This window comes from Marinovum sp. E3, from assembly GCF_055755275.1.
On the sequence record NZ_JBVTQV010000009.1, the window covers coordinates 1 to 47,677 of the forward strand.

Genomic DNA, 47,677 nt, shown 5'->3' on the forward strand with positions numbered 1-47,677 from the left:
ATGGCAAGGATTGGCAAGAACCTGATCGCCGACAGCGGGCTTGTGCCGTTTTTCAAGCTGGTCAATGCCGACGAGGTGTCGATTGACGCGCCGGAGAACCGCAAGGGCGACGCGCTGCGCACCTGGGTGCGGTCGCTCTCGGGATTTCAGAAAGAGGCGCTGGTGCGGTCGGCCAAGACCGGCGACACGTGGCGGCTGGTCTCCGACGAAGGCCCCTATCTGAACGGCCATGATGCCGCGCCGTGCCCGCTGGCCTTTCTTTCAACCGGCATGGTGGCGAGTTTCATGAACGAGATCACGGCGCTGGCGGAGATGCGCGGTGTCGAGATCCGCAAACTCAAGCTCATTCAGGACAATTACTACACGATGAAAGGCTCGATGCCGAAACGCACCATGGTGGGCGGGGCCGAGAACATCGAGCTTCAGGTCGAGATCGATTGCGATCTGGACGATGCGGCGCTGCATCAGTTCCTGCTGGATGCCACCTATGCCTCGCCGCTCAACGGGCTGATGCGCGGCCAGTTGGAGAGCCTGTTCAAGCTGGGCCGCAACGGCAAGGAGCTGGCGACGGCCAAGGCGGCGGAGCTGGACGCGCCGCTGTTTCCCGATCCGGGGCAGCATTTCGATACTTCGGTGCCGGAGGCCTCGGGTCTGACGCTGATGGAGCCGGTGGGCGCAACGCCGAAGAAAGCGGTTGTGCTGGGCACCGCTTCGGGCGGCTCGTCGCTGGCCGACGAACAGGACCGGCGGCTGAACATCGGGGCGGTGGCGGTGCTGCGCGAGGACGGGATCAAGGAGATCCAGCAGATGCAGTATTCGCCTTACGGCACCTCGTTCCGCTTTCTCAGTTCCGAGGACGGCCGGGCGCCGGATGCCAATACGCTGATCTCGGCCGGCATCGGCTTCTGCTTCATGACGCAGTTCGGGCGGTTCGTGTCGATGCTGAAACTGGATCTGCCGGATTACCGCATCGTGCAGGACACGCATTTTTCGCTGGGCGGTGCTTCGGGCGGCACGGGCAGGGCAGGTGAGGCCGATCCGATCGAGACGCATGTCTATCTTCAGACCGGCGAGAGCGAGGAGACCGCGCAGGAGATGCTGGATATCTCGGAAAAGACCTGTTTCCTGCATGCCTTCTGCCGCACCGATCTGAAAACCAAGCTGCGCGTGCGGAGGGTGTGAGATGAAGACCCAGGTCTGCATCATCGGCGGCGGTCCGGCGGGGCTCATGCTCAGCCATATCCTTGATGCCAACGGCATCGACAACGTGGTGCTGGAACGGCAGTCGAAAGACTATGTTCTGGGCCGGATCCGCGCCGGGGTGCTGGAGGCCAACACCGTGCAGATGCTGCGCGATTACGGTCTTTCCGAGCGGATGGACCAGATCGGCAAGCCCAAGGACGGCACGCGGATCCTCTGGGAAAACCGGCCCGCGTTCTTCATCGACGTCAAGAAATGGACCGGCAAGCAGATGATGGCCTATGGCCAGACCTATATCACCGAAGACCTGTATGCCGCGCGCGACCGCGACCGTGGGGCGGTGATCTGCGAGGCCAGGAATGTGGCGCTGCATGAGATCGAGAGCGACAGCCCGCATGTGACCTATGAAAAGGACGGGGTGCGCCATCGGGTGGAGTGCCGGTTTATCGCCGGCTGCGACGGGTTTCACGGGCCGTCGCGCAAGGCGATCCCCGAGCGTTCCCGGAGCGAATATCTGCGCGAATATCCCTTTGGCTGGATGGGCGTCATGGTGGAGCAACCGCCGCTCGACGATTTCATCTATGCCTATCACAGCGAGGGCATGGCGATGGCGGCGCAGCGCAATCCGATGCTGTCGCGGTACTACGTACAGGCGCCGATCACCGACGCCCCCGAGGATTGGAGCGACGAGCGGTTCTGGGACACCCTGCTGCACCGGTTTCCGGCGGATGTCGCGGCCAGGATCCGGACCGGGCCGACAATCGAGAAATCCATGGCGCCGCTGCGCAGTTTCGTCTCCGAGCCGATGCGGCATGGCAGCCTGTTCCTGGCCGGGGATGCGGCGCATATCGTGCCGCCGACCGGGGCCAAGGGGCTGAACCTGGCGTTTTCCGATGTCCATTACCTGCAACGGGCGCTGGTGGCGTTCTTCAAGGACGGGCAGGGCGCGCTGATCGAGCGCTATTCCGACACCGCGCTGCGCCGGGTCTGGTCGGCCGAGAATATCTCGTGGCGGCTGACCAAACTGTTGCACGTGTTTCCGGGGGAAGATGCCTTTGCGCAGAAGATCCGCGAAAACGACTATGACCTGCTTTTGATGTCCGAGGCGGCGCAGCATGCGCTGGCTTACGAATACATCGGCCTGCCGTTCGAGGCGTGAGCGGCGCCATCCCCTCTGGCGCAGGGAGGAGACCGCGCCGGGGGGGCACAAGAAGACTTGTTCAAGGGAGGAAAACATGAACAAATTTACGGCACTCGCAACCGCGGCCTGCATTCTGGCCGCGCCCATGGTGGCCGCCAAGGAGCTGGCGCTGTCCTATTTCATGGGCCCCAATCACCCGATGAACAAGGCGGTGTTCACACCCTTTGCCGAAAAGTTGGCTGAGGTGTCGGGCGGCAAGCTGACGGTCTCGCAGTTCCCCGGCGGGGCGCTGAATTCCTCGCCGCCGAAGCAATATTCCATCCTGCTGGACGGCATCGCCGATGTGGCCTTTCACTTGCCGGGCTATACCGCGCAGCTGTTCCCGGTGACCACGGCGATCACCACGCCGGGCATGTGCGACGGTGCGGTCGCCTGCACCGAGGCGATGTGGCGCGCCATCGAGCCGATCGAACAGGAATTCGATGCCAAGCTTCTGGCGCTCTGGGCGAATGATCCGCAGGTGCTATACACCAAGGACAAACCGGTGCGCAGGCTCGAGGACATGGAGGGGCTGATCGTGCGCGTGACCTCGGCCCAGGACATTCCCTTTACCGAGGCGCTGGGGGCCTCGTCGGTGTCGCAGCCGGTGTCGGTGATCAACCAGAACCTGGCCAATGGCGTGGTGGATGGCGTCGCCATCGACCCCTCGGCCACCATGTCGTTCAAGATGCATGAGCCGGCCAATTACATGACCACCAACATTCCCGGCGCGGGCAGCGCCTTTGTCCTGTTGATGAACAAGGGCGTCTACAATGCGCTGTCGGAGGAGGAAAAGGGCTGGGTCGACGAGGCCTCGGGCAAGTGGCTGTCGATGCAGGGCGGTCAGGCCTATCGCGACATGGCCGACCGGGGCATCGAGATCGCGCGGGAGAACGGCGTCGAGATCATCGAGCTTTCCGACGAGGAACGCGCCCGCTGGGACGCGGCAATCCAGCCTGCGATGGACGACTGGCTGGCGAGCGATCTTGGCCAGGGACTGACCGGGGCCGACCTCGAACGCCTGTTCAAGGGCGAGTAGGCCATGAGCGGCGTCAAGACCCAGGAGACCACCGGCCCGGCTGGCCGGTGGTTTCACAGGCTCGCGAACCTCTTTGCCATCTTGGGCGGGATCGGGCTGTTCGCGCTGATGTTGATCACGGTGATCTCGGTGTTCTGGCGCTATGCGCTGCGCGACCCGATCTTTGGCATCGGCGATCTGTCGTCGATGTCGCTGGTTGTCGTCGTGGCCGCCGGGGTGGCCTACGGCGCCGTGCATCGGGTGCATATCAGCGTCGACATCATCTCGGCCTTTGCCGGGCGCGGGGTCAAACGGGTTACCGATCTGATCGTGCGTGCGCTCAGCGTGCTGATCTGCGGCTTTGCGGCCTGGGCGCTGGCGGTCAAGGGCGGCTGCGGGCTGCCCTGCGGGGCGGTGACGCAGAACCTCAATATCGTGCACACGCCCTTTTACTATCTGCTCTCGGCGGCGCTTGCCCTGATGACGGGCTTTCTGCTCTACCAATTGATCCTCGGCCTGAAACATTGGTCGGGCGCGGACCCCAGCGAGGTTGACCTCTGATGGACACCACCACACTTGCCATTCTGGGATTTGCCGCGCTGCTGATCCTGCTGTTCCTGCGCATGTCCGTCGGCGCCGCGATGCTGCTGGTCGGCGCGGTGGGGATCTGGATGATCCGGCCCGCCGCCAGCCTGCCGGTGGTGGCCGGCGAGATCTTTGGCGAGGCGTCGAATTATTCGCTGACCATCCTGCCGCTCTTTATCCTGATGGGCAATCTGGCCGGGATCTCGGGCATGAGCCGCGATCTCTATGACGCCGCGCACAGCTGGATCGGCCATCTCAAGGGCGGGCTGGCCTCGGCCACCATCGTCGGCTGCGCCGGGTTCTCGGCGCTGTCGGGCTCGTCGCTGGCGGCGGCGCTGACCATGGGCAAGGTGAGCCTGCCCGAGATGCAGCGCTATCGTTACCACGACGGGCTGGCCACCGGATCGATTGCCGCCGGCGGCACGCTGGGCATCCTGATCCCGCCGTCCGCGGGCTTCGTGATCTATGCCATCCTGACCGAGGAATCGATCGGCCGGCTGTTCATGGCCGGGGTACTGCCGGGGCTTTTGCTGACCACGCTGTTCATCCTCGCGATCTATGCCGTGGTGACGCTGAACCCGAACAAGGCCCCGACCTCGCGGGGGGCCGAGAGCCTGTCGCAGCGGCTGGCGGCGCTGGGCCGGGCGCTCTGGATCATCGGCATTATCGTGCTGACCATCGGCGGCATCTACACTGGGGTATTTTCTGCCGTCGAGGCGGCGGGCATCGGCGCCTTCCTGGCGCTGGTCGTCTGTTTCCTGCGCGGCTCGATCACCTGGGCGAGCCTGAGAGAGGTGACCACCAGCACGCTGAAATCTACCGGCATGGTGTTCTTCATCCTGTTCGGCGCCTTCGTCTTCAAGACCTTCGTGGGCTTTACCGGCGTCACCTATGCGATGACCCAATGGGTCGAGGCGCAGGGCTTTGGCGCGGCGCAGGTGGTGATTGCGATCCTGCTGGGCTTTATCGTGCTGGGCACCTTCATGGAGGGGTTCGCGATCCTGGTGCTGGCGGTGCCGCTGGTGCAGCCCTTGCTGGAATCGCTGGGCGTCGATCTGATCTGGTTTGGCGTGCTGATGGTGATCGTGCTGGAAATGGCACTGATCTCGCCGCCGGTGGGGGTGAACGTCTTTGTCGTCAAGGGCATCGCGCCGACGGTCTCGCTCAACACCATCTTTCGGGGCATCTGGCCGTTCTGGCTGGCGATGTTCCTGGCGGTGCTGCTGATCCTGCTGATCCCCGACATCGCGCTCTACCTGCCGAACCGGATGTTTGGCTGACGGGCGGCATGCTGCGCGTCGGGCGGGGCGCCGCCCGGCGGCCTTGGCGTTCGAGAGCTTTCGGCTGTTCAGGCACTGGCGAGCGGGTTGTAGAGCGCCTTGCGCTTGTTGTCTCAAGGCTCGTTGCGACAGTTTCCGCAATCTCAGCTTCTTCATCTCTTCCCGGAATGCCTCGGTCGGGGTTCGCCATCCGAGGCACTTTCTGGGCGTGCCGTTCAGGCGGTCGCAAATCGCCTTCATCTTGCGATTTGAGAGCGCCGCGAGCTGGGTGTCCCTAGGGTCAGGATTCATAATCAATAGATGACGATAGCTGCGAGAGCGATGGCCGAGAGGAATACCTTGGGACAGCGGTCATAGCGTGTTGCGACGCGCCTCCAGTCCTTGAGCCTGCCGAACATAATCTCGATCCGGTTTCGCCGCTTGTACCGGCGCTTGTCATATTTGACCGGGGTTTTTCGCTGCTTCCGACCGGGGATGCAGGCGCGTATCCCTTTGTCTTGCAACGCTTCTCGGAACCAGTCAGCGTCATAGCCGCGATCCCCGTGCAGCCATTTGACGTTTGGCAGGCCGCAAAGCAACGCCCGCGCGCCGATGTAGTCGCTCACCTGGCCGGCGGTAACAAACAGGTCGAGAGGGCGCCCCTGGCTGTCGCAGATGGCGTGCAGTTTGGTGTTCATACCACCCTTGGTTCGACCGATCAGGCGGCCGCGCCCCCCTTTTTCGCGGCCATGCTGGTCGCTGTGCGGTGGGCTTTGAGATAGGTGGCGTCAATCATCACGGTCTGTTCTTCGCCGTGCCCGGCGGCCAGACCCGCCATCATCCGCGCGAAGACGCCTTTCTCGCTCCAGCGCTTCCAGCGGCTGTAGAGAGTCTTGTGCGGGCCATAGGCTGCAGGGGCATCGCGCCACCTTAACCCATTGCGGTTGATGAAGATAATCCCGCTCTGAACCCGCTTGTCATCGACCCGAGGCTTACCATGCGACTTCGGAAAGAAGGGTTTAAGACGCGCCATCTGCGCATCGGTCAGCCAGAAAAGATCAGACATTTCACCGCTCCGTTTTCGGAACCGTGAATCACGCGTTGCAGCGGAAATCAATGCATCCTGACCCTAGGCAGGTAACGGCGCGCGCGCTTGTTCAGGTTCTCGACCGAGCCCTTTTGCCACGGCGCCTGCGGGTCACAGAACCACGCCACGGTGCCGATCCCGGGCTGCAACTTGCGCCATTCGCGAAATTCGAGACCGCGGTCAAAGGTGATCGAGCGGCGGGCCGGTTGGGGCAGGGAGACCATCACGTCCATCAGACGGTTCATGAACTGCGTCGAGCTGCGGTCGTTGTTGCGGAACAGCATGGCGAAACGGGTCTTGCGTTCCACCAGCGAAGCCACGTTCATCTTGCCCTGGGCCTTCTCGAAGATCATCAGATCGCCTTCCCATTCACCAAATGTCTCACGGGTCTTCACATACTCCGGCCGTCCATGGATCGACCGATCCGGCGGGAAAACAAGGCCGCGCGGGCGTCTGGCATAGCGCGGTTTGCGTTTCTTGCGGCGGCTGGGCAGATACCGCGCCAGCGCGGCGGACTGACCTTCGCGGCTGTAGACATGGGCGTATATCGTCTCGTGGCTGATGCGGATGGGTTGGCCTTCGAACCCGAGGCGGCCGGCGATCTGCTCGGGAGACCAACCTTCCTTGAGGCGGTCGATCACCGCTTCGCGCAGCTCGGGCAGCCGGATCAGCTTGCGACGACGGGTGCGCCGGGCGGCGGCATAACGCTGAGCATTGATCCCGTAGTAGCCGTCCAGATACGGTAGTTCCTCGTCGCTGAAGGAGTTGCGCTTGCTCTCGCGATAGATCGTCGAGCGGTGCCTGCCGATTTCCGCCGCAATCCTGCTGACCGGCACTTTCGTGTACAGCATATCCTCGATCGCACGTCGTTCGCGTAAATTCAGCTCTGTATGGGCCACTGTCCGTTCTCCTTGCTTTTCAGCAGGATAGGGGATTTGTCGCAACCCAGTTTAGAATGTGCCCCGTAACATGATTCGCTCGCGCGGAATATGGGTTATGTAAAATATGTCTCAACTCCACCTGGCCGGTAAACCTAGTTGTTTTGCCGAATGCGTTCTTGGATCGGGCTGTACAACAGCAACTCAGACGACCTTCAGCACCAAGACCCTAACTAGGATTACGCGGCCCAAACATAGCACGACCCGCCGGAACCGAAAATTCGGTTGGACCAACAGAAAACTGTAAGCGCCGTATCGACCCCACGTTGCAGCTAATGGCTTCGGCTGCGAGGTGATCTTCATCTCATGATGGGGAGTGCGTTTTGCAATGTGCGCTACAAATTCGTTTCTCAGATCGCTGGGCGTCGAGATTTACGCGTCGGGACATCGCCGGTGGCCGGATGAGGCCAAGGCCTTGGCCGTCGCGATGACCTTGGAGGCTGGTGCGACGGTGAATGCCGTGGCGGAGCGGTTTGGCATTCTGCCCAATCAACTCTCGGCATGGCGACGTGAAGCCAAACAGGGCAAGCTCGTGCTGCCTGCGGCAGAAGTCGAGGACCCTGTTTTTGCGCCTCTCGTTTTCTGCGAGGTCGCCGAGGGGGAAGCGGGCCCGGAGGTCGCATCGCAGGCTGCCCCGATCAGGATCATTCGAGGCGCTGTCGTGATCGAACTCGCCCATGATGCACCTGCGGCCCGGATTGCCGAGATTGCCCACGCGCTGGAGGTGCATCCATGCTGATGCCCTCGCAGGGCGTGCGGATCCTGGTGGCGACGAAGCCGGTCGACTTCCGGAAGGGGCATGACGGTCTCGCGGCGCTGGTCCAGTCGACGCTTGCCGAGGATCCGTTCACGGGCACGGTCTTCGTGTTCCGGTCGAAGCGCGCCGACCGGTTGAAGATCCTGTTCTGGGACGGCAGCGGACTCGTGATGGCCTACAAACGGCTGGAAGAAAACACCTTCACTTGGCCCGCGATCCCCGAGAGCCAGCGCGCCGCCGTTCTGGCGGTGCTGCAGGAAAACGGTGCCCTGAAGGAAGCCAACCGGCGGCTCGAGCATCTCGTGGCCGAGTTGAACCATGTCGTGCATGGCAAACGGTCCGAGAAGCTGAGTGATGACGACCGGCAGCTTGCCTTCGAAGACCTGGAAATCGCCGTCGCCGAGGTCGAGACCCGCAGGGAGCAGGCCGCCCCCTCCACCCAGACCCCGCGACAGAAACGGCAGCGCAATCTCGGCCATCTGCCCGCGGACCTGCCGCGCATCGAGCGTGTCATCGAACCGGCGAGCCTTGAGTGCCCTTGCGGCTGCGGCCGCATGCACCAGATCGGCGAGGATCGGACCGAGCGTCTCGACATCGTGCCTGCGCAGCTCCGGGTGCTGGTCGACATCCGGCCGAAGTATGCCTGCCGCATTTGCTCAGACGGGGTCACCCAGGCGCCCGCCGCGCCCCGGCTGATCGAGGGCGGCCTGCCGACCGAGGGCGCCATCGCTCATGTGTTGGTCTCGAAGTTCGCGGACCACCTGCCGTTCTACCGCCAAGGCCAGATCCTGGCGCGCTCCGGCATCCAGGTCGACCGCAGCACCCTGGCGGACTGGGCAGGCACCGCCGCCTTCCACCTCGGCCCCGTGGTCGACCGGCTGGCGGAACACATCAAGTCCTCCGGAAAGCTGTTTATGGATGAGACCACGGCTCCGGTCCTCGACCCCGGACGCGGCCGAACCAAGACCGGCTACCTCTGGGCCCTGGCCCGCGATGATCGCGGATGGGGCGGAGAAGATCCGCCCGGTGTCGTCTTCACCTACCAGCCCAGCCGCGGCGCAAGCTGAAGGAGGTCTTCGACCGCGACGGCTCGGAAATCGCCGCCGGGGGCCTGCGCCGGATCGCTGAGCTCTACCGCATCGAGGCCGAGATCCGGGGCTTGGGCCCGGGCCAACGTCTGTCGGCCCGTCAGGCCCGCAGCGCGCCCCTCGTGGCCGAGTTCGGTGATTGGCTGCAGGCACAGCGTCTGCGTATCTCGGCCAAGTCGCGCCTCGGCGAGAAGCTGACCTACATCCACCGCCAGTGGGGCGGCCTGCAGACCTTCCTCCACGACGGCCGCGTCGAGATGGACTCCAACGCCGTCGAAAACCTGATCCGCCCGATCGCCCTGACAAGAAAGAACGCACTCTTCGCCGGCCACGACGAGGGCGGCCGCACCTGGGCCCGCATCGCCTCCCTGATCGCCACCGCGAAGATCAACGGCGTCGAGCCCTTTGCCTATTTGAAGGCGACCCTTGAAGCCATCGCCGCCGGTCACCCGGCCAGCAGGATCGACGAGCTGCTACCTTGGAACTTCACCCCGTCAAGCTGAACAGGCGTGGGGTGGCGACAGCGCTTACAGAAAACTTCCGGGCTCTCTGCTTTGAAGTAGTCGCTGACTTTGCTGTCCCCCGGAATTCGGAGACTGACTTGGGCTTAGATTGCCGGACTGCGCACCGCAGGTGTTTGTTCCTTTCACGTCGCGGTGACGTCCCGTGCAAAAACTCCTGAAAACCCGCTTCGCTGAAAGAACGCCTACAGCCTCGCCCAGCTGAGAAACACAGTTGACACACATCTGATGTATCAGATATCAGATGTGTAGAGACTCGCTTGGAGGAGACCGATATGAATTCGAAGCCGAAGGTTGTGATCACCGACTATGATTTCGGGGATGTCGATATTGAACGCGGCATTCTCGAAGCGGCCGGCGCAAATGTCGTGGCCCTTCAGGCCAAGCAGGAAGCCGATCTGTTCGAGGAAGCGCGCGACTGCGCGGCAATCATGAACCAATACGCCCGCGTGGGTGCCGAGACGATTGCGCGGATGGAGCGCTGCAAGGTGATTGCGCGCTACGGGGTGGGCGTCGATATCGTCGATGTCGACGCCGCGACCGATCGCGGCATCCTTGTGACCAACGTGCGCGATTATTGCACCGAGGAGGTGGCTGACCACGCCATCGCCTTGTGGATGGCGCTGGCGCGCAGCCTGCCGGCCTATGACCGAGCCACCCATGCCGGTGTCTGGCGGTGGCAGAGTGGCGCGCCGGTTCGTCGTCTGCGCGGGCGCACCATGGGCATCGTGTCCTTTGGAAAGATCGGACAGGCCATCGCCCGCCGTGCCCGCGCCTTTGGCACCGAGATCATCGCTTATGACCCGTTCCTGCCTGCCGATGTGGCACGGGAACTGGGGGTCGAGCTGGTCACAAAAGACGCGCTTCTGGCGCGGTCCGACTACATCCTGATGCAGGCGCCGATGACAAAGGAGACCCATCATTTCCTGTCGGACGCCGAGTTTGCCGTCATGAAACCCGGTGCGATCCTCGTCAACACCGGGCGCGGTCCCACAGTCGACAACAAGGCGCTCTATCGCGCCTTGACCGAGGGCCACCTGGCCGCCGCCGGACTCGACGACCCAGAAGAGGAGCCGGCCAAGCGGGCCACCTGGGACCCTGCCGACAACCCGATCTTCACCTTGCCCAACGTGCTGATCACGCCCCACGCCGCCTATTACTCGGAAGAGTCCATCCGTGCCGCTCGCGAAGGCGCCGCGACGCAGGTGGCCAAGGTGCTCACCGGGCAAACCCCCGATTTTCCCGTCAACGCTGACGCCCTGGCCGTCCAGAGCTGAACCCGAAAGGATACAAGATGCTGAAAGAATACAACGACTTCGACCGCCGCCCCGACGTCCTGGAAAAATTCGACAAGGTGCTGGCCTGCTATTCTGCCACTGCCGTCTTTGCCGACGTTCAATATCGCCTTGGTGTCATGGACAGCGGCATCAAACCGCCCTTCCGCGCCAAGGTGACGGGCCAGGCGATCACCGTCCAATTGTCCAAGGGCGATCTGGTCGATCCGCTCAAGGCGCTGGAGATGGGCCAGCCCGGTGACGTGATCGTCGTCGATGCCGGCGGTGACAAGAACACTTCGGTCTGCGGTGGCCTGATGGGTGGCCTCGCACAGAACCGCGGCATCCGCGGCATGATCGTCGACGGTGCGGGCCGCGATACCGACGAGCTTGAGGATATCAACTGGCCGATCTGGACGCGCGCCATCACCCCGCGCGGCACGCACACGATGTTTTCCGGCCGCAAGGAAGAACTGTCGATCAACGTGCCGATCCAATGCGGCGGCGTGGTGGTCAACCCCGGCGATTTCATCGTCGCTGACCTGATGGGCGTGACCGTCGTACCGCTGGAGAAGGCCGAAGAGGTGGTCAAGCTGGCGCAGGAACAGGCCGACCGTGAAGAGGAGACCCGCAAATGGGTGGCCAATGGCAAGACGGTCGAGGATCTGTTGAATGAATTCGGCCGCATCTGAGCCCGCCCTGATCGGCCTCGACTGGGGCACCTCGTCGTTCCGCGCCAGCCTGATCGGCGCGGACGGCGGGGTGCTGGACAGGCTGGAGGCGCCGGAGGGCATCATGCACGTCGAAGGCGGGCTGTTCGAGGCGGCGTTTACGCGGCTGCTGGCGCCCTGGGCCGGGCATTCGGACCTGCCGGTGCTCGCCTCCGGCATGATCACCAGCCGTAACGGCTGGGTCGAGACGCCCTATGTGGGCCTGCCCGCTGGCGGGAAAGAACTGGCGCGGGCGATAGCGACGCATCAGACAACCGATGGCCGCACCGTGCATTTCATCACCGGCCTTGCCAGCGAAACGGACGGCGCGCCGGACGTGATGCGCGGCGAGGAGACCCAGATCGTCGGCGCCGTGGCTATGGACACCAGCGACGGATGTTTTGTCATGCCCGGCACGCACAGCAAGTGGGTCGAGGTTTCGGAGGGTCGGATCACCCGGTTCGCAACTTACATGACCGGCGACGTCTTTGCCGCGCTGCGGGACCACACCATTCTCAAGGCGCTGATGCAGGATGCACCGTTCCATGACGAAGGCTTCCGCCTTGGCGTCGCATCGGGCCTTTCGGCGGGCAGCGAGCTTCTGCATCGGCTGTTCCATGTGCGCTCCATGCCGCTGTTCGACAAGATTCCGGCGGGGGCGAGTGCCGACTACCTTTCCGGCATGTTGATCGGCGCAGAGATTGCCGGCGGAAGCGCCGGCAAGGCAAATCGAGGCCCCGTCACGATCATCGGTCGCGACGATCTCGCGGATCGCTATGAGACCGCACTCGGGATCGCCGGGCTGACGACCCGCCGCGCCGAGCCTGACATCGTCGCGCGCGGCCATTTCACCATCGCCAAGGCAGCAGGAGTGATCGCATGAGCAACTGGCAGGACGCCCTGAACGACAACCCTCTGATCGCCATCCTGCGCGGGCTGGACCCCGACCGTGCGGTCGAGACCGCAGATGTGCTGGTCGAGGCCGGGTTCCGCATCATCGAGGTTCCACTGAACTCGCCCCAGCCGTTTGTGTCGATTGAGCGGATCGCCGCGAAGCACGGCAGCGGCATCGTCGTCGGCGCCGGAACGGTCCTGACGCCCGGCGCTGTCACTGACGTGGTGAATGCCGGCGGTGAGATCATCGTCTCGCCCAACATGAACCCCGCCGTGGGCACCCGCGCCGCCGAGCTCGGCGCCAAATGGTGCCCCGGCGTGATGACCCCGAGCGAGGCCTTCGCAGCGCTTGATCTCGGAGCGGCGGTGCTGAAGTTCTTCCCCGCCGAGCTGATCCCGCCCAAGGCCGTCAAGGCGATGCGCGCGGTGCTGCCCGCCGATGCGCTGGTGGCGGCGGTGGGCGGGATCACGCCAGAGACCATGACGGATTATCACGCCGCAGGCGCCGACAGCTTCGGTCTGGGCTCGGCGCTGTTTAAGCCGGAGTACGACTGTGCCGAGCTGGCGCGTCGTGCCGGGGGATTTACAAAAGCCTGGAAAAACCTGGCCGGATGATCCCGGATGACAACGGTGAGCCCGTCCCCCCCACACCTCGTCCGATGAAAGCTGCCGGCCCCGCGAGGCCGGCGGCTTTCATTCCGGCGCTTGCAAACGGCCAGTGGCATCGAAGACCAGCGGCCTTTCCGGCCCTGCAACCGAAAGCCTGTCGCTCGCCTTCACATGCGGTAGAAGCGCGGGCGAGACCCAGATGCGATGGATTTCCAGCGTGTTTTTGATACGCACGATGCGAGCGGTTTCGGGCGTGGTCAGGTTGCAGGTTTTCAAGGCCACCACGATGGCGTCATGATCCGAGTTCAGCACCATCGGAAGCTTCGCCGGGTTGAGGATCGTTGCCGTGATGGCATTTGTATAGACTGCGCCGAGGTCGATCTTTTCCACGCATTGCCGGGTCGACAGATCGGCCGAGCCGATCCCCACGCCGTTGCCATGCGATTGCGGTGTGACGTCCAGCGCGACGATCTTCTGGATGTTCGGCGCGTCGAACCCGGGCAGGCCGGAGCCAGGCCGCCCGGTGACATTCGGGTCCATCCCCTCGCCGGAGATATTCTTGCCGATCTCGTCGACGATTAGTACGTCGATATCGGTGAAATTGAGCCGCCCGATCGAGGCCTTGGCGATTTCCAGCAGTTCCTTTTCCCGTTCGAGTATCCGGTCGCGCGGGATAATCTCGATCTCCATCAGGTCGTCGAAGGCATTTTCCAGGATGGCGAGGCCGAAGATCACGGGCAGCCGCGCCAGCAGCTTTGCGCCGGCCTTGGGCAGAATGTCGTGAAAGCGCGCGAAACCGTGGTTGTGCAGGGCCACCGCGCCCTTGTGCTTGCCCAGCCCGATGCAGAGCATTTTGACGAGACCGGACTCGTAGCCAGCCTTGAAATCAGCGTGCGGCTTGACCTTGTTGGCGATGACGATGCCATCGGCCTCGGATGCGATGCGGTCGATATAAAGCGGCGTGCCGTCGTCGAGCGCGTCGATCTGGACCACCTCCATCGACGAGCGGATCTCGGCTCCGGTGCTTTCCTCGGTGATGCCATAGCCCTTGAGCACGGCCACCTGTCCCTCGGCGGTGGCGCCCCCATGGCTGCCCATTGACGGCACGATGAAAGGCTCCGCCCCCTTGGCGCGCAGCCCGGCCACCAGCGCGCGGGTGATCTCGACCAGCCCCATGATGCCGCGGCTGCCGACGGTGATGGCGATGGACTTGCCCGCCACATCGGCATCGGGGATCTGACGCAACTGCCCGGTCACGGCGGCGTCGATATCCTCCAGCCGCTTGCGCTCGAAATGCTGATCCACCGGAATGAGCGGCGGAAAGGGATAGTCCATCCCGCCTTCGATGTTCACGTTGATCGGTCCAAGGTCCATCACATCACCACAGAGCCGGAAGTGCCAGAGACAGCGCGGGCACATAGGTAATCAGCATCAACAGGACGATCATACCGGCAAAGAACGGCAGGATGGCGCGGCTGAGCTTTTCGATCGACACGCCCGAGATGCCGCTGGCGACGAAGAGGTTGACCCCCAGAGGTGGCGTGCAGAAGCCAATGGCGAGGTTGATGGTCATGATCACGCCGAATGCAATCGGATCGACCCCCAGCGCCGTGGCCACCGGCACCAGGATCGGCGTCATGATGATGATCGAAGAGATCGTCTCCATGAACATCCCGATGATCAGCAGAAGGACGTTGATCAATAGCAAGATGATGATGGGATTGTCGGAAAGCCCCGTCAACCAGCCGGCCAGATCGGCAGGGATCTGCGCCAGCGTGATCACGCGGCCAAAGGCTGTCGCCATGATCACCAGCACCAGGATCATGCCGCTGGTTCTCGCGCTCTCGGCCAGGATGGTGGGGAAATCGGACCATTCCAGATCGCCATAGACGAACTTGCCGACAACCGCCGCATAGACCACCGCGACGGCGCCGGCCTCGGTGGGTGTGAAGATGCCGCTGTAGATGCCGCCGAGGATGATCACCGGCACCAGCAGCGCCCAGACCGATTTGCGGAAACTGGTGGTGATAAGCGACGCGTCGAAATCACGGGTGTTCTCGATCACCTTGGTCTCGTTGCGCAAAAGGAACCTCGCGACGATCATGAACATCACCGCGAACATCACCCCCGGCACGATCCCGGCCAGAAACAGCTTGCCGATCGAAACCTCGGCGGTGACGCCATAGATGATGAAGGGGATGCTGGGCGGGATCATCACGCCGATCATGCCCGACGATGCGGTCAGCGAGGCGCTGAAGCGGCGGGTATAGCCCACCTTCTCCATTTCCGGGATCAGGTTCGATCCGATGGCTGCGACGGTGGCGGGGGACGAGCCGGAGATGGCAGCGAAGAACACGCAGGCCAGCACGTTGACGTAGGACAGCCCGGCGCGGATATGGCCGATCAGCGCATTGGCAAAACCCACCAGCCGACGCGACATGCCGCCGTGCTGCATCAGGTCGCCGGCGAGGATGAACAGCGGCACGGCGATCAGCGGAAAACTGTCGGCCCCGGTAACGACCGAGCGCGCCAACAGCACCAGCGGCGGCGTGCCGTCGACAAGGATCATGACGGCCATGGTCGCAAGACCGAGGCAGATGCCGATCGGCACGCTGAGAAACAGCGTGAGGATCAGGACAAGGAAAAGCACGGTGGCAATCATCGGATCAGACCTCTTGCTCGGGCGCGGTGCCGCGCAGCGTTCTAATTAGGTGTTGTGTCACGCGCAGGATCGACAGCGCCGCGCCGACCGGGGCTGAGGCGTAGAGCACCGGGATCGGCAGCCCCAGAACCACCGAGGTCTGGCTGAGCACGAAGGGTTTCAGGATCAACTGGATGCATTGCACCGCCAGCACCGCCAGAAAGCCGATGACGGCCAGGTCGACGACGATTTCAAAGGCGCGGCGCCCGCCCGGACCGATGGCATCGCGCAGAAAAGTGATGCGCACATGCGAGCCCTGTTGAAAGGCATAGCTGACCGCGACCCAGACGAACCAGACAAACAGCCAGAGCGTCAGCTCTTCGCCCCAGGACAGCGAGGCGTTCAGGATGTAGCGCATGAAGACATTTGCGCTGATCAGCAGGACGATTGCGGCCAGCAGAAGGCCCACGATATAGCGCTCGAAATTTCGGTCGAGCCAGCGCAAAGCGGTCATTGGTCTCTCCTCCCAAAGAAAAGCCGCGGACGGGTGCCCCGCAGGGCACCCGTGGTAGGGTCAGGACGTGGTGTCAGTTGGTGCCGGCGGCGGCAACCGCGGCGGTCCAGCCGTCAAAGACCTCGGCACCGACCTCTTCGCGATAGGTGGCGCGCACCTCCTGGGTCTGATCGGAAAAGACCTGACGCGCGGCGGCGTCGAGCTCGACCACATTGACCCCGGCGTCGCGGATCTTCTGCAACTGCCCGGCCTCCTCGGCGTTGACCAGCTCCTGCTGATAGGCCGCCGCGTCGGTCATCGCCTCGCGCAGCAGGCTCTGCTGGTCCTCGGTGAGGCCCGACCAGAACCATTCCCCCACCACCGGGATGTAGACGGTGAACACATGGCCGGTCAGCGAGACATGTTTCTGCACCTCGTAGAACCGCTGGCTGTCGATCAGCGCCACCGGGTTTTCCTGGCCGTCGATCACGCCCTGTTGTAGCGCTGAATAGACCTCGCCAAAGTTCATCGGCGTCGGGTTGGCACCGAGCGCCTTGAAGGTATCGACATGGGCGGGCACCTTCATGGTACGCAGCTTGATGCCCTGAAGGTCTTCGGGCGTCTTGATCGGGCGCACGTTGTTGGTGATGTGGCGCAGACCGTTTTCCATCCAGCCAAGCCCGACGAGGCCCTGGTTCTCCAGACGTGCCAGCATCTCGTCGCCGGCGTCACCGTTCAACACGTCCAGCGCGACCTCCTTGCTGGGGTACATGTAGGGCAGTTCGATCACCGCAAAGGCCGGATCCCAGCCGGCAAAGAACGACGACGGCGACACCGCCATCTCCAGCACGCCGGTCTGCACGCCTTCGATCATCTCGCGGTCCGGGCCCATCTGCGACGAGGGAAAGATCTGCACATCGAAATCGCCGCCGGAGCGCTCTTCGACCAGCTCCTCGAATTTCAGCAGGGCGCGGTGCATGTGGTATTGCTCGTTGGCGCCGTGACCGACCTTGATGACGGTTTCCGCCGCGGCGGCACCGGCAATTCCTGCCGTCATCAGCGCGGCAACCGCGAATGCGTAAGTGTTGGACATGAACTTCTCCTCCCGTTGGGTTCGACCAGAGGCCGGGTATCGGCTCCATTGATATCTGATGTATCAGATAGAAAAAGTTAGTGCAATATTTTCTTCATTACGGTACCTTCAGAAGCGTGGTTCAACAGAGGAAGACCGATGCCTGTAGAAAAAATGAAACGCATCAAAGCGCCGGATTCCTTGTGCGATATCGCGGCCACGGCCATTCGCGAGGCCATCATCACCGGCCGCTACGGGCTGGGTGAGGCGATCTCCGAGAACTCGCTGTCCGAGCTTTTGGGCATCAGCAAGACACCGATTCGCGAAGCTCTGGCCAATCTCAAGCACGAGGGCCTCGTCTCTATCATCCCGCGAAAGGGCACCTTTGTCTTCACCCTGAGCGTGGATGACGTGGCGCAGCTCGGCTTTTACCGCTTCGCGCTGGAATCCACCGCGCTGGAGCTTGCCATGGAGGGGCACTGCAAGGACCTTCTGACCGCGCTGAAGTCGATCTGCGCGACGATGACAGCGGCGCGAGAGCAGGGCAAGACGCGCGAATACCTGGAACTTGACGGCGAATTCCATGACGCCATCGTCTCGCGCTGTGACAACGTCTACCTGAAGGAAGGCTATCAGGCGATCGCCGGCCGGACAGCGGCGCTGCGGACCCACCTGTCGCAGCATCCGACCCATACCGACAAGTCGATGAACGAGCATATCGAGATGATCGCCCTGCTTGAGCAGGGCGATCTGGCGGGCGCGACGACGATTCTAAAAAAGCACGTGACACGCGGCGAACGCACCTATGCCGATGGCATCGAGGACATCGCCACCGCCAGCCCCGAGGACCGCATCATCCGCAGAAAGCGCACACGATGAGCCGCCGCATCCATCTCGACCCCGTGGGCGGCATTTCAGGCGACATGTTCCTCGCCGCCGTTCTGGATGTTCATCCCCATTGGGCCGCCGAGTTGCCCGGCGTGCTGGAGACGCTGGGGATCGGGGCCAAGCTGCGGCTGGAGCACAGGCCACACGACAACGGCATCCTGACCGGATCGCGGATGCTGATCGAAGAGACCGGGGACGCAGATCACCATCACGGCCACGAACATTACCATCACGTCCATTCCACCTTCCGCGCCATCAAGCAGCTCATCGAAGGCTCCGACCTCGCGCCCGGCGTCATCCACCGGGCCGTCGACATCTTTCGCCTGCTGGCCGAGGCCGAGGCGCAGGTCCACGGCACCAGCATCGAGGACGTCGCCTTTCACGAGGTCGGTGCGCTCGATTCCATCGCCGACATCACCCTCGCGGCGCATCTGCTGGAAAAACTCGGCGCCGATCACTGGTCGGTCGGGGCCATCCCTATGGGGTCCGGCCGGGTGAACACCCAACACGGCCCCCTGCCCGTCCCGGCGCCCGCCACGCTACTATTGCTCACCGGCCTGCCGCTGATCGACGATGGTATCCCCGGCGAGCGCGTCACCCCCACCGGCGCGGCAATCCTCAAACACCTCGCGCCCGAATTCGGCGGCCCGCGCCAGCCGATGCGGTTGTCCGCATCCGGCACCGGGTTCGGAGCCAAGACATGGCCCGACCTTCCGAATATCCTGCGCCTCAAGGAATTCGAAAGCCTGCGCCCCACTCTCGCCGACAGAGTCTCGGTCCTGGAATTCGAGATCGACGATCAGACGCCCGAAGACCTCGCTGTCGGGCTAGAGGCGCTGCGCGCGACCGAGGGCGTGCTCGACGTGATCAACGCGGCGGTCTGCGGCAAGAAAGGCCGTCAGGCCCAAGCTATCCGCATCCTCGCCCGCCCCGAGCGGCAGGAGGAGGTGATCCGCGTTTGCTATGACCAGACCACGACGCTGGGTGTCCGCCATCACCACGTCGACCGCAGCACCCTGCCCCGCCGCGCGGCGCAACAGGACGGGTTGCGGGTCAAACTGGCCGAGCGGCCCGGCGCCACCACGGCCAAGGTCGAGATGGACGATCTGATGACGCATCATCCCAGCCACGCCGAGCGCAACGCCGCCGGGCATCGCACGGCCGCAGCCGCGATTGCCGCGCAGGACGAGGAGGCCACCACATGAGCCTGCACGCCCTGCAACACCGCCTCCGCCAAATCGGACCCGCCGCAATCGCCGTCAGCGGCGGAATCGACAGCCTGACGCTGGCCTGCGTGGCCGCCGACCTCATCCCCGACAGCGTAATCTTCCACGCGGTATCGCCAGCCGTGCCCGAGGCCGCGACCGCCCGGGTCCGCACCTTCGCACAGGATCGCGGCTGGCACCTCAACGTGATCGACGCGGGGGAATTCTCGGACATGCACTACCGCGCCAACCCGGTGAACCGCTGCTTCTACTGCAAGACGAACCTCTACGGCAGCATTGCCGCGAAGACGAAGTCGCCGATCCTGTCCGGCACCAACCTCGACGATCTTGACGATGTCCGCCCCGGCCTGATCGCCGCGAAGGATCACAACGTCCAGCATCCCTATGTCGACGCCGGCATCGACAAACCCGGCCTCCGCCGCATCGCTCGCGATCTCGGGCTGGGCGACATTGCCGACCTGCCCGCCGCCCCCTGCCTGTCGAGCCGCGTCCTCACCGGCCTGCGGATCGAGCCCGGCGAGTTGCAGGCTATCGACCGGGTCGAGAGCCGCCTCAGGCCGATGCTGCCCGGCGCGGACGTCAGGTGCCGCAGGCTTGCCGGTGGCTACAAGTTGCAGGTCTCCGCCGACGTTCTGGACCGGATGCAACCCTCCGAAACCGAAGCGATCCTTGCCGCGGCCACGGCTGCGCTTGGCCACGAAGGCACGCTGCTAGGGCTGTCCTCATATCGGCGTGGCAGTGCGTTCGTGCAATGAGCGGTGCCGGCGGGATCGTTCTGGATGACGCCCGTGCCGGGCGGATCGGCTTTGACGAGGCCATCCTCTGCGAGCAGAAGACCGTGCCGCAGATCGCGGAGATCGCCAGCCGCAGCCGCGACACGGTCGGGCGGCGGTTGTTCACACGTCTGAGCGCGGAGAAATTCGCCGCGCTGCCGCCTGACCTGTGCGGCGCAATGATCTATGACGCGCAAAGCCGGACGGCGGTTCTGGGCGCGACGGCACCCGGCGCCGGGCCGCCCCGTGTCGCCATCGTTTCTGCCGGTTCTTCCGACGCCAATGTCGTGGCCGAGGCGCAGGCGACGCTGGCCTATTTTGGCCAGTCCACCCAAAAGATCGAGGATGTCGGCGTTGCCGGCATCTGGCGACTGCTGGAGCGGGTCGACGAGATTGCTTCCATGCCGGTCGTCATCGCCGTCGCCGGCATGGATGCGGCGCTGCCGACCGTTTTGGCGGGCCTCGTGCCGTCCTTCGTCATCGGCGTGCCGACATCGACCGGCTACGGCGCGGCGCGCGGCGGCGAGACCGCCCTGTCCGCCATGCTGGCAAGCTGTGGACCCGGGCTGACGGTGGTCAACATCGACAATGGCTATGGTGCCGCCTGCGCCGCAATGCGGTTCCTGCGTATGGCCGATCGGGTCAGGCAGGCTGAGGTGCCCCTATTTTCCTAGACACCTGCCTGTTTCATTTTCTTCTGCCTGATTTCGAAGTCAACGGGCGACAGCATGCCGTTGTTTGTGTGCTTACGCTTCGGGTTGTAGAAGAGTTCGATGTATTCGAACACGTCCTGTCGGGCGGCTTCCCGGGTCTGGTATGTGCGTCGCTTGACCCGCTCGCGTTTCAGCAACTGAAAGAAGCTTTCCGCGACGGCATTGTCATGGCAGTTCCCGCGTCGGCTCATGCTGGGTTCCAGGTTATGCTGGTTAAGGAACGTCTGCCATTCCCGGCTGGTAAATTGAGAGCCTTGATCTGAATGCAACGTGACCTTTCCGTCGGGTTTGCGTCGCCAGACCGCCATCAGCAGGGCCTGCAAGGCCAGGTCCGTTGTCATGCGGGACTGGGCGGACCAGCCGACCACGCGGCGCGAGAAGAGGTCGATGACGACGCACAGATACAGCCAGCCCTCCTGGGTCTTGATGTAGGTGATGTCTGTTACCCAGACCTGGTCAGGCTGAGAGGCGCTGAATTGCTGCTCCAGCTTGTTCTCAGCCACGATGGCCGGTTTGCCGCCATAGCGGCCCGGTCGGCGCTTGTAGCCAACCTGGGCGGCGATCCCGGCCAGAGACGCCAGACGCGCCACCCGGTTCTCGGAAATTTGCTCGCCCAGGTCGCGCAGATCATCTGTCAGCTTGCGATAGCCATAGACCTTGCCGCTCTCTGCCCAAGCCTGCCGGATCAACTCGGTCTGACGCACATCCTCCTGCGCACGGTGGCTTAACGGTTCCTTAAGCCATGCATAGAAGCCGGAGAAATGGACCCGCAGAACCCGGCACATGGCCCGGACTACGCCGCCAGGTGCAATGCGAACAGAACAAAAAACAGAATTTTTAGACAAATGTTCACGCGCGCGGTGGTCCGCGTGTCGAAAAACATGTAAGTTCTTGATATTGTTTGGAGGCGAGTACCGGAATCGAACCGGTGTACACGGATTTGCAATCCGCTGCGTCACCACTCCGCCAACTCGCCGCCGTGGTGGTGATCTGCCGGATACCGGATCTCCAAATGCGCTGCAAGCCTAAACGCGCGAAATGAGGCCAGGGACGGCGATCAGGCCGGGGACGCATGACCCTGCACCTGCGCGACGGGGTCAGAACAGGAAATCGTTGGCGGTCATGGGCGGCACGAATTGCACAAGGATTGCCATGTCTCGGACGCCATCGCCATCGGCGTCGACTTGGACCACGGTCGATCCGCCGCCCGCGTGACCACGCGAAAGGCCAGGCCGGAGGCGGTCGAGAAACTGGCGGCGCCCAGAAAATCCAGCGCGCCGCCGCCGACCGGGCTGTCTGCAAAGCTCAGAAAGACGAAGCGGTCGATGCCCTCTTCGCCGAACAGGACGTCGCGCCCCAGACCGCCGATGATGATGTCCCCCTGACCGCCGCGGATAGTGTCGTGTTCCTCGCCACTGTCGATCAGGGCAATTGTCCTGGCTGTATCGACCCTGCGGAAGCTGCTCACGCTAGCGGATTAACTTGAGCAGGTCCGGCTGCGATGATGCCATTGTGCGGTCACTCGCGGATGATGCGAAGGCTCTTTGGCGAAATCAGCGAGGCTCGTTTGCCTTTGACCTGCCCCCCGCAAAATCCCTCACCATGATGTAGAGTCTGCGCCAACTCTGAAGGAGCAGACGAATGCGTAAGAGCCGTTTCACCGAGGCGCAAATCATCGGGATGATCAAAGAGCAGGAAGCCGGGATGCCGACAGCGGAGGTGTGCCGTCGGCACGGCCTGAGCCCGGCGACTTTTTACAAGCTGAAGTCCAAGTATGGCGGCATGGAGGTGTCAGAGGCCGCGCGGCTGAAGGCGCTGGAAGATGAGAACGGCAAGCTGAAGCGGCTGCTGGCAGACACGATGCTCGACAATGTGGTTCTGAAAGACCTGCTGGGAAAAAGCTGACGGCACCGAAGGAGCGGCGAGAGGCAGCGCTCAATGCGATGCGGGATCATGGCATCTCGCAGCGCAGGGCCTGCCGGCTTGTCGGTGTCGACCCCAAGACGGTCCGGCGCGAACGCCCGCCCGACCATCCTGAGATCCGCCAGGAGATGAAGGAGATCGCTGGCAGACGCCGCCGGTTCGGCTACCGGCGGATCGGCGTGCTGCTTGAGAGAAAAGGCATGATCATGAACCACAAAAAGCTTTACCGCCTCTACCGAGAGGAGGGCCTTGCAGTGAAACGACGGCGGGGCCGTAAACGCGCCCGGGGCTCGAGAACGCCAATGCCTGAAGCCACACAGACCAACCAGCGCTGGTCCCTGGATTTCCTGTCGGACAGCTTCGGGGCGTCGCGGAAGTTTCGCATCTTGGCCGTGAATGATGATTGCTGCCGGGAAAACCTGTGCCTGGCGGCAGACACCAGCATTTCAGGTGAGCGAGTTGCCCGAGAACTGGACGCGCTCGTCCGGATCTACGGAAAGCCTGCTTGCATTGTCAGTGATAACGGCACGGAATTCACCAGCCGGGCAATCCTGAGATGGGCCGACAGGAACGGCGTGGATTGGCATTACATCGACCCCGGAAAACCGCAGCAGAATGCCTTTATCGAGTCATTCAACGGCAGCCTGCGGGACGAGCTTCTCAATGAAGAGCTGTTCGATACCCTCGACGATGCCCGCCGCAAGCTGGCGCTGTGGCGCTACGATTACAACAACGTCAGGCCGCACTCTTCGCTGGGGAACAGAACGCCAAAGCAAGCGCGGCAGGCGCTTGAGCTATTTGAGGGCTCCGCGCCTGCCACGCTTGCCAAGCCCGAAACCGACGACTACCAAAATCAAACCGGCAGACTCTCGTCATGAGCGAGGGACCAGCGGGGGGCAGGTCAGGGGCAGGTCATCGGGTTTCGCGGAACACAGTGCGCAAAGTGATCCGGACGGGTGCCACGGAGTTCAACTATGATCGCACGACGCAGCCTCGTCCGAGGATTGCCCCTTGGCGGCCGGAACTGGACGAGATGCTGGCCGAGAATGCCCGGCGGCCGAAGCGGGAACGCCTGACGCTCGTCCGGATTTACGAAGAGCTGCGCAACCGGGGTTACGGCGGCGGCTACGATGCCGTGCGGCGCTATGCGGCCGGCTGGTCAAAGGCCGCTTCGACGGCCTTGCACATAATGAGGCGTCAGCTTTCCAATTTCATCCCGATCAAGAGATGAGAACACTGCCGGATGGTCGTTTGGAGGTCAGATTCTCTTCCGGCGGTTTACTTGAACTGTCCTGGCACCTGTTCAGATGGGTCCGTTGCGTTGTTGGGTTCAGGTCGGTGAAAGCGTGTCACGCCTTGTTCAGGCGACCTTTTTCTTATCATCGAACAGATTCCTGACGAAGGCTATCTCGTTGGCGACGCCCTGCTCGCATCCTGCGAAATGACCGTTGCGGATGGCGCGGAACGTTTCGACCCCTTTCAGGGTGGCTTTCGCAGAACTCAGGCTTTGAAGTCCGCGCATCGGCGCCAGTCGATACTTGAGCACCGCATGATCGCCTTCAATCCGATTGTTGAGATACTTCCTGGTGACATGGCGAATTGCGTCTTCCGGACCCGAGCGGGCATTCCACTCGCCGATAACCTTCGCGTAGCTGTGAGCCTTGTCGGTCACGTTGGTTAGAGGATGATAGCAGCGGACGGTGTCCGATGCCTGGCGCATGAATGCCCTTGCTGCACTGGCCGTTCGCCGCGCCGTCAGGCGGAAATCGATCAGTTGGCCACATTGGTCGACAGCACGCCAAAGATAGCACCATCGGCCATTCACGCGGACGAAGGTTTCGTCAACATGCCACTGCAGGCCGCGCCAGCTGCGGTGTCGACCGTAAGCGCGTCTGCGGATTTCGGGAGCAAACTTCTGCACCCAACGGTATATCGTGGCCGCGTCGATCGTGATCCCACGCTCGGCAAGAAGATCGCGAACGTTGCGATAGGACAGCGGATACCGGCAATACCACCGAACGGCGAGCAGGATCACATCTTTCGGAAATCGATAGCCTTTGAACGGGTCACGACACGGCATGGCGGCTCCTCCTCGCAAGCAAGATCGCACCGACCACCTGCATAATGCAAGGGACCCGTATCCACAGAGGATCAGACCCCCCTGCCCCAGTCTGAAGCCCTGCGATCTGCCGGATGCGTAGAGATCTTTGACGAGCATGCCTCAGGCGGCAATCGCGCCAGACCGGTGCTTGCGCGGGTGCTCGAACGGATCAGCAAGGGCGACACGCTGGTCGTCGTGCGGATCGACCGGCTTGCGCGGTCTCTGTCGCATCTCTTGGAGGTAATCGAGCGGCTGGAGGCAAAGGGTGCCTTTTTCCGTTCGCTCCAGGACCCGATCGACACATCCTCCCCACAGGGTAAGTTCACGCTCCAGGTGCTGGGCGCCGCCGCCGAGTTCGAACGCGCCCTGATCCGCGAACGCACCAAGGCCGGGCTGGCCAGCGCGCGCACCAAAGGGCGTGTCGGCGGCAACCCCGGGCTGCGCGCCAGGGATCCGGCCGCTCTGCGCAAGGTGCGTCTTGCGCGGCAGGACGGCTATGTGGAGCGCCTCAACGAGACGGCACAGGACTGGGTGCCACATGTGCGGCGCCTTCGGCCGGACATGGCCTGGGAGGACGTGCTGCGGATCATCAATGGCCCCCTGCCCCATGATCGGCGCTGGACGCAAAGCCGCTTGCTCCGCGCAGTAAAAGCCTATGTGCGTGACGGATTTCTTCCTGCCGACGTGCTCGCCCGTGCCGGACGTCGCGCGACTGACGACCGCTTGCCCGCCATTGTCGCAGCTAACAAGGGAGCGGATCCCGACATCACGCTGCAAGCAATCTGCGACCGGTTGGAGGCGATGCGCGAACGCACCCCGCGTGGGCGAACCCGCTGGCAGCCGTCCTCTGTCAGAATGCTGCTGGAGCGGGCAAAGCGCCTCGGCCTGTTGTAGGCGCTTATGGTGGGCAAACTGCTCTTGTCGCTCGGCCATAATCTCCCAGAATCATCGCCTCAATCGGACTGAAACCACCGAAATATCCAACAAAGGCTTAGGCTTAGTTCGCACGACCAGAAAATCTCTTGAAGGATACCAGCCTCGCCAGATGTGGCCTTTTTCGTTAGTAGTCAATATGTTACAATAAAAAGGCTCCGCGCGTCTGCATTGATGCTGTGGATAACTTTTCCACTATATTTAGATTCTTCTTGCCGGACTCAGATGTTCGTGGCATTTCCATTCTGACGGCAAAACGCGTCAGACGTGGCTTCGACCGTCAGAATGATAAAGAGCCTTAGCAAAGGCCATGAGAGGCGGCAGAATATGGATGATCGAAATACGGGCTTCGCGCAAGGCATAGGCTCTTCTGACATCGGAGCGTTCGCAGACAGTCTTGCTGAGTCGCTTGACCGGCAGATGAAAGTTGCGTTCGAGCCAGAAGAACGAAAATCCCTGCGCCGCTTCAGCTCTACCGAGGTCGCTGAACTGCTGCGCGTCAGCACGTCGAACCTGCGCAACCGCCACAAAGATGGCAGTTTCCCAGAAGTTCACACTGACGGTCGCGGCCACAGGTTCTACACGGCCGAAGACGTTGACGAACTCCGCAACATTTTGGCGCGGACGGGGAAGAACGCTGACGCATACCGCCCCGGCCGTCGAGAGGGCGACCGCCTTCAGGTCATTTCGGTCGTGAATTTCAAGGGCGGCAGCTCGAAGACAACGGCGACGATCCATTTGGCAAACCGGTATGCCCTGCGCGGCTACCGTGTGCTTGTACTGGACCTCGACCCTCAAGCCAGTTTGACAACCTTTTTCGGCTTCCGGCCCGAGCTCGAATTTGCCGAAGGCGGCACGATCTATGACGCCCTGAGGTACGAGGATCAGGTTCCACTTTCTGAGGTAATCCAGAAAACATACTTCCATAAGCTCGACATGGTCCCGGCCGGCTTGATGTTGTCCGAATACGAGACCGAGACAGCGAACGCGCTCGCGCGCAGGGTTCAGCCGATTTTCGCGGAGCGTCTGGCGCTGGCGTTGGAGGAAGTCGATTCCAACTATGACATCGTGCTGATCGACTGCCCCCCGCAGTTGGGTTTCCTGACATTGACGGCATTGGCAGCGTCGACAGGCCTGCTCGTGACGGTGGTTCCCGGCATGCTCGACATCGCCTCGATGAGCCAGTTCCTCAAACTTGCTTCAGAAACTGTGAAAGCCGTCGAAGAGGCGATTGGACGGCATGTCACCTGGGACTTCGTGAAGTTCCTGATCACACGCTACGAGCCCTCGGACGGGCCACAAACGCAAATGGCTGGGTACCTGCGTTCAATCCTCGCGGGCCAGGTCATGACGGAGCCGATGCTGAAGTCGACAGCCATCTCCGACGCCGGGATGACTCAGCAAACCATCTACGAGGTAGACCCGAGCCAGCTCATTCGGAAAACGATCGATCGGGCAACGACCAGCATGAACAGCGTTGCTGATGAGCTGGAACAGACAATCCAGATGTCATGGGGGCGTCGCTGATGGCCCGAAATATCTTCAACCAACCTCCGAAAGACGAGAAAGAGCCGGCGGCCCCCTCCCCTGCCCCGGTCAAATCCACGAAGCTGCCTGGCTCGGTTGGCGGGTTGCGGGATTCTCTCCGAGAGATCACCGCCAACTCGATCCGAGACATCGAGCCCGACCGGATCGATATGGATGGCCTCCGGGATCGCCTGATCCTGGAAGATAGCACCATTGAAGAACTCGCCGAGAGCATTCGCAAGCATGGTCAGCAAGTGCCGATCATGGTTCGCCCCTCAGAGCAACCGGATCGATACCGCATCATCTACGGCCGTCGCAGGCTTGCAGCCATTCGAAGAATTGGCGGAACGGTCAAGGCTATCGTTCGGACACTCGATGACGATGCCTCTCTGATCGCGCAAGGCCAGGAAAACAACCTGCGACTGGATCCGTCCTTCATTGAAAAGTCTCTTTTCATCAAAGAGATGCAAGAAGCCGGTTACAAGCCGGGCGTCATTCAGGACGCTCTGGGCCTCACCCGGCAAGGCGTGTCGAACCATCGTGTGGTCATCGGTCAGCTGCCCGACGAGCTTGTCCCGCTTATCGGCCCGGCTCATGGCGTGGGTCGACGGCAATGGGGTGATCTGGCTGCACTTTCAGAGAAGATACCGCTTGTCGATATTGCGCGGGAGACGCTTGCCGCTCTCCCTGACACCACTCCAAGCTCAGACAAGTTTCAAGCTGTCTACGTCGCGTGCACCAGCAAAGCGCGTGGCGCGGCCAGCCAAAGCGCCCGTGGCCAAACAACGGTGGTGAAAGACAAAAGTGGTAACCCTGTCGGCACACTTTCAGTCGATGGAAAACAGGTCGCTATCAAGATCACCCGCAAGGATAACCCGGAATTCGGCCATTGGCTCGAAGAGCGCGCAGAAACCACGCTGCGGCAGCTTTTTGAACAATGGCAGAATGAGAGAGGCTCGGGGGCCTGATCCCCGTTAACAACTATAAACACGAGCAGAGGAGAAAGGCGAAGGCCAAAAAGAAAAGAGCCCCCCAAGGTTTCCCCCGGAGAGCCCTCATCATCTGATTTGCACCTGTGATGTAGCAATCTCCGACATACCGGTCAAGAGTCACCACTTCGGTGGACGGCTTTTTGTTGCCTTTTCTCGCCTGAAACTGCGGGAAGAGCCGGGAAAGTTGTGGGCCGCAACGGTCGTCGTTCAAAAAACATGGCATTCACAAAACTTTCCGTTCAACCTTTGGGCGTCGGCAAGGGTCCCTCCCCCACGTCCACACCCGAAACCGACATCTGGGCTATCTTCCGAGCCCTCAGAGACACACGTAGCCTGTTCGGCCTCCGTCCCGGACATGTTCAAACCCTCCAAGCGATGTTGAGCTTTCTCAAGCCTGGGCATGGCGACACAGTATTCGCGTCCAACGCCGAGATCTGCCGTCGAATTGGCGGCATCGATGAACGAACGCTCCGCAGGCACATCGATCGCTTTGTCGAACTCGGCTTTATGAATCGTCACGACAGCCCAAATCGAAAAAGATACCGAGTAAAGTCTTCGGAAGGTCTATCTATCACCTATGGCCTGTCGCTGACTCCTTTGTTGGCGCGTGCCAGCGAGCTACTTGCGGCGGCGCAAGAGATGGAAAACGCACGCCGCGATCGCGTATTTCTGCGAAAGAAAATCCTGACCAGACTCGCACATCTCGACGAAGCTGACCCCGAGAACGAACTCACTCATCAGGTACGCCGAGTTCTTCGGAGGAAGCTTTCGATCAATGAGTATCGTGCCTTGCTCGGCGAGCTGGAAGGTCATTGCGAGCAGATGTCCACCGCGGTGGACGCACCGGATACAATGAAACTGCCCGCCAATGACGGACAAATTGACCGGCACCATTCTACGTCTGAAAAAGAACAAAAAGATCTAGATAACGCGAGTGACAGCGGAGCACCCGCTCTGCAAATGCTCACAGCCATTTGTGACCAAGCCACATCTTTCGCTACGAGCTCACTTGGAAACTGGCTCGAGGTCGAAAGCCATGCCAGGACACTCGCTCCAATGATGGGAATCCACGAAAGCGCCTTCGAAAAGGCTGCGAGGAAGATCGGCTCTCAGAAAGCATCCTGCGCCATTTTCATAATTCTCCAAATGGGCACGCGTATTCGAGACTTTGGAGCGTATTTCCATAGCATCACGCTTGGTCGCAGACAGGCCGACTTCAATCCATTACTCTTGTTGGAGAGGCTTTCTCGTTCAGAGGCATCCTTTGCATGACGACCACCGCGGTGGACATGTTTGGAGGTGGAGAAGCGCTGTGAAAAAGAGAACGGGAAGTGAGATCGAGAAAATGGCGCGCGACTGGTTTGAAGGCCCTGCTTTGCTCGAGTGTCTGGTCAGCGAGAAACTTCGGGCTGAAGCTGAAGCCATCGCGACCGAGAGCCAGAAGTGGGTCGAGGTCTCGCTCGACCTGCCTTATGGCTACAGCCACGGATTGCGCCGGCTATCCGAAGACACGGCGCCGATGACGGACGCCGAAGGCACGGCCTATGCCAAACCTCTTGCCGAGTATCAGGCGCTTGAAGTGGAATACGAGGCGCAGGATGAATTCCCCGACGAGATCGACGCGCGGCCGCTGATCTTTGGTGTAGATAAGATCGGGCGGGCAGGGGTCTTTGTGACGCTTGATCGCTCGGGCGAGCTTGCCGTTTCCCCGGGCTTTATGTGGCCCGAGGACGAGCTTCGGGAAGACGCCGATGTCCACAGCGGTGGACAGGCGGCAGAAGGGCAGGGCGCTGAGCTTTCAGCGGCAGGCAATGTCGATCGCATCGGGCAAAGCAGGGTGATCACCTCTGCTGGTCAAGCGCTTGGCGCGAACGACACAAAGGATCAAGAGGTCTGTTCGGACAGTATCGTCATGAATTTCTGAATCGACGCCGAAGGCCGTGCGCCAGTCCGCCACGCCACGCCCGCCGGGGTTTCCCAGATCGTCTGGTTCAGTCGCAACTCTTCCAACCCCATCGAGTTTGCCAGCGGCAACATCCGGTCCGGGACGTGAGCGATATAATGACCGTTGCGCAGCCCCTGAAGCAGGCTGTGAATTGATGTGGTCTCGAACGCGATATTCGGGGGCGACAACCCGTGGCTGGCGAAAAACGAAGCAATGCGTTCGTTGCCAACATAGTCGCTGCGCAACATCATCCACGGGTAGCCATGGATCGCCGCCGGGCTCAGATCGCGACGCTTGGCCAGGGGATGCGACGGATCGGCGATCAGGACATGGCGCACATTGATGAGCGGTTGCTTGGCAATCTCAGGGCGGTTCGGAAAGTCGAGCGATACGCAGATGATGTCCAGATCGCCGTTCAGCAGATCGGGCACCAGCGTATCGATCACGCCACCGAGCAGTGAGATATCGACATCCGGGTTCTCGCGCTGGAACCGGGCGATGATGGGCGGCAGGATCGCCACCAGCCAGATCGGCCCCGCCCCGATCCGGATGGTACCCTTTCGCCCGCCCTTCAGGTCGTCGATCCGGCTGAGGGCGTGGCGGTATTCGTTCTCCATGATCTTGGCGTGATGCTGCAACACGCTGCCAAAACGGGTCAGCGAAACCCCGGTGGACGTGCGTTCGAAAAGAGTGACGCCCAGGTCCGCCTCGAGCTGCTTGATCGATTTGGTCAGCGCAGGCTGACTGACGTTGAGCGCGGCGGCGGCCTCGGTGATCGAGCTCTTGTCGGCCACCGCCAGAAAACTTTTCAGCAGGCGCGATTGCATGGGGCCTCCTCCGGGCTGGCCGCAATCTATCATATCCGCTGATTATGGCCAGAGGCCGTTTTCGGCTGAAATCCCTGCCTTTCGGTTATGGTGAGGCTCAGTTGCCGGAAACGCCCGCCTTTCGCGCTGCGGCCAACTCGGCCTCGTCCCAGAAGCCCAGAAAGATGCCTTTTTTCATGTCGCCGCCCGCGCGCCGCGCGATCTCGGCATCCGAGATCGTAGTGCGGGAATGGTGACGGCGATACCAGGCGTTCAGCCGGTCCATCAGCCGTGCGCGCGTTTTGACATGGGTTGTGTCTTCGCCCAGGTCGTGCAATTCCTGCGGATCGGCCGCGAGGTCGTGCAGCATCGGGCGGAAGCCTTCGGCGTGCATCAGCTTGTAGCGACCGTCGAATATCATCGCCAACCGGCATTCCCCGATTGGCTGGTCCAGCGACAGGCGCGTGGACTTGAAATCATAGTCGTATTCGCTGATCACATGGTCGCGCCACGGGCCCTGTTGCCCGTGTAGATGGCCGATCAACGAGCGCCCTTCGAGCACTTCGTAGCGCGGCTGCCCTCCAGCGGCTTGGACGAATGTCGGCACCAGGTCGATCGCCTCGACAAGCGCGTCGCTGACGGTGCCGCGGGTGGTGTCGGCCTCGGCGCGTGGATCGACGACGATCAGCGGCACCCGGGACGAGCAATCGTGAAACAGCTCCTTTTCGCCCATCCAGTGATCGCCAAGGTAATCGCCGTGATCCGAGGTCAGCACGATCATGGTAGTGTCGCGCTGGCCGGTGTCGTCGAGGTATTTCAGGAGCCGCCCGATCTCGTCGTCCAGCTGGCCAATCAGGCCCATGTAGGCGGGGATCACAGTGTCGCGCACCTCATCGCGTGAGAACGCCTGGCTGACGCGCTTCTTCTGGTAGTCGCCGAAGATCGGGTGCGGATTGTCGCGCTCGGACTCGGCGCGCACCGGCGGCACCACGTCCTCGGGGCCGTACATGTCGTGATAGGGGGCAGGGGCGACGTAGGGCCAGTGCGGCTTGATATAGCTGACATGCAGGCACCAGGGCGCATCGCCCGCCTGTTCGAGATAGTCGATGGCACGGGTCGTTGTCCACGGGGTCTCGGTATCTTCGTTCGCCACACGCGCGTGCTGCCGCGCGTATTTCAGCAACCATCCGGAGCGCAGGGTGCCGTCGCTGTCCTCGGCCGCATTCGCCCATTCATTCCAGGGGTTTGACCCGTCATACCCCTTGCTGCGCAAATAGTCCTGATAGGGGGTGGCGACGCCGTCCATCGATTCCGGCAGCTCGCCGTCGTGGCGTAGCCAGGCGTCGAAGCCGCATTCGCTCAGCCTTTGGCCCACCGTGCTCTTCGGGTCGATCCCCAGCCGGTCCATGCCCGCCCTGTCGGGGGCCATGTGGGTCTTGCCGCAGAGCACGGTGTTCATGCCGAGCGGCCTGAGGTGATCGCCCAGGGTCATCTCGCCCACGGGCAACGGCACGCCGTTCCAGGTGGCGCCGTGGCTATGGGTGTACCGACCGGTGTAGAAGCTCATCCGGCTTGGCCCGCAGATCGGCGATTGCACGTAGGCCCGGTCGAACCGAACGCCACGCGCGGCCAGCGCGTCGATATTCGGGGTGCGGATTGTCGGGTGGCCGGTGCAGCCGAGGTAGTCGTACCGCAGCTGGTCGATCATCAGAAACAGGATGTTCACGCGGGCCTCTCCCTTGTTTTCGACGTCAGGGGTAACACCCGGCACGGCGGAGCGTCCAATAGATAACAGGGCGGATTTCATGCGAAATAGTTATGCAGTCTGCCGGAAAGCCAGCCGTATCGCGCCAGAAGGCTGAGGTTTTGCATGCATGGCATTCTAAAAAGTTATGGATATGGCCCCAGTTGATATTGGCCCATCTGCCCGCCGATCCGTAGAAGTTCAAGCCAACAGGTCCGCGTAACGGGCCTTCGCACTCAGGATGGGAGGTTCCATGTCCGGCCACACCGAAGCCGCAACCGGCCTAGTTTTTCACGAACTCAGCCACGAATGGGGTCACGGCGTGCCCTCGCTTCCCGGTTTTCCCGACGTGACCCTCTATCGCAGCGTCAAGCACGCGCAGCACGGGGTCATGGCGCATCGCATCAAGACCGTGCTGCACACCGGCACTCACCTGAACGCGCCCTTGCACCTGATCCAGAAGGCGATCGGTGTGGGTGAACTGGCGATGGAGCGGCTGTTCGGAAATGGCGTGATCCTGTCGATCCCGAAAGGCCAGTGGGAGCTTGTGACCGCCGCTGATCTGGAACCTCACGCCGACCGCATCTTGCCCGGCGCGCTGGTGATCATCGTCACCGGCTGGCACGAGAAGTATTCGGAATCGCTGGAATATTTCGGGGATGCGCCGGGGTTGTCCGTTGATGCCGCCGAATGGCTGGTGGAAAAGGACGTGGGCCTGGTTGGCGTGGATACGCCGCAGGTCGACCATCCGCTGGCCACCTCGCTCGGCCCCAACCGGGGCGGGCCGACGATGAACCGGCTGACCCAGAAATACATCGACGAGACCGGCAAGGACCCGAAGCAGGAACACCCCGTCTGGAACGGAGCGCACAAGGTGCTGCTGGCGGCGGGCATTCCCACCATCGAGCAGGTTGGCGGCGACGTGAACGACGTGCTGGGCAAGGGGGCGCTGATCCACGCGCTGCCACATTGGAAATTCGACGGCGGCGATGCCTGCCCGGTGCGGCTGGTGGCGATCAACGATCCCGGCGGCAAGAACCGGATCGAACCAGGAAACACGGACTGAGGGGGAAAGACCATGGCAGAGACACAAACCCGCAACGGTCTGCGCTATTACAACCTGTCGCATCGCTGGGGCCACATGATGCCCGAGTGGCCATCGAGCCCTGGCGTGAACGTCACGGTGAACAAGTTCCACGCCAAGGACGGCGTGTTCATGACCGAGTTCGAGGGCATCCTGCACCGTGGCACCCACATGGACGCGCCGCTGCACGTGACCGAGAACACGCCGACGCTGACCGGCTATGACGTCTCGCGCTTTTTCGGCACCGGCGTCGCGGTGTCGATCCCCAAGAAGAAATGGGAGGTCATCACGGCGGAAGACCTGGAAAACGCGACGCCCAAGATCCAGCCCGGCGACATCGTGATGATCAACACCGGCATGCACAAGAAACTGGCCGACAGCGACGAATATTATGCATATTCTCCTGGTATTTACGCTGACGGCGCCGAATGGCTGGTGGAGAAGGGCGTCAAGATGGTGGGCTATGACGTGCAGGCGAACGATCACCCGATGGCGACGAAACTGGTCGATCACGGGCTGGGGCCGACCCATCCGCACCTGATCGACGAATACAAGGAATACACCGGCCGAGACGTGAAAGAGGATTTTCCCCATTGGGAAGCCGCACACAAGATCCTGATGGTGAAGGGCGGCATTCCGGGGATCGAGAACGTGGGCGGCGAGCTGGATCTCGTGACCGGCAAGCGCTGCACCTTCATGGCCTTCCCCTGGCGCTGGCCCGATGGCGAGGGCAGCGGCGTGCGGGTCATGGCGGTGATCGACCCCGACCAGAAATTCACCATTCCGACGGGGGCCTGAGATGAGCGAAATCACACCCACATTGCGCGACCCGCTTTCGATGTTCGACGTGCGCGGCAAGGTCGCTGTCATCACCGGTGCCTCCGGCGCGTTCGGCCGGGCCTGCGCGCTGACATTGGGCGCGCTTGGCAACAAGCTGGTGTTGGTCTCCGGCTCCGAGCAGGAACTGGCCGAGGTGAAAGCGGAAGTCGAGGATGTAGGCGGCGAGGCGGTCACGCTCAAACGCCGCCCCGACAGCCTTGAAGACGCCGAGGCCATCCGCGACTTCGCGCTCGAAACCTACGGCAAGATCGACCAGTTGGTGATCGCCTCTGGCTACAACAAGGCCGGGTTCATCCAGGATCTCAGCTACGAGGACTGGCAGGCGGTGATGGATGCCAACGTGCGCGGCGCGTGGTTCATGGCCAAGGCGATCGGCACCTATTGGATCGAGAACGAGATCAAAGGCAAGATGCTGATGATGTCCTCGGTCCGGGGGCGGCATGGCAATATCTCAGGCTATACCGGCTATTGCACGTCGAAGGGCGCGACCGATGCGCTGACAAGGGTGCTGGCGACCGAATGGGGGCAGCACGGCATTACCGTCAATTCCATTGCGCCCACTGTCTTTCGCTCCAAGCTGACCGCCTGGATGTGGAGCGACGATCCCGTGGGACAGGCCACCAAGAAACGCTCTGCCGCACGCATTCCGCTGGGCCGTCTGGGCGAGGCCGAGGATCTGATGGGCATGGCGCTCTATCTGCTGGCTCCGGCGTCGGATTTCTGTACCGGGCAGATCATGTATGTCGATGGCGGCTTTACGGCGGGCTGAGCGATGACGACACCGCAGGACATCGCGATTGTCGGCGCGGGCCTCATGGGCCATGCCATCGCCTATGCGCTGGCCTCCGCCGGCCATCGGGTGCGCGTGTTCGACCGGTCGACCGAGGCGCTCACAGCGCTCCCCGAGCGCCTCGCCGGGATCGCCGACTTGTTCGGCGATCCCCCCCATATCGCGCAATCGGTGCAAGCGGCTTCCAGCCTGGCCGAGGCGGCGGAAACGGCCACGCTGGTGATCGAAGCGGCGACCGAGAACCTCGCGGTCAAGCAATTCATCGTCGCCGAACTGGAAGCGACGGTTGCCCCGGAGGCGATCATCGCTTCGAACACCTCGGCCCTGCCGATCGGGCGGATCGCCGAAAAGGCGCTGCATCCCGGACGGGTGGTCGGCACCCATTTCTGGAACCCGCCGCACCTGGTGAAACTGGTCGAGGTTGTCGAGGCCAGGACCACCCGGCGCGATACGGTGAAGCGCACGATGCGCCTGCTCGGCGCCGCCGGGTACAAGGCGGTACACGTAAAGAAGGACGTGCCGGGCTTTATCGGCAACCGCCTGCAACATGCGCTCAAGCGCGAGGCCATCGCGCTGGTGGCGAATGGCGTCTGCGACGCGGAAACCGTCGATGACGTGGTGAAATACGGCTTTGGCAGCCGTCTGGGCGTGCTGGGGCCATTGGAGCAATCCGATCTGGTCGGGCTCAACCTGACGCAGGCCATCCACGAAACCCTGATGCCCGACCTTGACTGTACGTCCTCTCCGCACCCGCTGCTGGAGCAACTCGTGGCCGAGGGCAAGCTGGGCATGTCGAGCGGCGAGGGCTTTTACAAATGGACGCCGGACAAGGCCGAAGCCGTCCGCAAACGCCTGCGCGATGCCTTGATCGCGCAAGCCAGATCAAACCAAAACTAGGAACAAGACCCATGGCGATCAATTCATACTACCCGGTCCCCGAGCTCGAGGAATACGCCGAGCGCTTCAAGGAATTCTTCAAGTTCAAGCGCGAGAACGGCATCCTCGAAGTGCAGATGCACACCAAGGGCGGCCCGGTGAAGTGGAGCTATCAGATGCACCACGCCCTGGCCGAGCTCTGGACGGTGATCGGCCACGACAAGAAGAACGAAGTGCTGATCCTGACCTCGTCGGGCGACAAGTGGATCAATGAATGGGATGTCGAAAGCTTCAAGGAAGTCGAGCAATCGCCCGACGACGACCAGCGCTATGACGTACAGATCTATGACACGCTGAAGATCGTCGAAAACTTCGTCAACGACATCGAAATCCCGACCATCGCCGCGATCAACGGCAAGGGCATCCATTGGGAAATGTGCATGATGAGCGACATCACGCTCTGCACCCCCGATTTCATATTGCAGGACGATCATTTCGGAATGGACTCGGGTCACGTGCCGGGCGACGGCATGGGGCTGTGTTTGCAAGAGATCCTCGGCATCAAACGCGGCAATTACGCGATGCTGACCTGCCAGTCCTTCGATGCGCAGAAATGCCTGGAACTGGGCGCGGTGAACGAGGTGGTCGAGCGCGACCAGATCGTCGAACGCGCCTGGGAATTGGCGCGCGACATCATGAAGAAAAGCCGCTCGTGCCGCCGGATGACGCATTACATCTGCGTGCGCCCCTGGAAAGCCGTGGTCGAGCGGGACTTCCGCATTCACGTCATCAGCGAGATGTATTCCTTCAACCTGTCGCATTCGGAGCATGACTTCGAATACATCAAGTACGACGAGGACAAGTAGGATCGTCGATGTCGGACCGGCCGAATATCCTTCTGATCTCGACGGATCAGCAGCGCGCGGACCACCTGGGATGCTACGGCAACCCGGTGGTCAAGACGCCGACCATCGACGGGCTGGCGGCGCGCGGCACGGTGTTCGACCGGTTCTACGTGGCTTGCCCGATCTGCATGCCCAACCGGATCGCCATCCTAACCGGGCGGATGCCCTCGGTGAACGGCACAAGGCACAACGGCATTCCGCTGGCGCTGGATGCGGTGACCTATGTGGATGTGCTGCGGGCAGGGGGCTATCACACCGCGATGGTGGGCAAGTGCCATGCGCAGAACATCACCGGGCATCCGCTGGACGAGGCCGACATCTTTCCCGCCGACGCCTCGGGCAGCCCGCCGCCCGAGGCCCTGTCCGATGCCAGCCGCACGCGCCGCACCGGGCCGGAATACGAGGCCGAGCTGATGCCGCTCTGGCATGCCGATCCGGGTCGGGAGGGGCCGGACCTGCCCTATTATGGCTTCGATCACGTCCGCTTCGCCAATGGCCATGCCGATCACGTACAGGGCCATTATACCGGCTGGCTGAACGAACGGGCCGGGGGCAACGGTGATGCCCTGCGCGGGCCCGCGAACGCCCTGACCTCGGATGTGACCGCGCCGCAGGCCTGGCGCACGGCGGTGCCGGAGGAGCTTTATCCCACCGCCTATATCGCCGGGCAGTCGCGCGACTTCATCGACAGGCACCTGAACGAGCGCCCCGACGATCCGTTTTTCCTGCATTGTTCCTTCACCGACCCGCACCACCCCTTTACGCCGCCGGGGCGCTACTGGGACATGTACGACCCCGCCGACATGCCGCTGCCGCCATCCTTCGCCGCCCGCGAGGAGAACGAACCCGAGATGCTGAAGCGGCTGCGCAGAGAACAGGGCCAAGGCACGGGCGACAGGCTCGGCCCGCTACCCTTCTGTGCAAGCGCAGACGAGGTCCGCCAGATCCTCGCGCTGACCTACGGCATGATCAGTTGCATCGACGATGCCATTGCCGGGCTTCTGGCGCATCTCGAGGCGTGCGGGCTCACGGAGAATACGGTGGTGATCTTTACCTCGGATCACGGCGATTTCATGGGAGACCATGGGCTGATGCTGAAACACGGGTTGCATTACGAGGGTGTGCTGCGCGTGCCCTTCATCTGGGCCGATCCAGCCCGAATTGGCGGCAAGCGCACTGACCTGCCAGGCAGTTCAATCGATATCGGCGCGATGATCCTTGCGCGAGCCGGGCTTGCGTCTTTCAACGGCAACCAAGGCGTGCCGCTACTGGATGTGCTCGACGGCAAGGCGGAAACCCCGCGCCGGGGCATCCTGATCGAAGAGGACGAACTGGGCGCGCACCTGGGCCATGAGCACGGGTTGCGCACCCGCAGCTACATCGAAGACAACTGGCGTTTGACATTATGGCAAGGAATGGACGGCGGCCAGCTTTTTGACCGAAATACCGACCCGCACGAAATGCGCAATCTATGGAGTGACGTCGAACACGTTATAAAAAAGGGAGAAATGACGGAATCTATGCTGCGTGAAACCATTCGGCTTGGCGATACCGCGCCGTATGCGACGCATGTGGCCTGAGTTGGAATTCGTCAGTGTCATAATCAAGAGTTATGACAGTTAGTGAACTCGGCATTGGCGAAATCCGCCGATATCGACGAGTCTGAGACAACATTTCTGGGAGGAAAACCATGACAGAATGCACGATTTCCCGCCGCAAGATGATGGCAGGCGCTGCCGCCATGACTCTGGCCGCGACGCTCGCTGTGACAGGCCACGCGCAGGCTGCGGATTACGCCGGCAAGACCATCAATTTCGTCAGCTTCGGTGGGCCGGGCTCGCCGCCTGACGTGTGGTACCGGTCGCTGATGCCTTTCGTGACGAAACACCTGCCCGGCACCCCCGAGATCAACGTGATCAACAAGCCCGGAGCGGGGTCGATGATCTCGGCCAACTATACCGCCAACGCGGTCGAGCCGGACGGGTTGAACATCGGCACGATGAACGGCCTGGCGGTCAACAAGGCGGCGGCGGGCGACAGCAGCGCCAAGTTCGACCTGTCCGAGATGCAGATCGTCGGCGCGCAGAAACTGACGCGGCTCTTGGTGGTCAAGAAGGACGGGATCGAGAACATCGACGACCTGCTGGCGATGGAGGACGAACTGATCCTTGGCATGGAAAGCGACGCCACGCCCTATTACGAGGCATTTGTCGAGCTGGCCGGGGTCGAAGCCCGGTTCATCACCTCGTACCAGCGCTTCCCCGACACGCTTCAGGCGTTCCGCACCGGCGAGGTGGACGCGATGCCGATGTCGGCGATCGAATGGCTGCGCTTCGGTCCCGATCTTTCGCAGGACGGTGCCGTGCCGATGATCCAGTACGGCTTTACCGAAGCGGGCGAGGTGGTGCGCTCGGGCGCGCTCGACATTCCCACAGGGCATGAAGCGGTGCTGAAAGTGAACGCGGACGCACCCGGAACCCCGGCATGGGACCAGATGACCCTGCAATCGCTGACCTCGAATGTCTCGAACCAGGTCTGGGCGCCCGCGGGCACCCCGGCCGATTTCGTTGACACGCTGTCAGCCGGTTTCGCGGCGGCGGCGAGCGACCCGGAGTTCCTGGCGCTGCACGAAAAACAATATGGTCTGCCGGCGGAATGGACGGACGGCCCGGCCGCCCGCGACATCGTCGACCGGATCATCGCGGTCAACGCCAACTGAACTGACGGAAACTGGCCTGCCGGGCGCCACGCGGCGCCGGCAGGCAGGACGCGCTTGGGGCGGACATGGAAGAACTCACCGTTATTTTCAACGCATTCGCATCGGGTATGGGCATCGTCTTTACCCCCAATGTCTTTGGCGCGATGATGATCGGCATCGTGGCGGGCATGGTCGTCGGGCTGATCCCCGGCCTTGGCGGGCTGGTGGCGCATATCCTGCTGATCCCCTTCGCGTTGCAGATGGGCGATCCGCTGGCCGCGATTGCCATGCTGCTCGGGGTCTATGCCGTGACCGTCCAGACCGACTCGATCCCCGCTGTCCTGCTCGGCGTGCCGGGCACGGCGGCGGCGCTGGCGACCTCGCTTGACGGATACCCGATGTCGAAGCGGGGCGAGGCGGGCCGGGCGCTCTCGGCCTCCTATTTCGGATCGATCTTCGGCACGCTGGTGGCGACCGTGATATTTATTCTGTTCCTGCCGCTCCTGCGCGCGCTGGTAAACAGCTTCTCCTCGCCCGAGTTCTTCATGATGGTGGTGCTGGGCCTCGTCATGGCGGCTTCGCTGTCTGGCCGCAGCCAGTCGCGTGGGCTGATGATGGCGGGGCTGGGGCTGATCCTGTCGACTGTCGGGCAGGCGCCGGGCACCGGCGATCCGCGTTTCATCGGCCCGTTCCTATATCTTTGGGAGGGTCTGCCGATCATCCCGATCCTGCTGGGCCTGTTCGGGGTGCCCGAGATCATCGATCTTGCCGCCCGCAACCGGTCCATCGCAGAATCCAAGCCTGTCGAGAAGATCGCGGGTCTCTGGGACGGCATGATGGACTGCGTCCGCAACTGGTGGCTGGTGTTCCGCTGTTCGGTCATCGGGGTTGTCACCGGTTTCATACCCGGCCTCGGCGGCAACGTGGCAGAGTGGATGTGCTATGCCTCAGCCGTATCCGGCGACAAGAACCCCGAGCATGAATACGGCAAGGGCAACGTGCGGGGTATCATCGCGCCTGAAACCGGCACCGCCGCGCACCTGCCCGGCGCGATCATCCCCACCGTCGCTTTCGGCGTGCCGGGCAATCCACCGATGGCGGTGCTGCTGGGCATCTTTGTCGTCCTCGGTGTGCGCCCGGGCCGGGACATGCTGACCTACAAGCTCGACGAGACCTTCATGATGGTCAATGTCGTGACCGTCGCCAATATCATCGCCGCCGTGCTCTGCCTTGTCTTCCAGCGCTACCTGGTGCGGCTCTGCTTCGTGCGCGCAACGCTTCTGGTGCCCTTCATCCTGGCCGCGATGGTCATGGGGGCGTCCTTCTCCAACCTGTCGCTGGGCGATATCGGCTTCTTCGCCGCCGCCGGCATGGCGGGCTACATCTTCAAGCACATGGACTGGCCCCGCGTGCCAATGGTCATGGGCCTGATCCTGGGCGGCATCGCAGAACCCTACTTCTTTGCCGCATGGGACCGCTATGGCCTGACCTGGCTTTACGAACGGCCCATCGTGCTGATCCTCGAAATGATGATCCTGTTCATGCTGTTCTCCAAACCGATCCGCCGCCTGCTGCTCGACCGGTATGGCAGAGAGGCCAAGGCCAATGACTGATCCTGACGATCTCTCCCCCGAACGCCGTGCCGCCATCGGCTTTGGCAGAAAGGCCGACTGGATCATTGCCGTGACGATCATGGTGATTGCGGTGGTCTTCATCTGGATGCTGCAACCGTTGCCGCAGCGGGCCACGTTTTTCCCTTGGTTCATCACCATCAGCATCCTGATCATCGGCACCGTCTATGGCGTGGGAAAGTTGCGCAACCCGGCGCGCTGGGACGCGGAATACGATCCGGAGGAAGAATTCGGCGACACCGGCCCGCCCTTTCTTGTCGAGTTCCGCGCGGGCATTCTGCGGGCGCTGGTGGTCTTCGTCTGCCTCATCGCGGGCACCATGGCCTTTGGTCCGAAGCTCGCCGTTCCGGTGTTCGTGACAATCGCCCTCTGGCTCAACAAGGAAAACAGGATCGTCGCCGTGTTGTCAGGCATCGCCTTCTGGCTCGCGATCCATTTCGTCTTCGGCAAGTCGATGTCGATCAACCTGCCCACCGGCTATTTCACCGACGCGCTCGGACTGTAAGGAAGAATGACCATGATAGACGTGACACGATTTGACGACGCCAAGGCCTATGACGCCAAGGGCCATTTCGGAATGACGGCCATGCGGTTGCAGGGGCAGGGGGTGACCGGCCTCGAGGATTACTGGGTGGGCTTTTCCACCTTCCTGCCCGGTGGCGGGGCCGACAAGGCCGCCGCGCCCACCGGCAAGGTCTATGTCGTGCTGGAGGGGGAGATCACTGTGACCACCGCCGAAGGCGACACCGTGATCGGCAAGTACGACAGCTGCTACATCCCGCCCAATACCGAACGGTCGATCGTCAACGCCACCAACCACGCCGTTCAGATGCTCGTCATCTCGCCGAACTGACGCCATGTACGACGCATCCCGGATTACCACCGTCACGGTCATCGGCTTCGGCACCATGGGGCTGGGCATCGTGCAGAACTTCGCCGAGGCCGGGTTCGCCGTGCGCGCCGTGGACCGCTCGCCCGAGCAGTTGCAGCGCGGTAAGGCGCAAATGGCGTCCAGTTTGCGGCTGGCGCAGGAGGAAGGGTTGATCGCCGATCCCGAGGCCGTGCTGGGCCGTGTGTCGGTGTATTTCTTCGACGATTTCGCCGATGCGACCGAGGGGGCGCAGCTTGTGGTCGAAACCGTGCCGGAGGTGCTGGAGATCAAGAAAGAGGTCTTTGCCGCGCTCGATGGTCTGCCTCGTGACGTGCTGATCGGCTCGAACACCTCCAGCTTTACCGTCAGCCAGATGACCGGCGAGATGGCGACGCCCGAACGTGTCGTCGGCCTGCATTATTTCAACCCCGCCCACCTGATCCCCGCGGTCGAGGTACATCATGGGGAAGCCACCGACCCCGCCGCCATCGACGCGGTGATCGCGGTGATGGAACGCGCCGGCAAGGTGCCGGTGCGGGTCCGCAAGGAGGTGCCGGGCTTCATCATCAACCGGCTGACCGGCGCATTGGAACGCGAGGTGGACTTTCTGCTCGACAACGGGGTGGTGACGCCGGAAGACCTGGATGCCGCCGTCCGCGCGAGCTTCGGATTCCGGCTGGCCTGCCTTGGTCCTATGGAGGCCGAGGATTTCATCGGTCTGGATACTTCATGGCGCGTGTCAAATAACGTTTTCAAGAAGTTGAGCAATGCCGAAAAGGCGTCACCCGACCTTGGCGAAAAGGTTGAACGTGGTGAGCTGGGCGTGAAATCCGGCAAGGGCTGGTACGATTATGCGGGCCGTACCACGGAAGACATCTATGCCGAACGCGACCGCAAGCTGATGCGCCAACTGGCGGTCTATCGCAGCAACAACCCGAGCACAGGGGACAACTCGTGAAACTTGTCACTTTTGAAATCGCAACGCCTGTGGGGCGCGTCGAACGCATCGGCGCCCTGACCGACGCGGGCATCGTCGACCTGAACCTTGCCTGTGCCGCGCAACTGGCTGCAAGCGGTGACACCGGCCGGCCATTCGAGATTGCCGACGCGTTGCTGCCCCCTGAAATGATTGGCTTTCTGGCCGGTGGCGCGCTCAGCCGCCGGGCCGCCAATGAGGCGTTGGATTTCGTCGCCAAAGGCACCCGCACCGGCCCGGATGGCGCGCAACTGCTCTACGCCGAAGATGCCGTGCGCTTGCTGGCCCCGGTGCCGCGCCCGAACTCGATCCGCGATACGCTGTCCTTCGAAGGTCACATGATCAACTTCGAGCGCCGTACCGGCAAGAAGACCCCGCCGCGCTGGTACGAGGCGCCGATCTATTACAAGGGCAACCCGATGTCGGTGATCGGCCCCGAGGAAGAAGTGCCCTGGCCCGACTATACCGAGAAGCTGGACTACGAGCTGGAGTTCGGCATCTACATTGGCAAGGAGGGTGTGAACATCAGCGAAGAGGATGCGCCTGCCCATATCGGCGGCTACACCATCTTCAATGACATTTCCGCCCGCGATGTCATTCCCGGCGAGGTGCAGATGTTCCTCGGCCCGGCCAAGGGCAAGGACATGGACCGCGGCAACATCATGGGGCCGTGCCTGGTCACGCCGGACGAGCTGGACGCCGGAAATCTGGAGATGATGGCCCGCATCAATGGCGAGGAATGGTCGCGGTCGAACTCCACCGACATGTACCACAGCTTCGCCCGCATCATCGCCTATATCTCGCGTCACGAGACGCTTTATCCCGGCGATTTCATCGGCTCGGGCACCGTCGCCAATGGCTGCGGCGACGAGATGGAGCGCTGGATCAAGCCCGGCGATGTCGTGGAACTGGAAGTCGAGGGCATCGGCATCCTGCGCAACCGTATTGCAGAAAAGAAAGGCTAGGGAATGAACCCGAGTATCGCCAAACTGTTTGATTTGTCCGACAAATCCGCCCTGATCAGCGGCGCGACCGGCGCCCTGGGCGCCGCCGCGGCGCGTGCCTTGGCGGGTGCCGGGGCGCATGTGACGATTGCTGGGGGCAATGCCGAAAAGCTCTCCGAGATCGCGGAGGAACTCAAGGCTGGGGGCGCAGGTGTGACCATGGTGGAAGGCCGCCCCTCGGATGAGGACGCCTGTGACGCCATGGTTGCCGCCGCCTGTGCCGAGGGCAGGGGGCTGGATATTCTCGTGCCCGCGTCGGGGACGGCCGCCGTCAAACCGGCCATCGAGATGGACCTGGAGACCTGGGACAAGGTGATGGATGCCAACGTGCGCCAGACCTGGCTGCTGTGCCGTGCCGCGGGCAAGGCGATGATCGACCGAGGGCGGGGCGGGGCGATCATCCCGGTGTCCTCGGTCCGGGCGCGGTTTGCCACGCCCGCGGGCACCAGCGCCTATGGCCCTTCCAAAGCCGCCGTCGACATGATCACCAAGTCGTTGGCCACCGAATGGGGCCAGCACGACATCCGCGTCAACGCCATTGCGCCGACGGTGTTCCGCTCGGAACTCACGGCCTGGCTCTTCGAGGATAACGAGCGCGCCAACGAGGCCCGCAAGGGCGTCTTGTCTCGCATTCCGCTGGGCCGCCTGGCCGAGCCGGACGATTTCGCCGGCGTGCTGATCTTTCTCGCCTCCCCTGCATCCGGTCTGATCACTGGCGAGACGATCAACGTCGATGGGGGATTTTCGGCCAATTGAAGGCGCGGGGCATTGCCGGGTTGCTTTGGTTTGGCCTGCCTTGGCCCGAGCGTCTTGCGTCAAGCTGCCCTTTCGTGCGCAGCGTCGTCCCAAGGAACGAAGGCCGCGGAGCGTGCGGGGCGATATGAGGTTGTCGTAATTGTTGCCGCCGGTTTCGGCGCTCTGGGCCGGATGAGCGCTCAGCCGGGGCCGGCCGAGCCGCGTTCGACGATGCCACTTGACAGCAGCTTCTTGTAATAGCCCTCGCCGATGAACAGCCGGGCGTAGCGCACCGGCGCGCCGGCGTGTTCGCGCATCATGTGTTCGGCGCGTACCGCATCGCCGGCGCGGATCGCATCCCAGATGATGACGTGCTGGGTATGCCCGACCGTGATCCGCAGCATTTCGGCCTGCGCCATGCCCTCGACCTCGGTAAAGGCGCCGGGGGCGACAATCGGGATATTGGCGATCTTTTCCAGCCCGAGGCGGACGAAATCATTGTCGCAGGCATCGACGATGGTGGTGTGAAACAGCTCGTTGGCCTCCTGATAGATCGCCACCTCGCGCCGGGTGACGGCGCTGCGGCTGACAATCCCCTCGGTCATGGCAATCGAGCTTTCAATCGCCGCCACGGTCTCTTGCGACGGGCCAAGGCTGGCGAGGCGTCCGGCGGCCAGCGCCTCGAGCGCGGCGCGCACCTCGGAGGCCTTTTCCAGATCTTCGAGGCTGAAGGGCCGGATCTTGTAGCCGCGCCCCTCCAGCTTGACCAGCAGCCCCTCGGTCTCGAGCTGGGCCAGCGCGGCCCGGACCGGGGTGCGCGAGAGGCCGAGGAGGCTGGCCGCGCTGCTTTCCGTCACCCGGTCGGAGACCGGCAGCTCGCCATTCACGATCATCGCCCGAAGCTCGGAGACAGCGGTTTCGACTGCGGTGCCCATATGCGATTTCGGCCCTCTTTGAATACATTTCTTGCCTCGTCATAGCAGCTTGCCGGCCATTTGGTCAAATATGCATCCGTTCTTGAAATACGGATACGTTTATGGTACGAATCTATAAATCGGGAGGGTATCCGAGATTTTTGGATACAAAATGTGCCACGGCAGGGCTGCGGCCATCGCTCCCTTTCGGGCAAATGGAGGACGACGATGCCACTTGGAACCAACAGGATCGCCGAAAGCGGGTTGCCCCTGATCCACGAGATCGGGAATTACGACAGCCTCGGTCCCGGCACGCCGGAAATCCGCCGTGGCGATGCCTTGCGCACGCTGGTCACCTCGCTGTCGGGCTTCCAGAAAGAGGCGCTGGTGTCCTCGCGCCGCTCGGCTAGGACCTGGCGGATGGTGTCGGACGAGGGCAAGTACCTGAACGGGCATGACGCCGCGCCGCCGCCGCTGTCGTTTCTGACCGTCGGCATGATCGCATCCTACATGAACGAGATCACCGCGCTGGCGCGGCGGGACGGCATCGAGATCCGGCACCTGAAGCTGACGCTGGACAATTACTACACCATGACCGGCTCGATGCAGAAGCGCACGATGGTGGGCGGCGCCGAACCGGTGGAATTGCAGGTCGAGATCGATTGCGACCTGTCGGGCGGCGCGCTGACGCAGTTCCTGATGAACGCGGTGCATGCCTCGCCGTTGAACGGGCTGATGCGGGGCGAGCATGACAGCCTGTTCGCGCTGTCGAAAAACGGCGTGGAGCTGGCGCCGAAGAAGGTGGCGAAGCTGGCGGCGCCGCTGCTGCCCGATCCCAGCGACGCCGGCGCGCGGGCAGAGATGACGGCGGGGGGCGAGACGCTGCTGGCACCTCTCGGCCTCACCGAGAAGAAGCCGGTGCAAGGGGGCACCGAAAAGGCGGCTTCGTCGCTGTCGGAACATCAGGACCGCCGGCTGAACATCGCCGCCACCGCCGTTCTGCGCGCCGACGGGATGAAGGAAATCCGCCAGCAGCTTTATTCGCCGCATGGCAAGGAATGGCTGTTTCTCTCGGAAGAGGCCGAGGTGGATGGCGGCAGGGGCAGGGCGCCGGATGCGGCCAGCTATATCTCGGCCGGCATCGGCTTTTGCTTCATGACGCAGTTCGGCCGGCTGGTGCCGATGCTGGGGCTCGATCTGCCGCAGTATCAGATCCTTCAGGACACGCATTTCAGCCTTGGCGGCGCCTCTGGCGGCACGGGCAGGGCAGGCGAGGCCGATCCGGTGGAAACCCATGTCTATCTGACCACCGAGGAAAGCGACGCGGTGGCGCAGGAGATGCTCGATCTGAGCGAACAGACCTGTTTCCTGCATGCATTCTGCCGCACCGACCTGAAAACCAAGCTGAAGACGGTGACAAAACCGGCTTCGACTGCCGCAGCATAGGGGGCGCGAC

Annotated in this window: 44 protein-coding genes, 1 tRNA gene and 6 pseudogenes; 37 read left to right on the top strand and 14 right to left on the bottom strand. The window is 62.5% G+C overall.

Annotated features, from left to right (window positions below):
- From AC0J5K_RS22900 to AC0J5K_RS22920, 5 genes are all read left to right on the top strand, one after another.
- The gene (locus AC0J5K_RS22900; protein WP_274563454.1) at positions 1 to 1,182 is read left to right on the top strand and encodes an OsmC family protein; all 1,182 of its coding nucleotides are present in this window, start codon (positions 1 to 3) and stop codon (positions 1,180 to 1,182) included.
- Between the two features lies 1 nt (position 1,183).
- Positions 1,184 to 2,359 (top strand): 4-hydroxybenzoate 3-monooxygenase, encoded by a 1,176-nt coding sequence (locus AC0J5K_RS22905; protein WP_274563456.1) that lies wholly within the window; start codon positions 1,184 to 1,186, stop codon positions 2,357 to 2,359.
- 76 nt (positions 2,360 to 2,435) lie between these two features.
- Complete coding sequence (locus AC0J5K_RS22910) at positions 2,436 to 3,419, top strand: TRAP transporter substrate-binding protein (RefSeq protein WP_274563458.1); 984 nt, start codon at positions 2,436 to 2,438, stop codon at positions 3,417 to 3,419.
- Positions 3,420 to 3,422: 3 nt separating this feature from the next.
- On the top strand, positions 3,423 to 3,959 hold the full coding sequence (locus AC0J5K_RS22915) for a TRAP transporter small permease (RefSeq protein ID WP_048534763.1): 537 nt from the start codon (positions 3,423 to 3,425) through the stop codon (positions 3,957 to 3,959).
- Positions 3,959 to 5,263, top strand: coding sequence for a TRAP transporter large permease (locus tag AC0J5K_RS22920; RefSeq protein ID WP_074839480.1), 1,305 nt, complete (start codon positions 3,959 to 3,961; stop codon positions 5,261 to 5,263). The genes AC0J5K_RS22915 and AC0J5K_RS22920 overlap by 1 nt, the downstream gene beginning before the upstream one ends.
- Before the next feature lie 141 nt (positions 5,264 to 5,404).
- Here AC0J5K_RS22920 and AC0J5K_RS22925 read toward each other — a convergent pair.
- From AC0J5K_RS22925 to AC0J5K_RS22935, 3 genes and pseudogenes are all read right to left on the bottom strand, one after another.
- A pseudogene (locus AC0J5K_RS22925) lies at positions 5,405 to 5,542 on the bottom strand (IS30 family transposase); the annotation flags it as partial.
- 14 nt (positions 5,543 to 5,556) lie between these two features.
- Positions 5,557 to 6,308, bottom strand: a protein-coding gene (locus AC0J5K_RS22930; protein ID WP_139211566.1) for an IS5 family transposase whose coding sequence is annotated in 2 segments (ribosomal slippage) — positions 5,557 to 5,984 and positions 5,984 to 6,308 — 753 coding nt in all. Because the reading frame shifts where the segments join, the coding sequence is not laid out codon by codon here.
- Positions 6,309 to 6,370: 62 nt separating this feature from the next.
- Positions 6,371 to 7,228, bottom strand: a pseudogene (locus tag AC0J5K_RS22935) (IS30 family transposase); the annotation flags it as partial.
- A gap of 355 nt (positions 7,229 to 7,583) precedes the next feature.
- Here AC0J5K_RS22935 and AC0J5K_RS22940 point away from each other — a divergent pair.
- The 7 genes and pseudogenes from AC0J5K_RS22940 to AC0J5K_RS22970 all read left to right on the top strand — a co-directional run bounded on the left by AC0J5K_RS22940 (position 7,584) and on the right by AC0J5K_RS22970 (position 13,126).
- A complete protein-coding gene (locus AC0J5K_RS22940) occupies positions 7,584 to 8,006 on the top strand; it encodes a transposase (RefSeq protein ID WP_407657416.1) in 423 nt (140 codons plus the stop codon).
- Positions 8,006 to 9,399: pseudogene (gene tnpC, locus AC0J5K_RS22945) on the top strand (IS66 family transposase); the annotation flags it as partial. The gene AC0J5K_RS22940 and the pseudogene tnpC, both read left to right, overlap by 1 nt.
- A 126-nt stretch (positions 9,400 to 9,525) precedes the next feature.
- Entirely contained in the window at positions 9,526 to 9,615 is a 90-nt protein-coding gene (locus AC0J5K_RS22950; protein WP_323766408.1) for a transposase domain-containing protein, read from the top strand.
- 293 nt (positions 9,616 to 9,908) lie between these two features.
- Positions 9,909 to 10,910: a C-terminal binding protein gene (locus tag AC0J5K_RS22955; protein ID WP_074840550.1), complete on the top strand. Its 1,002-nt coding sequence runs from the start codon at positions 9,909 to 9,911 to the stop codon at positions 10,908 to 10,910.
- A 17-nt stretch (positions 10,911 to 10,927) separates the two neighbouring features.
- A complete protein-coding gene (locus AC0J5K_RS22960; protein ID WP_074840547.1) occupies positions 10,928 to 11,599 on the top strand; it encodes an RraA family protein in 672 nt (223 codons plus the stop codon).
- A complete protein-coding gene (locus tag AC0J5K_RS22965) occupies positions 11,580 to 12,500 on the top strand; it encodes a 2-dehydro-3-deoxygalactonokinase (RefSeq protein WP_274563307.1) in 921 nt (306 codons plus the stop codon). The genes AC0J5K_RS22960 and AC0J5K_RS22965 overlap by 20 nt, the downstream gene beginning before the upstream one ends.
- Positions 12,497 to 13,126: a 2-dehydro-3-deoxy-6-phosphogalactonate aldolase gene (locus AC0J5K_RS22970; RefSeq protein WP_074840543.1), complete on the top strand. Its 630-nt coding sequence runs from the start codon at positions 12,497 to 12,499 to the stop codon at positions 13,124 to 13,126. Before AC0J5K_RS22965 ends, AC0J5K_RS22970 begins: the two co-directional genes overlap by 4 nt.
- 78 nt (positions 13,127 to 13,204) lie before the next feature.
- On the opposite strand, the gene AC0J5K_RS22975 is transcribed toward AC0J5K_RS22970, so the two are convergent.
- The 4 genes from AC0J5K_RS22975 to AC0J5K_RS22990 form a co-directional block, all read right to left on the bottom strand.
- Complete coding sequence (locus tag AC0J5K_RS22975; RefSeq protein ID WP_274563310.1) at positions 13,205 to 14,494, bottom strand: nickel pincer cofactor-dependent isomerase, group 22; 1,290 nt, start codon at positions 14,492 to 14,494, stop codon at positions 13,205 to 13,207.
- Positions 14,495 to 14,498: 4 nt separating this feature from the next.
- Complete coding sequence (locus tag AC0J5K_RS22980; protein WP_274563312.1) at positions 14,499 to 15,782, bottom strand: TRAP transporter large permease; 1,284 nt, start codon at positions 15,780 to 15,782, stop codon at positions 14,499 to 14,501.
- A 4-nt stretch (positions 15,783 to 15,786) separates the two neighbouring features.
- On the bottom strand, positions 15,787 to 16,275 hold the full coding sequence (locus AC0J5K_RS22985) for a TRAP transporter small permease (RefSeq protein ID WP_274563313.1): 489 nt from the start codon (positions 16,273 to 16,275) through the stop codon (positions 15,787 to 15,789).
- Positions 16,276 to 16,348: 73 nt separating this feature from the next.
- Positions 16,349 to 17,347, bottom strand: a complete 999-nt coding sequence (locus AC0J5K_RS22990) for a TRAP transporter substrate-binding protein (protein WP_074840537.1) — start codon at positions 17,345 to 17,347, stop codon at positions 16,349 to 16,351.
- Positions 17,348 to 17,500: 153 nt separating this feature from the next.
- Between AC0J5K_RS22990 and AC0J5K_RS22995 the strand changes: the two genes are divergently transcribed.
- From AC0J5K_RS22995 to larB, 4 genes are read left to right on the top strand one after another with little or no spacing between them, the layout of a single operon-like run.
- Positions 17,501 to 18,205 carry a GntR family transcriptional regulator gene (locus AC0J5K_RS22995; protein WP_074840535.1) on the top strand — a complete coding sequence of 235 codons (705 nt, stop codon included), beginning with the start codon at positions 17,501 to 17,503 and terminating at the stop codon, positions 18,203 to 18,205.
- Complete coding sequence (larC, locus tag AC0J5K_RS23000) at positions 18,202 to 19,419, top strand: nickel pincer cofactor biosynthesis protein LarC (protein ID WP_074840533.1); 1,218 nt, start codon at positions 18,202 to 18,204, stop codon at positions 19,417 to 19,419. The genes AC0J5K_RS22995 and larC overlap by 4 nt, the downstream gene beginning before the upstream one ends.
- Positions 19,416 to 20,195: an ATP-dependent sacrificial sulfur transferase LarE gene (larE, locus tag AC0J5K_RS23005; protein WP_074840531.1), complete on the top strand. Its 780-nt coding sequence runs from the start codon at positions 19,416 to 19,418 to the stop codon at positions 20,193 to 20,195. Before larC ends, larE begins: the two co-directional genes overlap by 4 nt.
- On the top strand, positions 20,192 to 20,887 hold the full coding sequence (gene larB / locus AC0J5K_RS23010; protein WP_074840529.1) for a nickel pincer cofactor biosynthesis protein LarB: 696 nt from the start codon (positions 20,192 to 20,194) through the stop codon (positions 20,885 to 20,887). Before larE ends, larB begins: the two co-directional genes overlap by 4 nt.
- Here the strand turns inward: larB and AC0J5K_RS23015 are convergent.
- The 3 genes and pseudogenes from AC0J5K_RS23015 to AC0J5K_RS23025 form a co-directional block, all read right to left on the bottom strand.
- Positions 20,884 to 21,720 (bottom strand): annotated as a pseudogene (locus AC0J5K_RS23015) (IS3 family transposase); the annotation flags it as partial. The gene larB and the pseudogene AC0J5K_RS23015 overlap by 4 nt on opposite strands.
- A gap of 108 nt (positions 21,721 to 21,828) precedes the next feature.
- Positions 21,829 to 21,902 (bottom strand) — tRNA-Cys (locus tag AC0J5K_RS23020).
- A gap of 144 nt (positions 21,903 to 22,046) precedes the next feature.
- Positions 22,047 to 22,394, bottom strand: a complete 348-nt coding sequence (locus AC0J5K_RS23025) for a hypothetical protein (RefSeq protein ID WP_085851860.1) — start codon at positions 22,392 to 22,394, stop codon at positions 22,047 to 22,049.
- A gap of 173 nt (positions 22,395 to 22,567) precedes the next feature.
- Between AC0J5K_RS23025 and AC0J5K_RS23030 the strand changes: the two genes are divergently transcribed.
- Positions 22,568 to 23,727 (top strand): IS3 family transposase gene (locus AC0J5K_RS23030; RefSeq protein WP_350185620.1). Its coding sequence is split into 2 segments (ribosomal slippage): positions 22,568 to 22,826 and positions 22,826 to 23,727, totalling 1,161 coding nucleotides; the frame shifts between segments, so codons are not numbered across the junction.
- 38 nt (positions 23,728 to 23,765) lie between these two features.
- Positions 23,766 to 24,029 (top strand): annotated as a pseudogene (locus AC0J5K_RS23035) (IS21 family transposase); the annotation flags it as partial.
- 180 nt (positions 24,030 to 24,209) lie between these two features.
- Here the strand turns inward: AC0J5K_RS23035 and AC0J5K_RS23040 are convergent.
- Positions 24,210 to 24,929 (bottom strand): IS6 family transposase, encoded by a 720-nt coding sequence (locus AC0J5K_RS23040; RefSeq protein ID WP_274563404.1) that lies wholly within the window; start codon positions 24,927 to 24,929, stop codon positions 24,210 to 24,212.
- A 57-nt stretch (positions 24,930 to 24,986) separates the two neighbouring features.
- On the opposite strand from AC0J5K_RS23040, the pseudogene AC0J5K_RS23045 reads away from it, so the two are divergent.
- The 5 genes and pseudogenes from AC0J5K_RS23045 to AC0J5K_RS23065 form a co-directional block, all read left to right on the top strand.
- A pseudogene (locus AC0J5K_RS23045) lies at positions 24,987 to 25,844 on the top strand (recombinase family protein); the annotation flags it as partial.
- 366 nt (positions 25,845 to 26,210) lie between these two features.
- Positions 26,211 to 27,410 carry a plasmid partitioning protein RepA gene (gene repA / locus AC0J5K_RS23050; RefSeq protein ID WP_274563406.1) on the top strand — a complete coding sequence of 400 codons (1,200 nt, stop codon included), beginning with the start codon at positions 26,211 to 26,213 and terminating at the stop codon, positions 27,408 to 27,410.
- Positions 27,410 to 28,378, top strand: coding sequence for a plasmid partitioning protein RepB (gene repB / locus AC0J5K_RS23055; protein WP_274563408.1), 969 nt, complete (start codon positions 27,410 to 27,412; stop codon positions 28,376 to 28,378). Before repA ends, repB begins: the two co-directional genes overlap by 1 nt.
- Positions 28,379 to 28,618: 240 nt before the next feature.
- Positions 28,619 to 29,674 carry a plasmid replication protein RepC gene (gene repC / locus AC0J5K_RS23060; RefSeq protein WP_274563410.1) on the top strand — a complete coding sequence of 352 codons (1,056 nt, stop codon included), beginning with the start codon at positions 28,619 to 28,621 and terminating at the stop codon, positions 29,672 to 29,674.
- Positions 29,675 to 29,714: 40 nt separating this feature from the next.
- Complete coding sequence (locus AC0J5K_RS23065) at positions 29,715 to 30,326, top strand: hypothetical protein (protein ID WP_274563411.1); 612 nt, start codon at positions 29,715 to 29,717, stop codon at positions 30,324 to 30,326.
- Here the strand turns inward: AC0J5K_RS23065 and AC0J5K_RS23070 are convergent.
- Entirely contained in the window at positions 30,287 to 31,174 is an 888-nt protein-coding gene (locus AC0J5K_RS23070; protein ID WP_274563413.1) for a LysR family transcriptional regulator, read from the bottom strand. The two genes, AC0J5K_RS23065 and AC0J5K_RS23070, sit on opposite strands and share 40 nt — an antisense overlap.
- A 97-nt stretch (positions 31,175 to 31,271) precedes the next feature.
- Positions 31,272 to 32,879 carry a sulfatase-like hydrolase/transferase gene (locus tag AC0J5K_RS23075; RefSeq protein ID WP_274563415.1) on the bottom strand — a complete coding sequence of 536 codons (1,608 nt, stop codon included), beginning with the start codon at positions 32,877 to 32,879 and terminating at the stop codon, positions 31,272 to 31,274.
- Positions 32,880 to 33,150: 271 nt separating this feature from the next.
- On the opposite strand from AC0J5K_RS23075, the gene AC0J5K_RS23080 reads away from it, so the two are divergent.
- From AC0J5K_RS23080 to AC0J5K_RS23140, 13 genes are all read left to right on the top strand, one after another.
- A complete protein-coding gene (locus tag AC0J5K_RS23080) occupies positions 33,151 to 33,963 on the top strand; it encodes a cyclase family protein (protein WP_274563417.1) in 813 nt (270 codons plus the stop codon).
- Between the two features lie 12 nt (positions 33,964 to 33,975).
- Entirely contained in the window at positions 33,976 to 34,779 is an 804-nt protein-coding gene (locus AC0J5K_RS23085; protein WP_048534788.1) for a cyclase family protein, read from the top strand.
- 1 nt (position 34,780) lies between these two features.
- Complete coding sequence (locus AC0J5K_RS23090) at positions 34,781 to 35,590, top strand: SDR family NAD(P)-dependent oxidoreductase (protein WP_274563426.1); 810 nt, start codon at positions 34,781 to 34,783, stop codon at positions 35,588 to 35,590.
- A gap of 3 nt (positions 35,591 to 35,593) precedes the next feature.
- Positions 35,594 to 36,508 carry a 3-hydroxyacyl-CoA dehydrogenase family protein gene (locus AC0J5K_RS23095; protein WP_274563428.1) on the top strand — a complete coding sequence of 305 codons (915 nt, stop codon included), beginning with the start codon at positions 35,594 to 35,596 and terminating at the stop codon, positions 36,506 to 36,508.
- A gap of 11 nt (positions 36,509 to 36,519) precedes the next feature.
- Positions 36,520 to 37,353, top strand: coding sequence for an enoyl-CoA hydratase/isomerase family protein (locus AC0J5K_RS23100; protein ID WP_048534783.1), 834 nt, complete (start codon positions 36,520 to 36,522; stop codon positions 37,351 to 37,353).
- Between the two features lie 8 nt (positions 37,354 to 37,361).
- Entirely contained in the window at positions 37,362 to 38,972 is a 1,611-nt protein-coding gene (locus AC0J5K_RS23105) for a sulfatase family protein (protein ID WP_274563430.1), read from the top strand.
- A gap of 110 nt (positions 38,973 to 39,082) precedes the next feature.
- A complete protein-coding gene (locus tag AC0J5K_RS23110) occupies positions 39,083 to 40,111 on the top strand; it encodes a type 2 periplasmic-binding domain-containing protein (RefSeq protein ID WP_074839450.1) in 1,029 nt (342 codons plus the stop codon).
- Positions 40,112 to 40,176: 65 nt separating this feature from the next.
- Entirely contained in the window at positions 40,177 to 41,703 is a 1,527-nt protein-coding gene (locus AC0J5K_RS23115; RefSeq protein WP_048534778.1) for a tripartite tricarboxylate transporter permease, read from the top strand.
- Complete coding sequence (locus AC0J5K_RS23120) at positions 41,696 to 42,226, top strand: tripartite tricarboxylate transporter TctB family protein (protein WP_074839451.1); 531 nt, start codon at positions 41,696 to 41,698, stop codon at positions 42,224 to 42,226. Before AC0J5K_RS23115 ends, AC0J5K_RS23120 begins: the two co-directional genes overlap by 8 nt.
- Positions 42,227 to 42,238: 12 nt before the next feature.
- A complete protein-coding gene (locus AC0J5K_RS23125) occupies positions 42,239 to 42,574 on the top strand; it encodes a cupin domain-containing protein (protein WP_211569010.1) in 336 nt (111 codons plus the stop codon).
- A gap of 4 nt (positions 42,575 to 42,578) precedes the next feature.
- Positions 42,579 to 43,550 carry a 3-hydroxyacyl-CoA dehydrogenase family protein gene (locus tag AC0J5K_RS23130; protein WP_274563447.1) on the top strand — a complete coding sequence of 324 codons (972 nt, stop codon included), beginning with the start codon at positions 42,579 to 42,581 and terminating at the stop codon, positions 43,548 to 43,550.
- On the top strand, positions 43,547 to 44,533 hold the full coding sequence (locus tag AC0J5K_RS23135; RefSeq protein WP_274563449.1) for a fumarylacetoacetate hydrolase family protein: 987 nt from the start codon (positions 43,547 to 43,549) through the stop codon (positions 44,531 to 44,533). The genes AC0J5K_RS23130 and AC0J5K_RS23135 overlap by 4 nt, the downstream gene beginning before the upstream one ends.
- A 3-nt stretch (positions 44,534 to 44,536) precedes the next feature.
- Positions 44,537 to 45,328 carry an SDR family NAD(P)-dependent oxidoreductase gene (locus AC0J5K_RS23140; RefSeq protein ID WP_274563451.1) on the top strand — a complete coding sequence of 264 codons (792 nt, stop codon included), beginning with the start codon at positions 44,537 to 44,539 and terminating at the stop codon, positions 45,326 to 45,328.
- 179 nt (positions 45,329 to 45,507) lie between these two features.
- Here the strand turns inward: AC0J5K_RS23140 and AC0J5K_RS23145 are convergent, their stop codons facing one another.
- A complete protein-coding gene (locus AC0J5K_RS23145) occupies positions 45,508 to 46,242 on the bottom strand; it encodes a GntR family transcriptional regulator (RefSeq protein ID WP_048534770.1) in 735 nt (244 codons plus the stop codon).
- 207 nt (positions 46,243 to 46,449) lie between these two features.
- Between AC0J5K_RS23145 and AC0J5K_RS23150 the strand changes: the two genes are divergently transcribed.
- Entirely contained in the window at positions 46,450 to 47,667 is a 1,218-nt protein-coding gene (locus tag AC0J5K_RS23150; RefSeq protein ID WP_074839462.1) for an OsmC family protein, read from the top strand.
- Positions 47,668 to 47,677: the final 10 nt, after the last annotated feature.

What these genes read in the sequence shown, in the direction of transcription:
- AC0J5K_RS22900 (WP_274563454.1), top strand. Translation starts at nt 1, where the DNA reads ATGGCAAGGATTGGCAAGAACCTGATCGCCGACAGCGGGCTTGTGCCG.
- AC0J5K_RS22905 (WP_274563456.1), top strand. Translation starts at nt 1,184, where the DNA reads ATGAAGACCCAGGTCTGCATCATCGGCGGCGGTCCGGCGGGGCTCATG.
- AC0J5K_RS22910 (WP_274563458.1), top strand. Translation starts at nt 2,436, where the DNA reads ATGAACAAATTTACGGCACTCGCAACCGCGGCCTGCATTCTGGCCGCG.
- AC0J5K_RS22915 (WP_048534763.1), top strand. Translation starts at nt 3,423, where the DNA reads ATGAGCGGCGTCAAGACCCAGGAGACCACCGGCCCGGCTGGCCGGTGG.
- AC0J5K_RS22920 (WP_074839480.1), top strand. Translation starts at nt 3,959, where the DNA reads ATGGACACCACCACACTTGCCATTCTGGGATTTGCCGCGCTGCTGATC.
- AC0J5K_RS22955 (WP_074840550.1), top strand. Translation starts at nt 9,909, where the DNA reads ATGAATTCGAAGCCGAAGGTTGTGATCACCGACTATGATTTCGGGGAT.
- AC0J5K_RS22960 (WP_074840547.1), top strand. Translation starts at nt 10,928, where the DNA reads ATGCTGAAAGAATACAACGACTTCGACCGCCGCCCCGACGTCCTGGAA.
- AC0J5K_RS22965 (WP_274563307.1), top strand. Translation starts at nt 11,580, where the DNA reads ATGAATTCGGCCGCATCTGAGCCCGCCCTGATCGGCCTCGACTGGGGC.
- AC0J5K_RS22970 (WP_074840543.1), top strand. Translation starts at nt 12,497, where the DNA reads ATGAGCAACTGGCAGGACGCCCTGAACGACAACCCTCTGATCGCCATC.
- AC0J5K_RS22975 (WP_274563310.1), bottom strand. Translation starts at nt 14,494, where the DNA reads ATGGACCTTGGACCGATCAACGTGAACATCGAAGGCGGGATGGACTAT.
- AC0J5K_RS22980 (WP_274563312.1), bottom strand. Translation starts at nt 15,782, where the DNA reads ATGATTGCCACCGTGCTTTTCCTTGTCCTGATCCTCACGCTGTTTCTC.
- AC0J5K_RS22985 (WP_274563313.1), bottom strand. Translation starts at nt 16,275, where the DNA reads ATGACCGCTTTGCGCTGGCTCGACCGAAATTTCGAGCGCTATATCGTG.
- AC0J5K_RS22990 (WP_074840537.1), bottom strand. Translation starts at nt 17,347, where the DNA reads ATGTCCAACACTTACGCATTCGCGGTTGCCGCGCTGATGACGGCAGGA.
- AC0J5K_RS22995 (WP_074840535.1), top strand. Translation starts at nt 17,501, where the DNA reads ATGAAACGCATCAAAGCGCCGGATTCCTTGTGCGATATCGCGGCCACG.
- larC (WP_074840533.1), top strand. Translation starts at nt 18,202, where the DNA reads ATGAGCCGCCGCATCCATCTCGACCCCGTGGGCGGCATTTCAGGCGAC.
- larE (WP_074840531.1), top strand. Translation starts at nt 19,416, where the DNA reads ATGAGCCTGCACGCCCTGCAACACCGCCTCCGCCAAATCGGACCCGCC.
- larB (WP_074840529.1), top strand. Translation starts at nt 20,192, where the DNA reads ATGAGCGGTGCCGGCGGGATCGTTCTGGATGACGCCCGTGCCGGGCGG.
- AC0J5K_RS23040 (WP_274563404.1), bottom strand. Translation starts at nt 24,929, where the DNA reads ATGCCGTGTCGTGACCCGTTCAAAGGCTATCGATTTCCGAAAGATGTG.
- repA (WP_274563406.1), top strand. Translation starts at nt 26,211, where the DNA reads ATGGATGATCGAAATACGGGCTTCGCGCAAGGCATAGGCTCTTCTGAC.
- repB (WP_274563408.1), top strand. Translation starts at nt 27,410, where the DNA reads ATGGCCCGAAATATCTTCAACCAACCTCCGAAAGACGAGAAAGAGCCG.
- repC (WP_274563410.1), top strand. Translation starts at nt 28,619, where the DNA reads ATGGCATTCACAAAACTTTCCGTTCAACCTTTGGGCGTCGGCAAGGGT.
- AC0J5K_RS23070 (WP_274563413.1), bottom strand. Translation starts at nt 31,174, where the DNA reads ATGCAATCGCGCCTGCTGAAAAGTTTTCTGGCGGTGGCCGACAAGAGC.
- AC0J5K_RS23080 (WP_274563417.1), top strand. Translation starts at nt 33,151, where the DNA reads ATGTCCGGCCACACCGAAGCCGCAACCGGCCTAGTTTTTCACGAACTC.
- AC0J5K_RS23085 (WP_048534788.1), top strand. Translation starts at nt 33,976, where the DNA reads ATGGCAGAGACACAAACCCGCAACGGTCTGCGCTATTACAACCTGTCG.
- AC0J5K_RS23090 (WP_274563426.1), top strand. Translation starts at nt 34,781, where the DNA reads ATGAGCGAAATCACACCCACATTGCGCGACCCGCTTTCGATGTTCGAC.
- AC0J5K_RS23095 (WP_274563428.1), top strand. Translation starts at nt 35,594, where the DNA reads ATGACGACACCGCAGGACATCGCGATTGTCGGCGCGGGCCTCATGGGC.
- AC0J5K_RS23100 (WP_048534783.1), top strand. Translation starts at nt 36,520, where the DNA reads ATGGCGATCAATTCATACTACCCGGTCCCCGAGCTCGAGGAATACGCC.
- AC0J5K_RS23105 (WP_274563430.1), top strand. Translation starts at nt 37,362, where the DNA reads ATGTCGGACCGGCCGAATATCCTTCTGATCTCGACGGATCAGCAGCGC.
- AC0J5K_RS23110 (WP_074839450.1), top strand. Translation starts at nt 39,083, where the DNA reads ATGACAGAATGCACGATTTCCCGCCGCAAGATGATGGCAGGCGCTGCC.
- AC0J5K_RS23115 (WP_048534778.1), top strand. Translation starts at nt 40,177, where the DNA reads ATGGAAGAACTCACCGTTATTTTCAACGCATTCGCATCGGGTATGGGC.
- AC0J5K_RS23120 (WP_074839451.1), top strand. Translation starts at nt 41,696, where the DNA reads ATGACTGATCCTGACGATCTCTCCCCCGAACGCCGTGCCGCCATCGGC.
- AC0J5K_RS23125 (WP_211569010.1), top strand. Translation starts at nt 42,239, where the DNA reads ATGATAGACGTGACACGATTTGACGACGCCAAGGCCTATGACGCCAAG.
- AC0J5K_RS23130 (WP_274563447.1), top strand. Translation starts at nt 42,579, where the DNA reads ATGTACGACGCATCCCGGATTACCACCGTCACGGTCATCGGCTTCGGC.
- AC0J5K_RS23140 (WP_274563451.1), top strand. Translation starts at nt 44,537, where the DNA reads ATGAACCCGAGTATCGCCAAACTGTTTGATTTGTCCGACAAATCCGCC.
- AC0J5K_RS23145 (WP_048534770.1), bottom strand. Translation starts at nt 46,242, where the DNA reads ATGGGCACCGCAGTCGAAACCGCTGTCTCCGAGCTTCGGGCGATGATC.
- AC0J5K_RS23150 (WP_074839462.1), top strand. Translation starts at nt 46,450, where the DNA reads ATGCCACTTGGAACCAACAGGATCGCCGAAAGCGGGTTGCCCCTGATC.